Below are 57,200 nucleotides of genomic sequence, written 5' to 3' on the forward strand. Positions count from 1 at the left end.
CCGCCGAACGACTGGAGAAGGCGGGCTTCCGGCAGGTCGCGGAGACGGACGCCTGGGACGGGACGGCCGGCGGCAGGTACGTACTGCGCGGCGGCGCGATCATCGCCTGGTACGTGCCCGAGGGCACGGCCCCCCACACGCCGTTCCGGATCGTCGGCGCCCACACCGACTCCCCCAACCTGCGGGTGAAGCCGCGGCCCGACAGCGGGACGCAGGGCTGGCGCCAGGTGGCCGTGGAGATCTACGGCGGACCGCTGCTCAACTCCTGGCTCGACCGCGACCTGGGCCTGGCCGGCCGGCTGTCCCTGCGGGACGGCTCGACCCGGCTGGTGAACGTCGACCGCCCGCTGCTGCGTGTCCCGCAGCTCGCCATCCACCTGGACCGCTCGGTCAACGCCGACGGCCTCAAGCTCGACAAGCAGCGCCACATGCAGCCGGTCTGGGGCCTGGGCGAGGACGTGCGCGACGGCGACCTGATCGCCTTCCTGGAGGAGACCGCCGGGGTCCCGTCCGGCGAGGTCACCGGCTGGGACCTGATGGTGCACTCCGTGGAGCCGCCGGCGTACCTGGGCCGCGACAAGGAGCTGCTGGCCGGCCCGCGCATGGACAACCTGCTGTCCGTGCACGCCGGAACGGCCGCGCTGACGGCGGCGGCCTCGAACAGGGCGGACCTGTCCCACATCCCCGTCCTCGCCGCCTTCGACCACGAGGAGAACGGTTCCCAGTCCGACACCGGTGCGGACGGGCCGCTGCTCGGCGGCGTGCTGGAGCGCTCGGTGTTCGCCCGCGGCGGCTCGTACGAGGACCGGGCGCGCGCCTTCGCCGGCACCGTCTGCCTCTCCTCGGACACCGGACACGCCGTCCACCCCAACTACGCGGAGCGGCACGACCCCACCCACCACCCGCGCGTCGACGGCGGCCCGATCCTCAAGGTCAACGTCAACAACCGTTACGCCACCGACGGTTCGGGCCGGTCCGTGTTCGCGGCGGCCTGCGAGAGGGCGGGTGTGCCCTTCCAGTCGTTCGTCTCCAACAACTCCATGCCGTGCGGCACCACCATCGGTCCGATCACCGCGGCCCGGCACGGCATCAGGACCGTCGACATCGGTGTGGCCATCCTGTCGATGCACAGCGCGCGCGAACTGTGCGGTGCGAAGGACCCGTTCCTGCTGGCGAACGCGCTGACCGCGTTCCTGGACGGGTAGGGCGAGTTGGCCTCCCGCCGGAAAACCGCGTCCTCGGGCGGGAGGCCAACTCGCTTCCGACGCATGAGTGATGACGGCCCGGGTACCCGGAGGCAACCGGAAGGACCGGGGAAGAGCCGGAGGCACCGGCCGGGAAGGCGGCACTCATGGGACTCGGAGGGTGCATCATCCTGATCGCCACGGGGGCGATCCTCACCTTCGCGACCGACTGGGACATGCAGGGGGTCAACCTGGACCTGGTCGGCGTCATCCTGATGGTCGTCGGCCTGATCGGTGTGGCGACCTTCAGCAGCATCGCGCGGCGCAGGCGTGTCGTCGTACCGCCCGCCACGCCGGTCGTCGAGGACACCCGCCCGCACACCCGTGACGGCTACAGCGACGGGTACGGGGTCTGACGGGACGTCGGGCCCGGTTCCGGTCCGGCTAGGTGCGGCTCGGGTCCGGGCTCCGTCAATCGGCCCAGCGGCGGCATCGGCACACCGGAGAGAGGGCACGCCTGGTGTCATGAGATTCCTCGTACGCGACCGGATCCTCGGGATCGGTGACGACTACTGGATCGAGGACGACCGGGGCAACAAGGTCTTCCTCGTCGACGGCAAGGCCATGCGGCTGCGGGACACGTTCGAGCTGAAGGACGTCCAGGGCCGCGTCCTCATCGACATCCGCAAGAAGATGTTCGCCCTGCGCGACACCATGGTGATCGAGCGGGACGGCGAGGACCTGGCGACGATCCGGCGCAAGCGGCTGTCCCTGCTGCGCAACCACTACCGGGTCGCCCTGCGGGACGGCACCGAGCTGGACGTCAGCGGCAAGATCCTCGACCGTGAGTTCGCCGTGGAGTACGACGGTGAGCTGCTCGCCGTGATCTCACGGCGCTGGCGGCACATCCGGGAGACGTACGGCGTCGACGTCGTGCGGGACGACGCGGACCCGGCGCTGCTGATCTCGGTGGCGGTCTGCGTGATCCACCTGGCGGAGAAGGAGCGGGAGGACTAGGACCTGCTGCGGGAGCGGCAGCCGGGCACGCCACCCCACCGCACACCGCCCGACGGCCCGAGCACGTCCGGCACGTGGGCCCCCGGGCGGCATGCCGGGAGCACGCACCGGGCGCCGGGCGGCCGCCCTTCGACCCCGACCGGCCCCATGGGGTCGCCCGCCCGCCCCGGCCGGGGGTCAGTGGTGCGGGCGGTCCAGGCCGAGGACGCGGTCCTTGAGGGCCGGGAACCGGTCGCGGGTCTTCGCGACCTCTGCCGGGTCGAAGTCGACCGTGAGGACCTGCTCGCCGGGGCCCGCCTCGGCCAGGACCTCTCCCCACGGGTCGACCACGATCGAGTGGCCCGCCTGCGGAACCCCGGCGTGGGTCCCGGCCGTTCCGCACGCGAGGACGAACGCCTGGTTCTCCACGGCGCGTGCCCGCGCCAGCAGCGTCCAGTGGGACCGGCGGCGGTCCGGCCAGCCCGCCGGGACGACGAGCGTCTCGGCACCGGCGTCGACCAGCCCGCGGAAGAGTTCGGGGAAGCGGAGGTCGTAGCAGGTCGCCACGCCGAGCGTGGTGTGCGGCAGCTCCACCGTCACCAGCGCGTCGCCCGCGCTCATCAGCACGGCCTCGCCCTGGTCGAAGCCGAAGCGGTGGATCTTGCGGTAGACGGCGGCCAGGTCACCGGCGGGGGAGAAGACGAGCGAGGTGTTGTAGAGCGGCCCGTCACCCGCCGGGGAGCCGCCGTCGGCGGCGCCCCGCTCCGGGACGGATCCCGCGTGCAGCCACACGCCCGCGTCACGCGCGGCCGCGGCCATCGCCTCGCGGGTCGGCCCGTCGAGGGTCTCCGCCCCGCGCGCGAAGTCCTCGTAGGCGAACGCGCCGGTCGTCCACAGTTCCGGCAGGACGACGAGGTCGGCTCCGGCCTGCTCCCGTACCAGAGCGGCGACCCCACGCCGACGGGATTCGACCGATTCGCCCTCGTTCACGGCGACTTGGAGCAACGAAGCGCGCACAATACCACCGTCCTGGCATTCGACTCGTCGGCACGGCCTACGATCGTCACACGAAAGCACTGCCGGGGTGCCTCACCGCAGCGTAACTTGAGGGCCCTCCCGGTTCGAGCGTAGCCGAGAACCGGGGGAGTCCCGAGACGCCCGCCGAGTGCAGCCACCGCCCACTGGCACCGCCGCCGCAACCGCCCGTGTACCGACCGCCGAGGGGTCCCGTTCCGTGAGTCTGCATCCCACCCTCCAGCCCTACGCCGACGCCTGGAACCACTCCATCGAGGCGATATCCGAGCTGGTGCAGCCGCTCGTGGAGGCCGACTGGAACCGGCGGACACCGTGCCCGGGGTGGTCGGTCCGCGATGTGGTCTCCCACGTCATCGGACTGGACACCGAGATGCTGGGCGACCCCCGCCCCATCCACACCCTGCCGCGCGACCTGTTCCACGTCACCAACGACCGGCAGCGCTACACGGAGATCCAGGTCGACGTACGCCGCCACCACACGGCACCGGAGATGACCTCCGAGCTGGAGTACGTCATCATCCGCCGCAACCGCCAGCTGCGGAACGAGTCGCGTGAGCCGGGCAGAACGGTGCGCGGCCCGCTCGGCTCGGAGCTCACGCTGGAGGAGTCCATGCGCCGGCACGCGTTCGACGTGTGGGTGCACGAGCAGGACCTGCGGACGGCCCTCGGCCGCCCCGGCAACCTCGACTCCCCCGGCGCGCACATCGCCCGCGACGTGCTGCTCGCCGAGCTGCCGCGGGTGGTCGCCGAGAAGGCCCAGGCACCGCGCAGCTCGGCCGTGGTCATCGACGTCCACGGCCCCGTGGAGTTCCTGCGCACCGTCCGCGTCGACATCCAGGGCCGCGGCACGCTGGAGACCGCCCCGGCCCTCGGCCCGGCCGTCACCCTCGTCCTCGACTGGGAGACGTACGTCCGCCTCGCCTGCGGCCGGGTGACGCCGGACGCGGTGTCGGACCGGGTGAAGACGGAGGGCGACCCGGAGCTGGCGGCGGCGATCCTGCGCCACTTCGCGGTGACGCCCTGAGGCCTTTCGCGAAAGCGGCGTCGTCGCCCGGAGGGCGGCCGCGCGGCGTCATGGGGCCCCCTGCTCGAGCGAGGCCGAGAGCTTGAGGGAGCGTGCCCCCGGCGTGCCGCCCCAAAGCCCTCGCACCGGGCGCACCCGGACTTTCGGACGGTGCGCCGGGAGTGCGTACCGGGGCGCCGGAAGTGCGTACCGGGCGTCGCGCGGCAGGCGCCCCTTCCGCGACCGGCTCCAGGTCTGCCGGCCGTGGGCGGCGGGAGGCGCGGGGCCCACGGCCGGCACCCGGCGTTCCCCCCCACCGGGCGCTCCCGTGTCCCTACACCGGCACGTGCACGCTCTCCACCCTGCTGGCGACCAGCCGTTCCCGCTCCCTGCGCGCCGCCTGCCCGCGCAGCCGCAGGATCTGGGTGAGCCCGAGGGCCTGGAGGACGAAGACGGCGGTGAAGGCGACGCCGTAGTCCCCGCCGGTGGCGTCCAGCAGGACACCGACGGCGAACAGGGTGGTCATGGAGGCGACGAAACCGCCCATGTTGGTGATGCCGGACGCCGTGCCCTGCCGCTCCGGCGGGTTCACCGGGCGGGAGAAGTCGAAGCCGATCATCGAGGCCGGCCCGCAGGCGCCCAGCACCGTGCACAGCACCACGAGCAGCCACATCGGCGCCGTCTCGGCCGGGTAGGCCAGCGTGAGGGCCCACAGCAGGGCCGTCGCCCCCACCGTCCCGAGGGCCAGGGGCAGCCGCGCACCGTGGTGACGGCCGATGACCTGCCCGTAGACCAGCCCGAAGACCATGTTGGACAGCACCACGAGGGTGAGCAGCTCACCGGCGGCGGCCCGGGACAGCCCCTGCGCCTCGACGAGGTACGGCATGCCCCACAGCAGCAGGAACACCATCGCCGGGAACTGCGTGGTGAAGTGCACCCACATCCCGAGCCGGGTCCCCGGTTCGCGCCAGGAGGCGGCGATCTGCCGGCGTACGTAGGCGGCGCCCCGGTGCGGGGCGGGGCCGGGCCCGTGGCCCTCGGGGTGGTCCTTCAGGAACAGGACGAGCAGGACGAACACCGCGACACCGGCGAGCGCGCTGCCCCCGAAGGCGGCCGTCCAGCCGATGCCGTGCAGCAGCCGGGCCAGGACCAGGGTGGAGACGAGGTTGCCCGCCATGCCGGCCAGCCCGGCGAACTGCCCGGTCAGCGGCCCGCGCCGGGCCGGGAACCACCGGCCGCCCAGCCGCAGCACGCTGATGAACGTCATGGCGTCCCCGCAGCCGAGCAGGGCCCGGGAGGCGAGCGCCATGCCGTACGACGGGGAGAGGGCGAAGCCGAGCTGCCCGACGGTGAACAGCACGACGCCGATGCCCAGCACCCTCTTGGTGCCGAGCCGGTCGACGAGCAGTCCGACGGGTATCTGCATGCCCGCGTAGACCAGCAGCTGGAGGATGGAGAAGGTGGACAGGGCGGAGGCGTTGACGCCGAAGCGGTCGGCCGCGTCGAGGCCGGCCACGCCCAGGGACGTACGGAAGGTGACGGCGACGAAGTAGACCGAGACGCCGATCCCCCACATCACCAGGGCGCGCCGCCCGCCCGGAGGGTCCCCGGGCAGGGCACCCGTACCTCCTGCACTGCTCATCGCACTTCTCCCCGGGCCAGGTGGGAGAACCAGCCGACGTGCCGGCCCACGACCTCGGCGGCCTCGTCCGGGTCCCCCGCGCGCAGCGCCTCGAGGATCTCCTGGTGCTCGGAGAGGGTCTTGGCGATGCGGTCGGGGTGCGAGTGCATGACGGCGACCCCCATGCGCAGCTGACGGTCGCGGAGCTGGTCGTAGAGACGGGAGAGGATCTCGTTGCCGCCGCTGCGGACGATCTCGGCGTGGAAACAGCGGTCGGTGACGGACGCGGCGGCGAAGTCACCGGCGGCGGCCTGCTCCTTCTGCCGGGCGAGCAGGGCCTCCAGCCGCTCGATGAGCCCCGGGGGCGCGGGGACGGCCTTGCGTACCGCGTGCTCCTCGACGAGCAGCCGGGTCTCGACGACGTCGGTGATCTCCTGCGCCGAGACGGGCAGGACGAGGGCGCCCTTCTTCGGGTAGAGCCGGATCAGCCCCTCGACCTCCAGCCGCAGCAGCGCCTCGCGCACCGGCGTGCGCGAGACCCCGACGGCGTCGGCCAGCTCCCCCTCGGTCAGCAGCGCGCCGCCCTCGTAACGACGCTCCAGGACACCCTGCTTGACGTGGGCGTAGACGCGATCGGCGGCAGGGGGTTGCTTCACGGGGACCGGGCTCATGCCGACAGGATAGATACAACATGTACCCAAGGACGCTTCCGTCCACGATGCGGACCCCGAAGGCGATCCCGGTCTTCCCGTACAACCATCCGCCCCGCCCACGTGTCAGACTCGTGCGGCCCCTCTCGGTCGCTCCTCAAGTCGACCGCAGCAACGGGACATTCAACGCAATCGGGGTACCTCACTTGAACATCGGTATTCAAGGCATCCGGGTCCGCAGAGCCGTCGGCGTCGCCGTGACCACCGGCGCCGTGCTGGCCTCCGGCGCCCTCCACGCGGCGCCCGCGCAGGCCGCCGCCGCGCCCACGATCGCCGCCAAGGGCGGCTTCGTGATGAACAACGCGAACGGCAAGTCCCTCTACACCAAGGCCGCGGACACCCGGCGTTCGACCGGTTCCACGACGAAGATCATGACCGCGAAGGTCGTGCTCGCGCAGAAGAACCTGAACCTGAACTCCAAGGTCACGATCCAGATGGCCTACAGCGACTACATCGTGGCGAACAACGCGTCGTCCGCACGGCTGATCGTCGGCGACAAGGTCACCGTGCGCCAGCTGCTGTACGGGCTGATGCTGCCGTCCGGCTGCGACGCGGCGTACGCGCTGGCCGACAAGTTCGGCACCGGCTCGACGCGGGCCGCGCGCGTGAAGTCCTTCATCGGCAAGATGAACGCCGACGCGAAGGAACTGGGCCTGAAGAACACCAACTTCGACTCGTTCGACGGCATCGGCAAGGGCAAGAACTACTCCACGCCGCGCGATCTGACGAAGATCGCGAGCAGCGCGATGAAGAGCTCCACGTTCCGCGCGATCGTCAAGACGAAGAAGTACACGGCGAAGACCGTCACGAAGACGGGCAGCACCCGCACGATGGCGCCGTGGACCAACACCAACGGGCTGCTCAGCGGGTACAGCGGCACGACCGGCGTGAAGACCGGCTCGGGCCCGGAGGCCAAGTACTGCCTGGTCTTCGCCGCGACGCGCAACGGCAGGACCGTCATCGGCACGGTCCTGGCCTCGACGGGGTCCACGCAGCGCGAGACGGACGCCAAGAAGATCATGGACTACGGCTTCGGCAGGATCTGATCCCCTCGGCGGTACGCGGGCCGTCACGGGGCTCACCGATCCCGGTGGGCCCCTTTTCCCTGCCGCACGCCGCCGTCCGCCATACACACTCCCACCGGCCGGTACAGCGGTTTCGATCATCTTCGCCCGCAGTCGTGAACCTCCTCGAACCAGCTGGCATATGCCCTCCACCCCGCTCTACGTTCCGCGACGGAGGTGGTTCACGTGAACGAACCGAGCAAACGGCAGAACCCTGCCGAGCAGTACGAGGCGATCGACGTCAGCGACTTCGTGTACGCGGCTACCGGCGCCCGGGTACGGAGGCTGACCATGCCGGACGGAAGCCACTGGTTCCCGGCGGTGGACGTCTGCAAGGAACTGGGACACACCAACTCCCGGCAGGCGCTCGCTGATCACGTCCCCGACGAGCACCGAGAGATTCTCGAGACCGTAACCGGAGCTTACGGTCTCAGCATTCCCGCAGGTAGGCAGTGGCGTCGAGACCTGAACATCATTTCTCTGAGAGGTCTCATCCTCCTCGTCAACGCCTGCACCAAACCGGCCTGCGCACCCTTCAAGCAGTGGGCGGCCGAGGTGATCGAGACCGTGCAGCGGGAAGGTCACTACACCTTGACGGAGGCCGAGGTGCAGCCTGCCGAACCGGGTGCCCCCATCGCCTACGCCATGCCGGAACAGGTCGCCGAGGCCATCGTCCGGCTGGAAGCGCACAACCTCCGGCTGGACGAGGAGCTGGTCGGCGGGCAGCGCGAATCGATCGCGTTGCACAGGGAGATGCTGGCCACGCAACAGGCAACCCTCGCCGTGCAGCAGGCCATGGTCCGGGCGATGGAACGTATCGCGGACCGGTTCGACACCCTCGTCCTCGAACGTCGGACATCCCATGGCCACCTCACCGCGCTGCCCACCACCGAGTCGGTGCTGGCCGACTGGCGGCAGCGGCTGTCCCGTGACCGAGGACGTGTGGGCGGTGGCCGTGGTAATCGCCCCGGTGCTCGTCGAGAAGGGGGAACTGCGCGAGCCACTGGAGTCGATCGCCGCCCGTACCGGGATTTCCGTGCGCCGTGTCAACGAATGCCTCCGGCTGCTGCGCAAGCACGCCTGCATTCGCTCGCGGGGCGGGTCCGAGAACGGCGCTCCGGTGTACGTGCTCCATCAGGTCTGAGCCCGGGCGCAGCAGGAGGGGCGTCGCAACTCCAACTTGCGGCGCCCCTCCTGTGACGAACCTACTCGGTTCCTGGCCCTCACGCCCAGGACATCGACCGCTTCGGCTGCTCCAGGACCGCTCGACCTCACCGACACGGCCGTGTCCCCGCACCCCCGCGCCATGGACGGTCACACGATCACCCGGGCCGTGACCACGGCCCTCGTCAGGGGGCGGAAGCCCCGTGAGCCACACGATCGTCCGGGAACGGACGGCCTTCGAAGGGCTCGGGCGACTGCGCGCGGGACGGCGACACCGTTGCCGTCAAGATCCTCGTGGTGGGCGGTACCGCCCTGTGCCCCGTACGCACCGGCGGCCCCCACCCACCAGGTGGGGGCCGCCGGTGCGTACGGGTCACGCCCAGGTGATCAGGCGTTTCGGCTGTTCCAGGACGGCCGCCACGTCGGCCAGGACCTTGGAGCCCAGTTCGCCGTCGACCAGGCGGTGGTCGAAGCTGAGGGCCAGGGTCGTGACCTGACGGGGCTTCACCTTGCCCTTGTGGACCCACGGCTGGAGCTTGATCGTGCCGACGGCGAGGATCGCGGACTCACCGGGGTTGAGGATCGGTGTGCCCGTGTCGACGCCGAAGACGCCGACGTTGGTGATCGTCACGGTGCCCGACTGCATCGCGGCCGGGGACGTCCTGCCCTCCTTGGCCGTGGACACCAGCTCGCCCAGGGACTCGGCGAGCTGGGGCAGCGTCTTGGTGTGCGCGTCCTTGATGTTCGGGACGATCAGGCCGCGCGGGGTGGCCGCCGCGATGCCCAGGTTGACGTAGTGCTTGACCACGATCTCCTGGGCCGCCTCGTCCCAGGAGGCGTTGACGTCCGGGTTTCGCCTGATCGCGACCAGCAGGGCCTTGGCGATCAGCAGGAGCGGGTTCACCCGCAGACCCGCGAACTCCTTGTCCTGCTTCAGCTCCTCGACCAGCTTCATCGTCCGCGTCACGTCCACCGTCACGAACTCCGTGACGTGCGGCGCCGTGAACGCCGAGCCGACCATCGCCGCCGCCGTCGCCCTGCGCACGCCCTTGACCGGGACACGGGTCTCGCGCGCCGTGTCGTACGACGCCGGGGCCGGAGCCGGCACGGAGGCGGGAGCGGCGGCGGGGACCGCCGGGGCGGGTGCCCCGGGCTCCGGTGCCATGGGTCCGGCCCCGGGGGCGGCCACCGCCGCGTGGACGTCCTCACGGGTGATGACGCCGTCCGGGCCGGTCGGGGTGACCGCCGCCAGGTCGACGCCGAGGTCCTTCGCCAGCTTGCGCACCGGCGGCTTCGCCAGCGGGCGCTGCCCTCCGGCGACCGGCGCGGACGCGGGAGCGGACTCAGGTGCTGGTGCGGGGGGTGCCACCGCGTGGCCGTTCAGTTCCGCCTGCACGGCGGTGGCCGCCGCCTGCTGGGCGGGGAGGTCCGGGGCGGCCTTGCGGGGGCGGCGACGCGTGGAGGACGTCGCCACGCCGTAGCCGACCAGTACGGGCTGACGGCCCGAGCCCGCCGGCGTGGCCGGTTCGGCTTCCGCCGGCTGCCCGGCGGGAGCGGCGGACGGGGCTTCGGCGGCCGGCTCGGCGAGGGCCTCCGGGGCGGAGGGCTCCGGGGCGGTGCCCCCCGAGACGTCCACCGCGATGATGGACGTGCCCACGTCCACCGTGGTGCCCTCGGGGAAGTGCAGCGCGCGGACCACCCCGTCGTAGGGGATGGGAAGCTCCACGGCCGCCTTCGCCGTCTCGACCTCGCACACCACCTGTCCGTCGGTGACCGCGTCACCGGGCTGGACGTACCACTTGAGGATCTCGGCCTCGGTCAGTCCCTCGCCCACGTCGGGCATCCTGAACTCACGCACGGGCGTCTGTGTCGTCGTCATGTCTCTCCCCCTCTCAGTACGCCAGCGAGCGGTCGACGGCGTCCAGCACCCGGTCCAGGTCCGGGAGGTAGGACTCCTCCAGGCGGGCCGGCGGGTACGGGGCGTGGTATCCGCCCACCCGCAGGACCGGGGCCTCCAGGTGGTAGAAGCAGCGCTCCGTGATCCGCGCGGCGATCTCCGCGCCCGAACCGAAGAACACCGGTGCCTCGTGGACGACGACCAGACGACGGGTCTTCTCCACCGACGCCTGGATCGAGTCGAAGTCGAGCGGGGAGACCGAGCGCAGGTCCAGCACCTCCAGGGAGCGGCCCTCCTCGGCGGCCGCGTCCGCGACCTCCTGGCAGAGCTTCACCATCGGGCCGTACGCCACCAGCGTCAGGTCGGTGCCCTCGCGGACCACGCGCGCGGTGTGCAGCGGGCCCGCGATCGCCTCGCCCGCGGCGAAGCCGCCGTCGGAGAGCGTGACCTCGGCCTTGTCCCAGTAGCGCCGCTTGGGCTCGAAGAAGATCACCGGGTCGTCGCTCCGGATGGCCTGCTGCATCATCCAGTACGCGTCCGACGCGTTCGACGGCGAGACCACCTTCAGGCCCGCCACATGCGCGAACAGCGACTCCGGGGACTCGGAGTGGTGCTCCACCGCGCCGATGCCGCCGCCGTAGGGAATGCGCACGACGACCGGGAGCTTCACCTTGCCCAGCGACCGCGCGTGCATCTTCGCGAGCTGCGTGACGATCTGGTCGTACGCCGGGAACACGAAACCGTCGAACTGGATCTCGACCACCGGGCGGTAGCCGCGCAGGGCGAGGCCGATCGCGGTGCCGACGATGCCCGACTCGGCGAGCGGGGTGTCGATGACGCGGCTCTCGCCGAAGTCCTTCTGCAGCCCGTCCGTCACCCGGAACACGCCGCCGAGCTTGCCGACGTCCTCACCCATGACGAGGACCTTGGGGTCCTCCTCCAGGGCGCGGCGCAGCGACTCGTTGATCGCCTTGGCCAGAGCCATCTTCTCCGCCATGTCACTTACCCCCGTCCGCGTCCGCGAACGACGCCTGGTACGCGGCGAACGCGGCCCGCTCCTCGTCGACGAGGGCGTGGCCGTCCGCGTACACGTTCTCGAAGAGGGCGAAGTGGTCGGGATCCTTCATGGCACGGACCGCTTCACGCACCCGTTTGCCCAACGTCTCGCTCTCGGTCTCCAGTTCCGCAAAAAATCCCTCGTCCGCGTGGTGTGCGGACTCCAGGTAGCGGCGAAGGCGCAGGATCGGGTCCTTGGCCTCCCAGGAAACCCGCTCCTCGTCGTGGCGGTAGCGGGTGGGGTCGTCGGAGGTGGTGTGGGCGCCCATGCGGTAGGTGAACGCCTCGATCAGCGTCGGCCCCTCACCGGCGCGGGCCCGCTCCAGCGCCCACCGGGTCACGGCGAGGTTCGCCAGCACGTCGTTGCCGTCCACCCGGACGCCCGGGAAGCCGAAGCCCTGCGCACGCTGGTAGAGCGGGACGCGGGACTGCTTCTCGGTCGGCTCGGAGATCGCCCACTGGTTGTTCTGGCAGAAGAACACCACCGGGGCGTTGTAGACCGCGGAGAAGGTGAAGGCCTCGGCCACGTCGCCCTGGCTGGAGGCGCCGTCGCCGAAGTAGGCGATCACCGCGCTGTCCGCGCCGTCCTTGGCGACACCCATCGCGTACCCCGTGGCGTGCAGCGCCTGGGAGCCGATGACGATCGTGTACAGGTGGAAGTTGTTGCTGTTCGGGTCCCAGCCACCGTTGTTGACGCCGCGGAACATGCCGAGCAGGTTGGTCGGGTCCACCCCGCGGCACCAGGCGACGCCGTGCTCGCGGTAGGTCGGGAAGACGTAGTCGTCGTCGCGCAGCGCGCGCCCGGAGCCGATCTGCGCCGCCTCCTGGCCCAGCAGCGAGGCCCACAGGCCCAGCTCGCCCTGGCGCTGGAGCGCGGTGGCCTCGGCGTCGAAGCGGCGGGTGAGCACCATGTCGCGGTACAGGCCGCGGAGATCCTCCGGGGTGACGCCGGAGACGTAGGGGTCGAACTCGGCGTTCCCGACCCGCTCGCCCTCGGGCGTCAGCAACTGGACGAGGCCGGGCTCGGCGGCACCCTGCGGCTTCGCGCCGGCGGTCCTCCCGGCCGCCGGGGCCTTCTTGGCGACGGTGGCCTTCTTCGCCGCGGACGCCTTCCTGGCGGGGGTCGCCTTCTTCGCCGGGGCCGCCTTCTTGGCCGGGGCCGCCTTCTTGGCGGTGGTGCCGGTGGTGCTGGTAGTGCGCTTGGTGCCGGTGGCGCCGGCATCACTTCCGGCGCTGCGTCGCGGTGTGCGCGCGGCAGTGCTCTCCACGGTCACGTGTGCTCCTCCGTCGGTCCGACCCCCGGGGTTGCCGGCAGGTCTGGGGTCCCCCTCCAGCTCGTCGAAGCCTGGGGGAGGCTCACCTCTTCTCGACCACGGGCACGGGGTGGGTGCCGCCCGGCCGGGAACAGGTGTGACAGGTGCCCCGGCGAGCGACCTGCACATAGCACGTTACCCAGTGCGCCACATTTCTGTGAAACCCTTCCTGACCTGCGATTTTGCTTGGATTTCCAAGTAAATCGGAAAGGTGGGAAAGGCGCGCTGGTCACAGCCTTGCAGGAGGCCGGAGCAACGGCACGTTATCCCGGCGACCCCGGGCACGGGAAGGGTCGTGTCCCGCGCCCGACCACCCACCCGGCCCCCCGGCCGGCTGCCGCCCGGCCCCCGGACCGGTTCCCGCCCGACGGCAGATCGGGCACATGGTGCGACCGTAAATGACTGCCTGTGACAACGCCCAGCTCACGGCCTCGCGCGGTGCCCTAGCATCTGGCGCGTGTCGCGCCTATGTGTACCACCCCCTGTTCCTTGCGCACCCCCTTTGGGCGCCCTGCTGCGCCGGTACTCCGCCGGTTCCGCGGTGACCTGCGAGCCCGTCGACGAGGGTCTGCTCAACCGCGGCTACCGTCTGCGGACGACCCGCGGCCGCTACTTCCTCAAGCACCACTTCGACCCCGAGACCGCCGATCCGGCCGCGATCGTCCGCCAGCACCGGGCCACCCGGCGCCTGGCCGAACTGGGCGTGCCGGTGGCCCCGCCGCTGCCTGCCCGGGACGGGCGCACGGTCACCGTGGTCGGCGGCCACGCGTACGCCCTGCACCCCTGGATCGACGGACGGCACCGGCACGGCGGGCAGCTCACACCGGGGCAGTGCGCGCGGCTCGGGGCACTGCTCGGGGCGGTGCACGCGGGTCTGGAACGTGTGATGCCGGCCCCCGCACGGACCCACGGCGCTCCGGCGGAGAGCGCCGACCCGGCCGACACCCTCACCCTCGTCGACGACCTGCTCGGCCGCGTCCGCCGGCACCGCCCCGCCGACTCCTTCGACGCCCTCGCCCGCCGCCGTCTCCTGGAACGGCGTGCCCTCCTGGAGCGGCACGCCGACCGGCGTCCTCCGCGCGGGGGCGCGGTGGGGTGGGTGCACGGCGACTTCCACCCGTTCAACGTGCTGTACCGGGGGGACGCGCCGGCGGCGATCGTCGACTGGGACCGGCTCGGTGTGCGGCCCCGCGTGGAGGAGGCCGTACGCGCCGCGGCGATCTTCTTCGTCCGGCCCTCGGGCACCCTCGACCTGCCCCGCGTACGGTCCTACGCCCGCGCGTACCGGCGCGGCGCGGGGGCCACGCCCGCCCAGCTCGCCGCGGCGGTGCACCGGGTGTGGTGGGAGCGCCTCAACGACTTCTGGATGCTCCGCTGGCACTACGAGCGCGGCGACACCCGCGCGGACCCCCAGTTCCCGGCCACGGCCGCGCTGGTGGTGTGGTGGACCCGGGAGTACGAGGCGGTGCGCGCGGCGTTCACCGGGTGAGGCGGGCGCCCGGCGGCCCGTTCACGACGTCACCCCGCGCGGAGGTGCTCCGCGCGGGGTGGGGCGGCGGGTGCAGGGCCCGCCCGTGACCCGTGGCCCGTGACCCGTGACCCGTGGTCCGTGACCTGTGGTCAGCCGCCGGTGATGCCGCCGTCGGCCGTACCGCCCTCCGTACCGCCATCGGCCGTACCGCCCTCGGTACCGCCGTCGGCCGTGCCGCCCTCACTGCCGCCCTCGCTGCCGCCCGTCACCGGCGGCTCCTCGGTCTCGGTGTCGGCCGGCGTCGACGGGACGTCCGTCGGTTCGTCCGTCGGCTCCTCCGGCTCCGTCTGACTCTGCGTCGGCGACGGGACCGGGTCGTACGACGGAACGTAGCCACCGCCACCGGAACCACTGCCACTGCCGGTGCCGGTGTCCGTGTTCGGCGCCTCCGGCTCCTCGGTCTCGTCGTTCTCCTCCGGCGACTTGCTGGGCTCCTCCTCCTCCGCGGTCTGCGAGGAGGACGGCGACTTGGTCGGGGTCTTGTCGCCCTCGCCGTCGCCACCGCCGTTCAGCGCCAGCGCGACACCCGCGACGACGGCGATCACCGCGAGCGCCGCGAGGATCCACAGCCTGCCGCGGCCGTCGCCCCGGTTGTCGCCGCCCTCGAATCCTCCGTCGTCCCCGGTGCCGTACCGGTTGGGCAGGATCGGCTTCGGGATGGCCGCGGTGCCGGAGGCGTCCGGGTGCGGCATCGCCGCCGTGCCCGCGAAACCCGCCGCCGGGGTGTGCCGGCCGTCGTGCATGCCGACCGGGCCGGTGTTCCAGGTGCCCGTGTGGCCGCCCTGGTCGTAGAGCATCTGCAGCCCGTACTGGACCAGTCCGCGCATCTCCTCGGCCGTCTGGAACCGGTCGTCCGGCTCCTTGGCGAGTGAGCGCATGACCAGCCCGTCGAGCTCCGGCGGGCAGCCGTCCGAGGCCTCCGACGGGGGCGTGGGGATGTCCTGGACATGCTGGTAGACCACGGACAGCGGCGTCTCGCCTGTGAACGGGGGCCGCAGGGCCAGGAGTTCGTACAGCATGCAGCCGGTCGCGTACAGGTCGGACCGGTGGTCGACGGCCTTGCCGAGCGCCTGCTCGGGCGAGAGGTACTGCGGGGTGCCCATGACCATGCCGGTCTGCGTCATCGTCGTGGACGCGCCGTGCAGCGCGCGGGCGATGCCGAAGTCCATCACCTTCACGGCGCCGTTGTGCGTGATGATGACGTTGGCGGGCTTGATGTCACGGTGCACGATGCCGTGCTCGTGCGAGTAGGCCAGCGCCTCCAGGACACCGGAGACGATGATCAGCGCCTGTTCGGGGCCGGGCGCCTCGGCGTTGAGCAGGAGGTCGCGGATCGTGCGGCCCTCGACGATCTCCATGACGATGTACGGCACGGACTGACCGCCCACGACGTCCTCACCGGAGTCGTACACGGCGACGATCGCGTGGTGGTTGAGACCGGCCACCGACTGCGCCTCGCGCGTGAACCGCGCCTTGGAGATCGGGTCCTCGGCGAGATCGGCGCGCAGCAGCTTGACGGCGACCGTACGCCCGAGGCGCACGTCCTCGGCGGCGAACACCTCGGCCATGCCGCCCCGGCCGAGCCTGTGCGTCAGCCGGTAACGGCCGTCGCCCACAAGTCCGCCGTTACCCCAGTTGTCCGGCGCGTCCGACATGCCGCCGCCAGTCGCCTCGGGGTCGGACGGGCCCTGAGCGCGCTGCTGCTGTGCCATCAGTCCTCGCCGTCGTTTCTGCCCGCGGTGCGCGCGGTGTTGTCACGGTCTCCGTCGGCCACGCTACAGCCTCCACGCCGACCTCCGGTCCGGGACGGGACGCCAGGACCGGCAGGAGACGGACCGGTCATGAAACCCGTAGTCCGTATCGTCATGCAAATTCTGTCCGCCAGGTGGCGGACCGGGCTCCCACCCCCCCCTGTAACGCTTCCGCGACTCTTCTGTCCCGTACGGTCACGGAACGGGCCCCACGCTTGACGTGTCCGTGGCCTCGGGCAGACTTGGCCGGGAATAGCGCATGGGATCTACGAGGAAACGGTCGCCGACGGCAGCGCCGGAGAGGCTACGGGGGACGCGGAACATGAGCCAGGACGGCGCACGGGGCCACAACGCAGGGCGGGCGCTCGCAGGCGGCCGCTACCAACTGCGGGACCTGCTCGGCCAGGGCGGCATGGCCTCGGTCCACCTCGCGTACGACAGCGTGCTCGACCGTCAGGTCGCGATCAAGACCTTGCACACGGAACTCGGCAGGGAGCAGGCCTTCCGCGAACGCTTCCGCCGCGAGGCCCAGTCCGTGGCGAAGCTCACGCACACCAACATCGTCTCGGTCTTCGACACCGGCGAGGACGACGTGGACGGCATGCTGACGCCGTACATCGTCATGGAGTACGTCGAGGGCCGCCCGCTCGGCTCCGTGCTCGACGAGGACGTGCGGCAGCAGGGCGCGATGCCCGCCGACAAGGCGCTGAAGATCACCGCGGACGTGCTGGCCGCCCTGGAGATCAGCCACGAGATGGGCCTGGTCCACCGGGACATCAAGCCGGGCAACGTGATGATGACCAAGCGCGGCGTGGTCAAGGTGATGGACTTCGGCATCGCCCGCGCCATGCAGTCCGGCGTGACGTCGATGACACAGACCGGCATGGTCGTCGGCACCCCGCAGTACCTCTCGCCCGAGCAGGCGCTCGGACGGGGCGTCGACGCCCGCTCCGACCTGTACTCGGTCGGCATCATGCTCTTCCAGCTGGTCACCGGACGGCTTCCGTTCGACGCCGACTCGCCACTGGCCATCGCGTACGCGCACGTACAGGAGGAGCCTCCGCTCGCCTCCTCGGTCAACCGCGCGCTGCCCCCGGCCGTGGACGCGCTGATCACCCGCGCGCTGAAGAAGAACCCGAACGAGCGCTTCCCCAGCGCCGAGGCCATGCGCGGCGAGTGCCTGCGGGTGAGCCAGTCCTTCCAGGCGGCCCCACCGAGCATCGTCCCCGGCACGCACGGGCAGAGCGGCGCGGGCGTCGGCTCCGCGGTGTTCCCGCCCGTCGACCAGTCGGCGTCGGCGGCCCAGGGCGGTGTCCAGACCCCGTACACGCCGGTCCCGCCCCAGCAGCACACCCCGAACCCGTACGGCGCCCCGGCCCCGTCGGCGTACGGCTATCCGCAGCAGGGCGCCCCGCAGGGTGGCTACCCGACACCTCACTCCCCGTACGGCGCGCAGCAGGGCGGTCCGTCGACGCCGCCGCCGTACAACCTGACGCCCCAGGCTTCGGGGTCGGGCGGACCGGGCGGCGGCAGGAACAACAAGCCGGTGATCATCGGCTCGATCGCCGTGTCCGTCCTCGCCGTCGGCGGCCTGCTCGCGGCCCTGCTGGCCAACGGCGGCGGTGACGAGAACACCGAGGGCGGCGACCCGGGCGTCAGCGCGTCGGTGTCGGCGTCGGCCTCCCAGGTGTCCGGCCACCGCGGACCCGACACGACCAAGACGATCGACCCGGAGGAGTGCACGGACCCTCGGGAGTCCTACAACGACGAGGACAAGATCCAGGTCCCGAAGCTGAAGTTCAAGTACATCAAGTCGGTCAAGGAGTGCTTCCAGGCCGCCGGCTGGGACCTCGAGGTGCGCACCGTCGACGAGAACACGTACGGCGAAGGCGCGGTCATGAACCAGTTCCCCGCCGCCGGCACGGACGTCGACCCCGAGGACATGCCCAAGATCCAGCTCGACGTCTCCACGGGCAACCCGCCGAGCGCCTGAGCCCACAAGGACAAGCCCACAAGGACACACGAGAGGGGCCCGGCTCCGATGCCGGGCCCCTCTCGGTCACTCCTGTCCGGTCCACCCCTGTCCGGTTGTTCCGCTCCTGTCGCAGCGGGGCGGGGGCGAGCGGCCGGCTACAGGTAGGGGCCGCCCACGCGGCCGCCCATCGGGGGTTCCTCGTGGCCGCCGTCACCGACGCCCGGCGGAAGGGCCCGGCGCATCTGCTCCAACTGGGCGCGCGCGGCCATCTGCTGGGCGAAGAGCGTGGTCTGGATGCCGTGGAAGAGGCCCTCCAGCCAGCCCACCAACTGGGCCTGCGCGATCCTCAGTTCGGAGTCGCTCGGGGTCGCCTCGTTCGTGAAGGGCAGCGAGAGCCGCTCCAGCTCCTCGACCAGCTGGGGCGCGAGTCCGTCCTCCAGCTCCTTCACCGAGCTGGCGTGGATCTCCTTGAGCCGGACCCGGCTGGCCTCGTCCAGAGGAGCTGCGCGCACCTCCTCCAGCAGTTGCTTGATCATGCTGCCGATCCGCATGACCTTCGCGGGCTGCTCCACCTGATCCGTCACCGGGACCTCGCGGGAGTCCTCGTCCCCGGTGCCCCCGTCGAGCGCCATCCCGTCCTGGCCGACGACCAGAACCTGCGGATTGTCCGGCGACCGTTCATTCCTCGGCATCTCCATACGGCCATTCTCTCGCACGCCCGCCGCACACCTTCGAGGCCCCCTGACTGTCCCGGGCCCTCCCCCGGTCACCCCTGACGCCCCCTGAGTGGGGGAATCCGGAATGCCGGGTGTACACGGGAATGCGAGCCTGTGGGGGTCCATCAGGCCCATCTTGCCGACGGTGCGAACGGGCACCGGCCGGCGCGGGAGGTCACCGTCGTGACTTCATGGCTACGTGCAACGGGGGCGACGAGGGCGGGGCTCGCCCTGCGAGCGGGTGTCGTGCTCGGGGTGATGACAGGCGCGGTGACCGGGGCGGGAGCGGGAGTGGGGGCGATGCTGCCGCACGGACCTGTCCCGGCGCCCTTCGGTACGTCGGTGGCGTACGGCGCCGACGGGGCGGTGGGCGGGCACCGGGAGGTGCTGGGCGGGCCGCCCGACGCGCCCTCCCGCGCGGCCACGCGGTCTTCCCCCACCTCCTCCGCCTCCTTTGCCCCCTCTTCCGTTCCCCCCTCCTTCCGCCCGGCTTCCGCCTCGGCCGCGAAGCCGTCGCCCTCGCCCTCCGCCGAGCCCTCCAGGGCCGGCAGCCGGCCCGGGGAAGGAAGGAAGCGGCCGGGGCGGGAGGTCCCCGCACCGGAGGAGCCGGGCGAGAGGCCCGAGGGGCCCCGAGGGGCCGGGGAGGCGGCCCCCTGGGGTGGACGGGACGACGGACCGGGCGACGGCGGACGCGCCACCGGCGGCGACGGCGTGAGCGACGCCCCCGAGAAGCCGGGCAGGGACCAGGTCGGCGCGGCGGACACCGGGCCCGCCCCGGACGCGGCCCAGTCCCGGGAGACCGCCGCCCCGGTGCCCTCCGAGGTGTCGCGGCAGCCCGCGGCGAACGCCGCCACCGGCACCGGGCGCTCCGCCGGGCCCATGCTGCGCATCCTGCCGCTGGGCAGCGGACTGGTCCTGATGGGGCTCGGGCTGGGGCTGGCGTTCGTGGGTCTCAGGCTGCGGCGGAGCTGAAGCCCGAGACCCACGGACATCCGGCATCAGGCATCAGGCATCAGGCATCAGGCATCAGGAAGTCCTACGGCGCGATCAGCAGCACCTTGCCGACGTGGCTGCTGGCCTCCACGACCCGGTGGGCGTCGGCCGCTTCCGGCATCGGGATCTCCCGGTCGATGACGGGACGGACATGGCCGCCGTCGACCAGCGGCCAGACGTGTTCCCGTACGGCCGCGACGATCGCCGTCTTCTCCTCCGGCGGCCGGGCGCGCAGCGAGGTCGCGCTGACGGCGGCGCGCTTGCTCAGGAGGGCGCCGATGTTCAGCTCGCCCTTGGCACCGCCCTGCAGGCCGATGATCGCGAGCCGGCCGTTGACGGCGAGGGCCTTGACGTTGCGGTCCAGGTACTTGGCGCCCATGTTGTCGAGGACGACGTCCGCGCCGGCGCCGTCGGTGGCCTGCTTCACCTCGGCCACGAAGTCCTGCTCGCGGTAGTTGATCAGGATGTCGGCGCCCAGCTCGGCGCAGCGCTCCAGCTTCTCCTTCGTACCGGCCGTGACGGCGACCTTGGCACCGACGGCCTTGGCGAGCTGGATCGCCATGGTGCCGATGCCGCTGGAGCCGCCGTGCACGAGCAGTGTCTCGCCGGGGCGGAGGTGGGCCACCATGAAGACGTTCGACCAGACCGTGCAGACGACCTCGGGGAGTGCCGCCGCCTGCCTGAGGTCGAGCCCTTCGGGGACGGGAAGCAGCTGGCCGGCCGGGACGGCGACCCGCTCCGCGTAGCCACCGCCCGCGAGCAGCGCGCAGACCTCGTCACCGACCGCCCACCCGCTCACCCCGGGACCGAGTGCGGTGATCCGGCCGGAGCATTCCAGGCCGGGGTAGGGGGAGGCGCCGGGCGGGGGGTCGTAGAAGCCCTGCCGCTGCATGATGTCGGCACGGTTGACGGCGCCGGCCACCACCTCGACCAGCACCTCGCCCTCGCCGGGAACGGGGTCGGGGACCTTCTCCCACACCAGCGCCTCGGGCCCGCCGGGTTCGGGAATCGTGATCGCATACATGAGGACGACGCTACCTCTGGCCGGGCCGTGGACGGCTCAGGTGCGAGGACCGACCCGAGGGCCAGCCCGAGGACCGACCCGAGGACCGGTCTGGGTCCATGGGCGGAGGCGGGGTCAGTCGTTGGGGCGGTTCGTGGGGAATCCATGTGCGGGAGCGATGAATTTGCGCGACGGTGAAGGTCTCTCCCTGCGTAGCCCCAGCACCCGGAAGCACGTGGAAGGACCCGAAGCATGAGCACGCAGACGTCCGGCCTGGCGATCGAAACCGCCGGTCTGGTCAAGATCTTCGGTGAGACCCGGGCCGTCGACGGGGTCGACCTCGCCGTACCGGCCGGCACGGTGTACGGCGTCCTCGGACCGAACGGCGCCGGCAAGACCACCACCGTGAAGATGCTCGCCACCCTGCTGAGGCCGGACGGCGGCGACGCCCGTGTCTTCGGCCATGACGTCGTGCGCGAGGCCGACACGGTGCGCGGCCTGGTGAGCCTCACCGGGCAGTACGCGTCCGTGGACGAGGACCTCACCGGCGCCGAGAACCTGATCCTGCTGGCCCGGCTGCTCGGCCACCGCAAACCGGCCGCCCGCACCCGTGCAGCCCAGCTCCTGGAGGCGTTCGGCCTGACGGACGCGGCGGCGAAGCAGGTCAAGCACTACTCGGGCGGCATGCGGCGCCGTATCGACATCGCCGCGTCCATCCTCAACACCCCCGACCTGCTGTTCCTCGACGAGCCGACGACCGGCCTGGACCCGCGCAGCCGCAACCAGGTGTGGGACATCGTGCGCGCGGTGGTCGCCCAGGGCACGACCGTGCTGCTGACCACGCAGTACCTGGACGAGGCCGACCAGCTGGCGTCCCGGATCGCCGTCATCGACCGCGGGAAGGTGATCGCCGAGGGCACGAAGGGCGAGCTGAAGGCCTCCGTCGGCGCCGGCACCGTCCACCTGCGGCTGCGCGATCCGGATCAACGGCCGCTCGCCGCGGATCTGCTGCGCCGCCTGCTCGACGCGACGGTGCAGCCCGAGCCCGACCCGGTGACGCTCACCGCCCGCCTGGGCGCGGCCGCGAGCCAGGACACCGCCGCCGAACAGGCCGCCCGTGCCCTGAGCGAACTGGCCGCGGCCGGCGTCACCGTCGACAACTTCTCGCTCGGCCAGCCGAGCCTGGACGAGGTGTTCCTCGCCCTCACCGGCCACGACACCCAGACCGGCTCCGACGACTCCGACACCTCCCACACCCCGAAGGACGAGGTGGCGGCATGAGTACCGTGACGACGACCACCGAGAGCGCGGAACTCGCCCCGGTGCGCACCGACTCCCTCGCCGAGCTGCTGGTCGCCAAGGAGCGTCCGCCGCGCCCCAGCGCGTGGTCGGCCTGCCTGACCTTCGGCTGGCGCGCGATCCTCAAGATCAAGCATGTGCCGGAGCAGCTCTTCGACGTCACCGCGTTCCCGATCATGATGGTGCTGATGTACACGTACCTCTTCGGCGGGGCGCTGGCCGGTTCACCGACGGAGTACATCCAGTTCCTGCTGCCGGGCATCCTGGTGATGTCGGTCGTGATGATCACGATGTACACCGGTGTCTCGGTCAACACGGACATCGAGAAGGGCGTCTTCGACCGGTTCCGCACCCTGCCGGTCTGGCGGCCCTCGACGATGGTCGGCTATCTGCTGGGCGACGCCCTGCGCTACACCATCGCGTCCGCCGTGATGCTCACCGTGGGCATGATCCTCGGCTACCGGCCGGACGGCGGGGTCACCGGTGTGCTCGCCGGGATCGTGCTGCTGGTGGTCTTCGCGTTCGCGTTCTCGTGGATCTGGACGATGCTCGGGCTGATGCTGCGCACCGAGAAGTCGGTGATGGGCGTCAGCATGATGGTGATCTTCCCGCTCACCTTCCTGTCCAACGTCTTCGTCGACCCGGGCACCATGCCGGGCTGGCTCCAGGCCTTCGTCAACAACAGTCCCGTCACACACCTCGCGTCCGCGGTGCGCGGACTGATGGCGGGGGACTGGCCGGCCGACGAGGTCGCCTGGTCGCTGGGCTGGTCCGCCCTGTTCGTCCTGGTCTTCGGGCCGGTCACGATGCGGCTCTACAACCGCAAGTGACGCGGGCCGACGAGGCGGGCGGAAACGCGGGGTCCCCGGGGCAGGTGCCCCGGGGACCCCGCGTTGTTTCTCGTGGCCCTCCGTGGCCTCTCGTGTTCCCGTGGCGTCCCGGTTTCCCGTGGCGTCCCGGTGGTGTCAGTCGTGGAGCGGGCGGATGTCGGGGGTGACCGGGGTACCCGGCGTCGCCCGCACGATGGTGATCAGCCGGTCCGTGAGCTCGAGCGTCCCGACGTGCTCGTCGTCGTAGCCGAGCACCCGGTGTCCTCGTAGAACGCTCACCACCAGATCGTCGATCTCCCGCGGCGACTTGCCCACCTCGGCCTTTATGACCGGACGTTCTATCATGTCGAGACCGGTGCCCTGCTGGATGAGGTCCTCCATCACCATGCCGGCCGCGGGGCTGAGCACGGACAGACCGAGCAGCCGGCCGGCCGCGCTGGCACTGGTGATGACCGCGTCGGCACCCGACTGCTTCAGCAGCGGGGCGTTCTCCTCCTCGCGCACCGCGACCACGATCTTCGCACCGCGGTTGAGCTGGCGGGCCGTCAGCGTCACCAGCACGGCAGTGTCGTCGCGCTGCGTGGCGATGATGATCTGCTTCGCCCGGTAGGCCTCGGCCCGCTTCAGCACCTCGCTGCGTGTCGCGTCCCCTATGACACCCGCGTACCCGTCGGCCGCCGCGGCCTCGATCGCCTTGCTGCTGGGGTCGACCACCACGACCTGCTCCTTGCGGAGCCCCGTCGCGCAGACGGTCTTGATCGCGGACCTGCCCTTCGTGCCGAATCCGACGACGACGGTGTGATCACGCAACGTGGACCTCCAGCGGTTCAGTCGCCACTCCTCCCGCGTGCGCTCGGTGAGGGCTTCGAGGGTGGTGCCGACCAGAATGATCAGAAACATCACACGCAACGGCGTGATGACGAAGATGTTGGTCAGCCGGGCGGCGTCACTGACCGGGATGATGTCGCCGTACCCCGTGGTGGAGAGGGTGACGGTCGCGTAGTAGAAGGCATCGAGGAAGTCGAGGGTGCCGTCGGTGTTGTCGGTGTAACCGTCGCGGTCGATGTACACGATCAACGCCGTCACCACGAGGAGGAGCAACGCCATGGACAGCCGCTTGGCGACCTGGCGGACCGGGTGCTCGACCACCTTCCTCGGCAGCTTCACCCGATGGGTCACCAAGTGCTCGTCCGCCTGGCGGGCAATGGCGTCCTGGCCCGGAAGTTTCACGTGAAACACACCCCGATTCCTCCGGACGCCCAGGGCAGGTCCAGCAGTTCCGCCTCCTGACCGGGCCGCGTACCACCCGGGGGGACGACGGCGAGGGCGTCGGCCGCCGCGATGCCGCGCAGCATGGCCGGCCCGTTGTAGTGCAGCGGCAGGGCCACGTCACCGCGCAGGACGACCGGGATGAGCCGGGTGTCGTGCGGATGCCCGTGGACGGTGTCCCGCAGCGGCATCACGTACGGCTCGGGTGCCGGGCGGGCCGCGAGGGTCCGCAGCAGGGGCTCGGCGAGCGTGAGCAGCCCGGAGACCGCGGCCAGGGGGTTGCCCGGCAGACCGACGAGGTACTGGTTCTCCTTGGTGCGGGCCAGGAGCATGGGGTGGCCGGGGCGCACCTCGACCCCGTCCACGAGGAGTTCGGCGCCGATGCGGCGCAGCGTCGGGTGCACGTGGTCGACCGGGCCCGCGGCGGTGCCTCCGGTGGTGACGACGACGTCGGCGTCGGACTTCGTGATCGCCTTGTGCAGCGTCCGCGCGTCGTCGCGGGCCCGGCGGACGGCGGTGACCTCGGCGCCGAGCGCGCGCAGCCAGGGCGGCAGCATCGGGCCGAGTGCGTCCCGGATCGACCCGCCGTGCGGGAGGCCTCCGGTGAGCAGTTCGTCGCCGAGGACGAGGGCCTCGACGCGGGGGCGGGGGACGGTGCTGAGCATGTCGTATCCGGCGGCCGCGGCGAGGCCCAGCACGGCCGGGGTCACCAGGGTGCCGGCGGACAGCAGTCGGTCACCGCTGCGGCACTCCTGACCGCGGGGGCGGATGTCCTGTCCGTGCGCGACCGCGGAGGCGGATCCGGCGTGGGGTGCGCCCACCGACCGGGGTGTGGTCGCGGCTCCGGGTGGGGCGGCCCTTCGGGGCGGGGTGGCGTGCAGTCGGCCGTTGTCGTCCGTACGGCCGTGTTCGCTGCGCAGGACGCCGGTGGTGTCCGGGGGGACACGAGCCCCGGTGGCGATACGGACGGCTTCGCCGTCGGTGAGCGGCGGGTGCTCGGCGTGCCCGGCAAGGACGCCGTCCTCCCGTACGGTCCAGGGCCCGGGTCCGGAGACCGCCCAGCCGTCCATGGCCGAGGTGTCGAAGGACGGCAGGTCGGTGAGGGCCGTGAGGGGGACGGCGAGGGTGAGGCCGAGGGCGGCGTCGAGCGGCACGGGGACCGGGGCGCGGTGGGCGGACCGGCTGCCGGTACCCCGGCGTGCCGCACGCTCGGCGACGGCACGGGCCTCGGTCCAGGGGAGGGCGTGGCGGGGGTGGTGGCGGGTGGCGGGGCCCGGGCCGTCCGCGACGGGCCGGGGCCCGCCCCTGCGGGGGGAACGGGCGTGCGCGGGGTCACCGGAGGTACGGCCGGAGGCATCGTTCACGAGGGCGAGAGCTTCCTCGATGTCGAGGTCGTCGGGATCCTCGGCGTCGTCGGTGCTCCCGGTGTCCTTGTCGGCTCGGGCATCGGGCGCGTTCATTCGGCGTCCGGGCGCGCACCGGGGGCTGCGTCGGCGGCGGAGGCATCGGGCCGGTCGTCTGCGGGCCGCTTGTCGGCGGGCTGCGCGGACGCGGCGTCGGTGGTGTCCTCGTCGGCCCAGCGGACGGCGAGGGCGGCGGCCTTGCGCGCGGCCTCGGCGACGGCCTCCCGGTCACCGCCCGCACGGGCGGCCGCGTAGCCGACGAGGAAGGTGGTCAGCGGCGCCGCCGGCCTGGCCACACCGTGGGCGGCGTCACGGGCGAGGTCGAGGAGGACGTCGGTGTCGACGTCCAACTCGAGGCCCAGCTCGTCCTTGACTGCGGAAATCCATTCGTCCAACACGTGTCCATGCTCCCTGATGCGTGCTCTGGCGGTGGCGATGTCGTCCCAGGTGTCGCAGTCGAACGACGCCTCCGGGCCGTGGATGCGGATGAGGCCGAGCGAGCCGGTCAGCCGGCGCAGAGGCAGCCCGGCCAACGCGCCGTGCCGCTCGGTGAGCGCGGCCAGTTCGCGGCGCAGGGCCGCCGTCCGGTACGCGGCCACGAGCGGCTGGTCCCGGCCGTCGGCGTCGGTCAGCAGAACCCCGTCGGCCGTGCTCGTGCGCAGGGTGGTCAGCAGCGCGTCGACCGTGACCGCGTCGAGGAACGGCAGGTCGGCGGAGAGCAGTACGGCGTACTCCGCGGTGCTCAGCCGGAGCCCCGCGTCGAGCGCGGCGAGCGGTCCGCCGCCCGGCGGCTCCTCACGGGCCCAGGACACGGGCCGGGAGGTGGGCCGGGGGTCGGCCACGACCACGGTGGTGCGAGCACCGGAGCAGGCGGCGAGCACCCGGTCGAGCAGCGCCCGGCCGCCCACCCGCACCCCGGGCTTGTCCGCGCCGCCGAGCCGCCGGGCACCGCCACCGGCCAGCACGAGGGCATCGTGGACGAGGGGCGCGGCGGACCCGGGGCGCGGGGAGGACGGTGAGAACCGCGTGGAGGACGGGGAGTGGGCGGCGGATTCGTCGTACGCGGCAGGGGCCGCCCGGCCCGGCGCGGGCGCGCGGTCACGGGTGCGGTCGCCAGCGGCTCCGGAAGCACCCGGGAGCTCGTACTCGGTCACCCCCCGAGTATGCGTGCCCCCGCGATCACAGAGAACGCGGGGGCACGGACAACGCGCTCGGGAAGAACAGACGTCACAGCGTGCGCAGCAGCACCGCCGGCTGCTCCACGCAGTCCGCCACGTACCGCAGGAAGCCGCCTGCCGTGCCACCGTCACAGACCCGGTGGTCGAAGGTGAGCGAGAGCTGCACGACCTGCCGCACCGCCAACTCGCCCTCGTGCACCCACGGCTTGGGGACGATGCGGCCGACACCGAGCATGGCGGCCTCGGGGTGGTTGATGATCGGAGTGGAGCCGTCGACGCCGAAGACGCCGTAGTTGTTCAACGTGAACGTGCCACCGGTGAGTTCCGCCGGCGACAGGGCTCCCGTACGGGCCGCCTCGGTCAGCCGGGCGAACTCCGCCGTCAGCGACTCCGCGTTGCGCGTGTGCGCGTCCCGGACGACGGGGACGACGAGCCCGCGCTCGGTCTGCGCGGCGAAGCCGAGATGCACGGCCCCGTGCTGGACGACCTCCCTGGCCGTCATGTCCACGGAGGAGTTGAGCTCGGGGAAGCGAGCCAGCGCGGCGGTGCAGATCCGGGCCAGCAGGGCGAGCACGGAGATCTTCGGCCCGCCGGCCGCGGGGCTCTGCGGGCGGTCCTCGGCGAAACGCCGCATCGCGTCCCGCGCCCGCATCAGCTCGGTCGCGTCGGCGTCCACCCAGCAGGTCGCGTCGGGGATCTCGGTGCGGCTGCGGGACAGCTTGTCGGCCATGACACCGCGGATGCCCTTGAGAGGGACGCGCGTGGATTCCGGGGCAGTCGGGACTCCCACGGCCGGCGTGTACGCCGGTGCCTGCGTCTGCGTCTGCGCCTGTGCCTGCGTCTGCGCCTGTCCCTGTGCTGGTGCCGGTGCCGGTGCCGGTGTCTGCGGTGGTGCCGGTATCTGTGGTGCGTGCGGGTGCGGCTCGGTGGTGGGCGGGGGCGTCCGCTCCTTGTCCTTGTCCTTGCCCGACTGCGTTCCGGCGGCCCGGAGCGCGTACTCCACGTCCGCCCGCAGGATCAGCCCCTCGGGCCCGGAACCGGACATCTCGCGCAGATCCAGCCCGTGCTGCCGGGCCAGTCGGCGTACCAGCGGCGAGATCACGGGCACCGGCCCGTCCACCGCCCCGGCGTCCGTGCGGGCCCGCCGGGCAGCGGCGGCTGCCTCCCCTTCGGCGGCGGCCCGACCGTTCGCCGTGGCCGTGGCAGAAGCCGTGGGCATGGCGGAAGCGGTGGACGTGGCGGAAGCGGCGGGCGTCGCCGGCGCGCTCGGCGCCGGCCGGCCCGGCCTCACCCTGCGCCGCCGGGCCGGTGCCTCCGACGTTCCGTAACCGACCAGCACGTTGCCGGAACCCGTCGACGGCGGGTCCTTCGGACGGGAACCCGCCGCCCGTGAGCCGTCGGCGCGGGAGCCGTCGGCGCGGGAGCCGTCGGCCGCGGAAGGCGTCTCCCCCTCCGGGCGGCCTTCACCGTCGGCCGGGCCACCCACCGCGACCGTGATCAGCGGGGCCCCCACCGGCACCTCGGCGCCCTCCTCTCCGAAGCGGGCGGTGACCACTCCCCCGTAGGGGCAGGGCACGTCCACCATCGCCTTGGCCGTCTCGACCTCGACGACCGGCTGGTCGACGGCGACGACCTCGCCGACCTCGACCAGCCAGCGCACGATCTCCGCCCCGGTGAGCCCTTCACCGAGGTCGGGCAGCTTGAACTCCAGCACCTGTGCCATCAGCTTTCGGCCTCCCACTGCAGACGCCCCACGGCATCCAGGATCCGGTCCACGCCGGGCAGGTGGTGACGCTCCAGCATCGGCGGCGGATACGGGAGGTCGAACCCTGCCACACGCAGCACCGGCGCCTCCAGATGGTGGAAGCAGCGCTCCGTGACCCGGGCCGCGATCTCCCCGCCGGGACCGCCGAAGCCGCCGGACTCGTGGACGACGACCGCACGCCCCGTCCGCCGCACCGAGGCGCACACCGTCGCGTCGTCGAACGGCACCAGTGAGCGCAGATCGACGACCTCCAGGTCCCAGCCCTCGGTGCGGGCCGCCTCGGCCGCCTCCATGCAGACGGGGACGGACGGCCCGTACGTGATGAGCGTGGCGCTCCGGCCGGACCGCCGCACCACCGCACGGCCCAGGGGGTCGACGGCCGTCGGCTGCTCCGGGTTCCAGGAGTCCTTCGACCAGTACAGGCGCTTGGGCTCGAGGAGGACGACCGGATCGTCGGAGGCGATCGCGGCCCGCAGCAGCCCGTAGGCGTCCGGGACGGTCGCCGGTGTGACGACGTGGAGCCCGGGAGTCGCCATGTAGTACGCCTCGGAGGAGTCACTGTGGTGCTCGACGCCGCCGATGCCGCCCCCGTAGGGGATGCGGATGGTGAGCGGCAGGGGCATCCTGCCGCGCGTGCGGTTGCGCGTCCTGGCGACGTGTGACACCAGCTGCTCGAACGCCGGGTAGGCGAACGCGTCGAACTGCATCTCCACGACGGGCCGCAGCCCGTACATCGCCATGCCGACGGCGGTCCCGAGGATGCCCGCCTCGGCCAGCGGGGTGTCCGTGCAGCGGTCCTCGCCGAACTCCTCGGCGAGTCCGTCGGTGATGCGGAAGACACCGCCGAGCGTGCCGACGTCCTCGCCCATGACGTGCACGGAGGAGTCCGCGGCCATCGCGTCGCGCAGCGCACGGGTGAGCGCCTGCGCCATGGTGGCCGGTTTGGCGGCGACGGTGGTCATCGCTGCGTACCCCCCGGCTCGGCCCCGGAACCGGGCTCGGCTTCGGCTTCGGCCGCCAGCTCGGCCCGCAGCTGCTCCCGCTGTTCCCGCAGCTGGGGGGTGGGCTCGGCGTAGACATGGGTGAACAGGTCCATGGGGTCGAGCACCGGGTCCTGGTTCATGCGCGCCCGCAGGTCGGCGGCCATGGTCTCGGCGTCCTGACGGACGGCGGCGAGACGGTCGTCGTCGAGCAGGCCGCGTCGGGTCAGTTCCTGTTCGAGGAGCGCGACGGGGTCGTGCTCCTTCCAGGTCTCCACCTCGGCGTCGCCCCGGTAGCGGGTCGCGTCGTCGGCGTTGGTGTGCGCCTCCACCCGGTAGGTGACCGCCTCGACCAGGGTCGGGCCGTCCCCCGTGCGCGCGTGGCGCACGGCGTCGGCCAGGACCTCGTGCACGGCGGCCGCGTCGTTGCCGTCGACCAGCCGGCCGGGCATCCCGTAGCCGACGGCCTTGTGGGCCAGCGACGGGGCCGCGGTCTGCTTGGCGAGCGGGACGGAGATCGCGAAGCCGTTGTTCTGGACGAGGAAGACCACCGGTGCCCGCCACACGGCGGCGAAGTTCAGTGCCTCGTGGAAGTCGCCCTCGCTGGTCCCGCCGTCGCCGACCATCGCCAGCGCGACCACGTCGTCGCCCTTGAGGCGGGCGGCGTGCGCGAGTCCGACGGCATGCGGCAGCTGGGTGGCCAGCGGCGTACTCAACGGCGCGACCCGGTGCGCGCAGGGGTCGTAGCCGGTGTGCCAGTCACCGCGCAGGAGAGTGAGGGTCTCGACGGGGTCCACCCCGCGCGCGACGACGGCGAGCGTGTCGCGGTAGCTCGGGAAGAGCCAGTCCTGCTCCTCGAGGACCAGCGCGGCGGCGACCTCGCAGGCCTCCTGACCGGTGCTGGAGGGGTAGACCGCGAGACGGCCCTGCTTGGTGAGCGCGGTGGCCTGCGCGTTGTAGCGGCGGCCCTTCACCAGCTCCGCGTACAGCCGGCGCAGCAGCTCCGGGTCGGCCGCGTCGGCCCGCCCGGTGCCGAGCACGCGGTACGGCTCCGGGTCGGGCAGCAGCGGCGCGGGGTCGGTACGTGGCTGCCAGGCGGGCGGCGGGGTCGGCCGGTACGCGCCCCGCTGCTCCATGACCGTCATGACGGCACCTCCTCGTGGGAGTGGCTTGGTGGGGCGCGGCGTCTGTGACGCGCCTCACCAACCGATTGTTCGGTCGCCGGCACATTTTGGCTACGGGTGGCACCAGGCTGTGGACAAACGGTTCTCCACAGCCTGAGATGGACGCAGTACGTCCATGGCGGGGAGGCGGGGCCGGGTGTCGTCTGAACAAATGGCCGAGAGTGCCGGGGGTCCGGAGGGAAGCGGGCCGGTGCCGCCCGCGCGTCCCCTGGACGCCATAGACCAGGACATCCTGCGCATGCTCCAGGCGGACGGCCGCGCGTCCGTACGGTCCGTCGCCGACCGGGTCCACGTGTCGCGCGCGAACGCCTACGCCCGGATCAACCGGCTCGTCGAGGACGGCGTCATCCGCGGCTTCGGCGCCCGCGTCGACCACGAACGAGCCGGTCACGGCGCCTCCGCGTACATCACCCTGAAGATCGTTCAGAACACCTGGCGCACGGTCCGCGAGCAGCTCCGGCAGCTCCCCGGCGCCTCCCACATCGCCCTGGTGGGCGGCGACTTCGACGTACTGCTCCTGGTGCACACCCCGGACAACCGGGCGTTGCGGGAACTGGTGCTGACCCGGCTCCAGGCGATCCCCGAGGTACTCAGCACGCGCACCCTGCTGGTGTTCGAGGAGGAGGACCTGGAGCCACAGGGGTGAGCCCCGGGCCGGCCCTCCCGGACCCTGTCCTAGCCCGCCCTGCGCAGCCCGCCGAAGGCCAGTCGGACCACGGCGTCGGACACCTCGCGCTCGCTCATGCCGCGTCCGTCGGGCCGGTACCACTCGACGAGCGAGTTGATCATCCCGAAGACCAGCCTGGTCACCAGGCGCACCTCGATGTCGCCCCGCACGTCCCCGTCGGCCGCCGCGGCCTTCAGCAGCGCCGCCACCCGGTGGTCGAACTCGCGTCGCCGCTCCAGGGCCCACCGCTCGGTGCCCGTGTTGCCGCGCACACGCAGCAGCAGCGTCACGTACGGCAGCTCCGCGATCAGGACCTCGACCATGCGCCGTACGACGTACTCCAGACGCTCGGCGGCACGCCCCACACACGCGTGCTCCTCGTCGAGGATGCCGAAGAGGCCGTCCAGCGCCCGGGTCACCGCGCGCCGCAGCAGCTCCTCCTTGCCCGCCACGTGGTGGTATATCGACGACTTGGAGATACCGGCGGCCTGGGAGAGATGCTCCATGGAGGTGCCGTCGTAGCCACGCTCGTTGAACACCTGGACGGCGACGGAGAGCAGGGACTCCGGGGTGTACGTGTCGCGCCTGGCGGTGGTCATGGGGTGTCCTCCCGCTTCCCGGTGGCGCACGCGTGCCGGTAGAGCGCGAGGGACGGCGCGTAGCGGCCGGACCGATCGCGCTCGTGCAGGCCCTCGAGGAGGGAGCCGGCCCAGCCGCGGCCGAGGCGGCGGCTCCACTCGAAGGGACCGAGAGGGTAGTTGACGCCCAGACGCATCGCGGTGTCGATGTCCTCCTCGGTCGCCACCCCCTTGGCGACGGCGTCGTACGCCAGGTCGATGATCCGCGCCACCGTGCGGGCGACGATCATGCCGGGGACGTCCCCGATGACACTGACCTTCTTCCCGAGCGCCTGGAACAGTCCGGTGGCCTCGGCGACGGTCCGCGCGGAGGTGTCCCGGGAGTGGGACAGGGCGATGCGCGTGGCCCCCCGGTAGTCGGGCGAGAGGTCGAAGTAGACGACGTCGCGGTGCTCCACGGAGGTCCGACCGTCGGCGAGCGCCAGTCGGCCGCCGCTGGGCAGCACCAGGCGGGTGCCGTGGTCCTCGTCCTCCACGCGGACCTGGATCCCGGCCTCGCGGATCAGGGCGAGCAGGTCCGAGGCGGGTCCCAGACCCCCCTCGGCGACCACGTACGCGGGCGGCTCGGCGGGCTCCGCGGTGTGCGGCTCGGGACGCTCGGCGCCGTCCGCGTAGTCGTACCAGCCCCGGCCGCTCTTGCGGCCGAGGCGGCCGGACTCGACCAGCCGGCGCTGGGCGAGCGAGGGCGTGAAGCGCACGTCCTGGAAGAAGGCCTGCCACACCGAACGGGTGACGGACTCGTTGATGTCCTGCCCGATGAGGTCGGTCAGTTCGAAGGCGCCCATGCGGAAGCCGCCGGACTCGCGCAGCACCGCGTCGATCGTGGCCGGATCGGCCCCCTGGCACTCGTACACCGTGAAGGCCTCGGCGTAGAAGGGCCGGGCGATGCGGTTGACGACGAAGCCGGGGGTGTCGGCGCAGGCGACCGGCGTCCTGCCCCAGGCGCGGGCCGTCTCGTACGCGCGCGTGGCGCAGGCGACGTCGGTGGCGAAGCCGGAGACGACCTCGACGAGCGGCAGCAGCGGTGCCGGGTTGAAGAAGTGCAGCCCCACGAGGCGGCCGGGGACGCGCAGGGCGCCGCCGACGGCGGTGACCGACAGGGAGGAGGTGTTGGTGGCGAGCAGGCAGTCGTCGGAGACGACGTCCTCCAGCGCGCCGAACAGCTCCTGCTTGACGTCCAGGCGCTCCAGGACGGCCTCGACGACCAGGGCGCAGTCGGCGAGTCCGGTGAGGTCGTCGGCGGGCAGCAGGCGGTCGCGGGCCGCGTCCCGGTCGGCGGCGGTGAGCCGCTCCTTCGCCACGAGCCGGTCGAGCCGGGCCACGATCCCCTCGGCGGCCTCCCGGGCCCGGCCGGGGACGGCGTCGTACAGCCGCACGGGGTGGCCCGCGGTCAGTGCGACCTGGGCGATGCCCTGGCCCATGGTGCCGGTGCCGACGACGGCCACGGGGCTGCTGAGGTCGAGTGCTGTCATGTGCGCGATCCTCCCGCACGGGCTTGTCCACAGATGCGGCGGACCCTCTTGTCCCGACCGATCGTTCGGTTACTCTAACTCCGACCGCCCGACCGCCGACATCCCCCGCCCCGGCGCCCTCCGTCCCGGCGTCGTCGGCTTCCGCTGCCCCTGCCTTCCGCCCAAGGCTTTGCCCGGTCCCCGAACTCGACGAGGAGTTGGTCCCCGATGGCCGCCGAAAACACCGTGCAGCAGCTGACCGCCCAGCACCGGCCCACCCTGGACCGGGCACTGGAAGCGATCCGCACGCGCGCGTACTGGTCCCCGCACCCCGAGCACCCCAAGGCCTACGGGGAGAACGGCAGCCTGGACCTCGCGGCGGGCAAGGCCGCCTTCGACGCACTGCTCGGCACCCGTCTCGACCTCGGTCAGCCCGGCACCGACGACTGGGTGGGCGGCGAGACCTCCCCGTACGGCGTCGAGCTGGGCGTCGGCTACCCGCACGCGGACCTCGACGTGCTGCTGCCCGCCATGCGGGCCGGGATGCGGGCCTGGCGGGACGCGGGCGCCGAGACCCGCGCGGTGGTCTGCCTGGAGATCCTCAAGCGGATCAGCGACCGGACGCCCGAGTTCGCCCACGCGGTCATGCACACCTCCGGCCAGGCGTTCATGATGGCGTTCCAGGCCGGCGGCCCGCACGCACAGGACCGCGGCCTGGAGGCGGTGGCGTACGCGTACGCCGAGCAGGTGCGCACCCCCACCGCCGCGGAGTGGACCAAGCCGCAGGGCAAGCGCGACCCGCTGGCGCTGACCAAGCGGTTCACGCCGGTCCCGCGGGGCATCGGTCTGGTCATCGGCTGCAACACCTTCCCGACGTGGAACGGCTACCCGGGCCTGTTCGCCTCCCTCGCCACCGGCAACGCGGTCCTGGTCAAGCCGCACCCCCGCGCGGTGCTGCCGCTCGCGCTCACCGTGCAGGTCGCGCGTCAGGTGCTCACCGGGACCGGCTTCGATCCGAACCTGGTGGCGCTGGCCGCCGAGCGGCCCGGCGAGGGCATCGCCAAGACCCTGGCCACACGCCCGGAGATCCGGATCGTCGACTACACCGGCTCCACGGAGTTCGGCGACTGGCTGGAGGCCAACGCCCGCCAGGCGCAGGTGTACACGGAGAAGGCCGGCGTCAACACGGTGATCGTGGAGTCGACCGGGAACTACCGGGGCATGCTCGCCAACCTGGCGTTCTCGCTGTCGCTCTACAGCGGCCAGATGTGCACCACCCCGCAGAACCTGCTGATCCCGCGCGACGGCATCACCACCGACCAGGGCCCCAAGTCCTTCGACGAGGTCGTCGCCGACCTGGCGCAGGCGGTCGACGGGCTGCTCGGCGACGACACGCGCGCGAACGCCCTGCTGGGCGCGATCGTCAACCCCGGCGTCAGGACCCGCCTGGAGGCCGCCGCCGGGCTCGGCGAGGTCGCTCTCGCATCCCGCGGGATCCCCCACCCGGAGTTCCCGGACGCGGTGGTCCGTACGCCGGTGATCGTGAAGCTCGACGGTGCGAAGCCGGACGCCGAGGCCGCCTTCATGACCGAGTGCTTCGGACCGGTCTCCTTCGCCGTCGCCGTCGACTCCGCGTCCGACGCGGCGAAGCTGCTGCGGCGCACCGTCCGTGAGAAGGGCGCGATGACCGTCGGCGCGTACACGACCTCCCCGGAGTTCGAGGAGGCGGTGCGCGAGGTATGCCTGGAGGAGGCCGCCCAGCTCTCCCTCAACCTCACCGGCGGGGTGTACGTCAACCAGACGGCCGCCTTCTCCGACTTCCACGGCTCCGGCGGCAACCCGGCGGCCAACGCGGCCCTCACCGACACCGCCTTCGTGGCCAACCGCTTCCGGGTGATCGAGGTGCGCCGGGAGGCATGAGCCCTCCTCGTGGGCCCCGCTCCTACGCGGGTGCGCCCCCGGTGGCACTCCAGTGGTACAGCGTCATGGCCACACTGGTCGCGAGGTTGTAGCTGGAGACCTGGGGGCGCATCGGCAGCGCCACCAGACGGTCGGCACGCGCGCGCAGTGCGGACGAGAGCCCGCTGCGCTCCGAGCCGAAGGCGATCAGCGCGTCGTCCGGAAGTTTCAGCGCGCGGATGTCCTCGCCCTCCGGATCGAGTGCGAACACCGGACCGCCGGGCAGTTCGTCGACGGACAGCCGCTCCACGGCGGTCGCGAAGTGCAGCCCGGCCCCGCCGCGCACGACGGTGGGATGCCAGGGGTCGAGGGTGCCGGTGGTGACGACCCCGGTCGCCCCGAAACCGGCGGCCAGCCGGATCACGGCACCCGCGTTGCCGAGGTTGCGCGGCTGGTCCAGGACCACCACGGGAGCGGTGCGCGGGGTGTGCGCCAGCCGCTCCAGGTTGCCCGCGCGGCAGGGGCGTACGGCGAGGGCGGCGACGGCGGTGGGGTGCGGGCGCGGAACGAGCGAGGCGTACGTCTCGTACGGCACCTCGGCCAGCAGCGCCGCCAGCGCCTCCCGGACGTCCGGGGCCAGTTCGTCGGCGAGGGCGAGCGTGGCGGCCCGGTCCGCGGTGACCGCCGTCTCGACGTCGGCGCCGAAGCGCAGGGCGTGCTTGAGGGCGTGGAAGCCGTCGAGCAGGACCGCGTCCCCGCTCCGCCGGTGCCAGCGGGTCACGGGAGCGGTGTCCCGGGCGGGGGGCGGGTGGGGCACGGAGGCGCCGTCGGGGGCGGTGTCGCGGTCGGGGGCTGCCATGACGTGCAGCCTACGGGCGCGTGCCGGGTGCTTTCCCCGGCCCGGGAACGACCGGTCCCCGACCGGCCTGCTCCACCCGATCCCCCTGCTCCTTCTGCTCCACCTGCTCCTTACTGCTTTGCCCGGCCCACCTGCTCCACCTGCTCCACCTGCTCCGCCCGGTCCATGTGGTCCACCGGCTCTCCCGGGCTCCCGGTCCTGGGTGCGGGCACCAACACACCGCCCGCGCGTCTGCGCGTGCGTGACGGCAGTGTCCGGAGTACCGGGCTGCGTATCCACGCGTGGAGACGTGTGAAGACGTTGCCCAGGCGGCGCAGGAACGACGTCGGCAGGAAGACCGCGTCGGCCGCGATCATCGCCAGGGAGAAGAACGGCAGCCCCAGGACGACGGCGATCACCGCGTGCTCGGTGATCATGAGCGCCAGGAGCACGTTCTTGACCCGCCGGTTGAACAGGGTGAACGGGAAGGCCACCTGTACGGCGACCGTCCCGTAGGTCACCAGCATCACCAGGGTGCCGCTGGCGGTCAGCAGGTCGCCGAGGGCCGGCCAGGGGGAGAAGTACTCCAGGTGCAGCGGGTAGTGCACCGCGGTGCCGTCCTGCCAGCGGGAGCCCTGGATCTTGTACCAGCCGGCCGTGGCGTAGATCAGACAGGCCTCGGCCATGATCACCAGCAGGGCGCCGTTGTGCACGATGTTGGCGACGACGTCCAGCAGGGCGCGTGGGTGCGAGGTCCTCGCACAGCGCCCCACCAGCCACCACAGCGCCTGCGCCGACCACACGGCCCACAGCAGCGCCGGGACGAACCAGTCGCCGTCCATCCGGCCGGCCAGGGTCGCCAGGAGCAGCAGGAAACCCAGCACCCCCCACAGCGCGGGGCCCGTCCGGTCCCGCGGCCGCTCTCCCCGCGCGCGCGCCCCGTCCGCGCGCCGGGCACGCCGCGCGTCCAGGGACCACACCCGGCCGCAGCGCGTGAACACGAGGTAGACCGCCATCAGGTGCAGGACGTTGTCGCCGCCGTCGCCCATGAAGACACTGCGGTTCTGCAGCGACAGCACACCCACCATGAACAGCACCGACATGGTGCGGGTGCGCCAGCCCAGCAGCAGCAGGACGCTCCACACCACCGCGAGCAGGTAGAGGGCCTCGAACCAGCCCTGGCCGTCCGACCACAGCAGCGCGGTGAAGGCGCCGTTGGACCGGACGAGCTGGTCGGCGAGGTCCCAGGCCCACGGGCCGTCGGGCCCGTACAGCTCCTGGCGGTGGGGGAACTCGCGCAACAGGAACAGCAGCCAGGTCGCGCTGAACCCGATCCGGATCACCGCGGTCTGGTGGGGGCCGAGGGCCGAATCGGCGACCCGTGCGACGGCGCCGGAGACCCCGGCCGAGAAGCGGTTCACCCGATGCCTCCCCGGGCCTCGTCCTCCGGCACAGGCCACCAGGGCAGCGTGCGGTACACCGGCTTCGTGGAGACCTCCTCCTCGCTCCACTCCGGCGGCGGCACGTCGGCCGTGCGGGAGCGGACCTGGACCCGGTCCACGACACCGCCCGGCCCGGCCGCGTCCGACCGGTCGAGCCGCATCACCATGATCCGGCGCAGATACGACTCGGCCAGCGTGCCGCGCATCCCCACCGGCCGGTTCTCACCGTCGTGCGTGGCGACGAGGAAGTCCCAGGCGCGGCGCAGCTCGTTCTGCTGGGTGTGGCTGGGCAGGGGGTTGCCGTCGATGGCCCGGCCGTCCTCGGCGGACAGGTCGTACCAGCCGGTGGTCCGCACTCCCCCGTCCGGCGTCAGGACCTCGGCGCGGACCTGGACGGAGATGTTCTGCTGCAGCGGGTTCGGCGCGAACAGCTTCCAGTTCTGCTCGAACTCCGGGTAGATCCAGTCCTCGACCGCCTCGGCGTGCTCCTTGGAGACCGTGTTCGCGGGCGCGACGTGCAGGAACGTCATGCCTATGTGCACACAGACGACGACCGCGACGGTCCCGAGCGCCACGGCGGCAACGATCCGATGGCGGAGCGGGAGGGCGGCCACGCCGGTACGGGGCTCGGAGGGCGAGGGGTCCGCGTCCGGGGGCGGGGAGCCCGCGTCCGGGGACAGGAGGTCCGGGGGCGGAGGGGCGGTCGAGGGCCGGGGATCGTCCTGGGCGGCGGGCCCCGCCGGTGCGGGGTCGGGCGGATCCGGGGGCAGTGCAGGGGCAGAGCCGCCCGGCACGCCCGGCCCGGTCCGCCCGTGCCGGGCGTGCGAGCCCTCGTCGTACGCGTCCATCCCGCCCCGTTCCCACAGTCCCGGCCCGGATCCCGGCCCGGGTCCCGGTCGATCGCCGCCACTGTGCGGCGTGCGAGGGCCTCGTGCCGCCCGTACACCGCTTCGCGGCGTCGCACGGGAACGGTACTCAGCACCGACCGTCCCGGCACAGTCCCAGCGGTCCGCGCATTCCGTGGCCGTCACCACATCCACGGCCGGGCCCGGCCGACCCCGGGCGGCCCACGGGCGGCCCGCCCTCGACGATCCCGCCCGCAGGTTATCCACAGCTGTTGACACCTCGCGGCGCCCGTCTCACCATGGAACCGCACGAACCGAACGATCGGTCGGGAGCGTGTTCCGGGAAGAACCCAGGTCGGAGGGGACCTCATGGCGACAGCAGTCGACAGCGTCGGCGCCGACGCGGGTGACAGCGCGGACGGCGGCGCGGAGTACGAGCGCGCCTTCGACGCGGCCGTCGCCGCCGACGAGCGGATCGAACCGCGCGACTGGATGCCCGACGCCTACCGCGCCACGCTCGTCCGGCAGATCGCCCAGCACGCGCACTCCGAGATCATCGGCATGCAGCCGGAGGCCAACTGGATCACCCGCGCGCCCTCGCTGCGCCGCAAGGCGATCCTGATGGCCAAGGTGCAGGACGAGGCGGGGCACGGCCTGTACCTCTACAGCGCCGCCGAAACCCTCGGGACGGGGCGCGACGAGCTGCTGGACAAGTTGCACTCCGGCCGCCAGAAGTACTCCTCGATCTTCAACTACCCCACGCTGACCTGGGCCGACGTCGGCGCGATCGGCTGGCTGGTGGACGGCGCCGCGATCACCAACCAGGTGCCGCTGTGCCGCTGCTCCTACGGCCCGTACGCGCGCGCGATGGTGCGTATCTGCAAGGAGGAGTCCTTCCACCAGCGCCAGGGTTACGAGCTGCTGCTGGCGCTGAGCCGCGGCACCCCGGAACAGCACGCGATGGCGCAGGACGCGGTGGACCGCTGGTGGTGGCCGTCGCTGATGATGTTCGGCCCGCCCGACACCGAGTCGCAGCACTCCGCGCAGTCGATGGCCTGGAAGATCAAGCGGCATTCCAACGACGAACTGCGGCAGCGCTTCGTCGACATCTGCGTCCCCCAGGCCGAGTCGCTCGGCCTCACCCTCCCCGACCCGGACCTGCGGTGGAACGAGGAACGGGGACAGCACGACTTCGGCCCGATCGACTGGACGGAGTTCCGGGACGTCCTGGCGGGCAACGGCCCGTGCAACGAGGAGCGGCTGACCCGGCGCAGGCGTGCCCACGAGGAGGGTGCCTGGGTCAGGGAGTCGGCGGCCGCCCACGCGGCCAAGCACACCACCGGTGAGACAGGAGCGACCCACGGATGACCGACACCGACTGGCCTCTGTGGGAGGTCTTCGTGCGCGCGCGCCGGGGACTGTCCCACACCCACGCCGGCAGCCTGCACGCCCCGGACGCGGAGCTGGCCCTGCGCAATGCCCGCGATCTGTACACCCGCCGCGGCGAGGGCGTCTCGATCTGGGTCGTGCCGTCGTCCGCGATCACCGCCTCCTCACCCGACGAGAAGGACCCGTTCTTCGAACCGGCCGCCGACAAGCCCTACCGGCACCCGACGTTCTACGAGATCCCCGAGGGGGTGCGCCACCTGTGACGACGACACCCCGCTCCGGCACCCGTGCACCCTCCCGGGACGCCGTCCTCACGGCGGCCGCACTCGCCCTCGGTGACGACGCCCTGGTGCTCTCCCACCGCCTGGGCGAGTGGGTCGGCCACGCCCCCGTGCTGGAGGAGGAGGTCGCCCTCTCCAACATCGCGCTGGACCTGCTGGGCCAGGCCCGCGTGCTGCTGTCGATGGCGGGCGACGAGGACGAGCTGGCGTTCCTCCGCGAGGAGCGCGCCTTCCGCAACCTCCAGCTGGTCGAGCAGCCGAACGGCGACTTCGCCCACACCATCGCCCGCCAGCTGTACTTCTCCACCTACCAGTACCTCCTGCACACCGAACTCGCCGCCGGGGACGGCCCGCTGGCACCGCTGGCCGGCAAGGCCGTCAAGGAGGTCGCCTACCACCGCGACCACGCCGAGCAGTGGACCCTGCGGCTCGGCGACGGCACCGACACCGGCCACACCCGGATGCAGCGGGCCGTGGACGCGCTGTGGCGGTACACCGGGGAGATGTTCCAGCCGGTCGAGGGCCTCGACGTCGACTGGCCGGACCTGGAGACGTCCTGGCTGGAGCGGATCACGCAGGTACTGGGCCGGGCCACCCTCACCGTGCCCGGCAGCCCGCGCACGGGTGCGTGGGCTGCCGGTGCCGGACGCCAGGGACTGCACACCGAGTCCTTCGGCCGCATGCTCGCCGAGATGCAGCACCTGCACCGCAGCCACCCGGGGGCGGCATGGTGACCCCGGCGGCCGCCACCGCACTCGAGGCGGAACTGCTCGAACTGGCCGGTTCGGTGCCCGACCCCGAACTGCCCGTGCTGACCCTGCGCGAGCTGGGCGTGGTGCGCGCGGTGCACGCGCGCGGTGCGGACACCGTCGAGGTGGAGCTGACCCCCACGTACACGGGGTGCCCGGCCGTCGAGGCGATGTCGGCGGACATAGAGCGGGTGCTGCGTGAGCACGGGGTGCGCGAGGTCACCGTCCGCAGAGTGCTCGCACCCGCCTGGTCGACCGACGACATCACCGACGAAGGGCGCCGCAAGCTGGGGGAGTTCGGTATCGCCCCGCCGCGCGTACGGCAGGCGTCGGGAGCGGTCGCGGTGGACCTCGGGCCGACCCGCACGCGTGCCCGCAAGCCGTGGGCGGACGGGACGCCCGGGCCCGTGCACGAGGAGGCACCCGCCGAGGCACCCGAGCCCGTGCGGTGCCCGCACTGCGGCTCCGCCGGCACCGAACTGCTCAGCCGCTTCTCGTCCACCGCGTGCAAGGCGCTGCGCCGGTGCCTGGACTGCCGTGAACCGTTCGACCACTTCAAGGAGTTGTGATGGCGCGCTTCCACCGGCTCCGGGTGGCCGCCGTCGACCGGCTCACCGACGACTCCGTAGCCCTCGCCCTCACCGTCCCGCCGGACCTGCGCGAGGAGTACCGCTACGCCCCCGGCCAGCACCTGACCCTGCGGCGCAGGGCCGACGGCGAGGACATCCGGCGCACCTACTCGATCTGCTCCCCGGCCCCCGAAGGCGGGGGCCCCGGCACGTTGCGGGTGGGGGTGCGTCTGGTGGAGGGCGGCGCCTTCTCGACGTACGCCCTGAAGGAGATCGGCGTCGGGGACGAACTGGAGGTGATGACCCCGGCGGGCCGGTTCACCCTCCCGCCCGCACCCGGCCGGTACGCGGCGATCGTCGGCGGGAGCGGCATCACCCCGGTGCTCTCCATCGTCTCGACCCTTCTGGAGCGCGAGTCCGGGGCCCGGTTCTGTCTGATCCGCAGTGACCGGACGGCCGCCTCGACGATGTTCCTGGAGGAGGTCGCCGACCTGAAGGACCGCTACCCCGACCGGTTCCAGCTGGTGCCGGTGCTCTCGCGGGAGGAGCAGCAGGCGGGACTGCCGTCCGGACGGCTCGACCAGGATCGGCTCACCGCCCTGCTGCCGGCCCTGCTGCCGGTGGGGCAGGTGGACGGCTGGTTCCTGTGCGGCCCGTACGGGCTGGTCGAGGGGGCCGAGCGGGCCCTGCGCGGTCTCGGAGTGATGCGCTCCCGCATCCACGAGGAGATCTTCCACGTGGACACCGGCGCCCCGGCGGCCCCCACGGCGTCGGCCCCCGCCCACAGCACGGTCACCGCCCTGCTCGACGGACGCGGCGGCACCTGGCCCGTCCGGGAGGGCGAGTCCCTGCTGGAGACGGTGCTGCGCAACCGCCCCGAGGCCCCCTACGCCTGCAAGGGCGGGGTGTGCGGAACGTGCCGCGCCTTCCTCGTCTCGGGCGAGGTACGGATGAACCGCAACTTCGCGCTGGAGTCGGAGGAGACCGAGGCGGGCTACGTACTGGCCTGCCAGTCGCATCCGGTGACGGAAAGGGTGGAGCTGGACTTCGACCGGTGACGGCGGCACACCCCTCCCGCAGACACCGCACCCTCCCCGCCCCGCCCCCTGCGGCGCCGTCGGGCGGACCGGCGCCGAGTCACCGGGGAGGGGACCTGCGGGACTCCGGGCGTGGAGCTCCCGCCCGGCACCGGCACCGGCACCGGCACCGGCACACGAGGAGGCCCTGGGAGACCCGCCGGCGCCGCATTCTCCGGGCTGAAGCCCGCTGAAGCGGTGGCGGCCGTGGTGGCGGCGGCTGCGGACGTCCCGAGGCCTGGGGGGCGGCCGGCGACGGCCGCCCGCTCCCGCCGGTACTACAGGACGTGTCCGGGCTGTCCGTCATCGGTGACGACGGGGCGTCCCGCGGACTCCCACGCCTGCATGCCGCCGTCCACGTTCACGGCGTCGATGCCCTGCTGGACCAGATACATCGTGACCTGGGCCGAACGCCCGCCGGAACGGCAGATCACATGCACCCGGCCGTCCTGCGGAGCCGCCTCGGTCAGCTCGCCGTAACGGGCGACGAATTCGCTGATCGGGATGTGCAGCGCACCTCCGGCATGACCGGACGTCCACTCGTCGCTCTCTCGGACATCCAGCAGGAAGTCGCCGTCCTTGAGGTCACAGACCCCGACCGTGGGCACCCCAGTCGCAAAGCTCATGCCCCCGACGCTACCGGAAAGCGCCGGGCCGGGGCCGGGACTCACGCCCGCCGGCCGGCGGCTCAGCCCTCTAGGGCCTCCAGAGCCGCCAGTTCCGCCTCGCGCTCGGCCACCTGGGCCCGCAGTTGCTCGGCGATCTCCTCCAGGAGACGGTCCGGGTCGTCCGGGGCCAGCCGGAGCATCGAGCCGATGGCGCCCTCCTCGAGCTCCTTCGCGACCAGGGTGAGCAGTTCCTTGCGCCGGGCAAGCCATTCGAGCCGGGCGTAGAGCTCTTCGCCGGCGCTCGGGGCCTGCTCCTTCAGCTTCGGGCCCGCCGCCCATTCCGCGGTGAGCTCCCGCAGCTCGGCCTCGCTGCCGCGGGCGTAGGCGGCGTTGACGCGGGTGATGAACTCCTCGCGACGGTGGCGTTCCGCCTCCTCCTGCGCCAGGTCCGGGTGGGCCTTGCGGGCGAGGTCGCGGTAGAGCTTGCGCGCCTCCTCGCTGGGCCGCACCCGCTCCGGGGGCCGGACCGGCTGGTCGGTGAGCATGGCCGCGGCCTCGGGGAAGAGACCGTTGCCGTCCATCCAGCCGCCCAGCAGTTCCTCCACACCGGGGATCGGCTGCAGCCGGGAGCGCGCGTCGTCGGCCAGCCGGCGGTCCTCGGGGTCACCGCTGCGGGTGGCTTTGGCCTCCAGGATGCGGGTGTCCAGCTCCTCGAGGCGGGCGTACACGGGGCCGAGCCGCTGCTCGTGCAGCCGGGAGAAGTTCTCGACCTCGATACGGAAGGTGTCCACCGCGATCTCGAACTCGATCAGCGCCCGCTCCGCGGCCCGCACGGCCTGCTCCAGCCGTGCCTCGGGCCGCTGCGCACCACCGTCGGCCGCCACCTGCTCCGCACCGGCGCCGCCGCTGCCCTGCTCACCTTCCGAGGTCGTCACCCGGACAGCGTAGGCCACGACCGCCACCCCCGGATCCCACCACCCTGTCTCCCGACAGCCGACCGTCCCCTCCGCCCCGGCCGACCGGATTCATGGCCCACCGGCTCCCCCACACCCCGACCCGACCGGCCCCGACGTCGTACCCCAGCACCGGACGGCCGCCGTCACCACCCCCGGCCGCCATGCCCACCGGCGTGTCCAGCCGCCGCCCGAGCGCCCGCAGGAAACCGCAGAACACATCGTCGCTCCGGCCCCTGGGAGCTCCCGCAGACCCACGTCGAAGTCGACCGCGTCCACCGGCCGGAAGCGGAGGACCGCCGGCACGTCGGCAGCCGGCCGCTCGCGCAGGACCGGGCGCTTCGCGTCGGCCGGACGGGACAGCACGGCCTCCGCCCGCGGAATCGGCGGCACCGTCCCGCCCGGGAAGTACCCGTACTCCCCGCCGCGCGCGACGGCGAGATCGGGAACCGCCTGCCAGTCATGCGCCGAGGCGTCAGGAACACCCAGGTCCGGCAGCGCCCCATCGGTCCGGGTCGAAGAAGCACCTGACGTCGTCCCACGGCAGATCAGCCACCGGGAAGGGAAGCCGCCGAAGACGGTGAAGCAGTGCTCAGACCCCCGTCTCGGCCGCGATCCGGCCCGACCGGACCGCGGCCACCAGGTCCGCGTGGTCCGCCTCCGTGCGGTCGGCGTAGCGGAAGGCGAACTCGCCCATCGCCTCGTCGAGTTCGTCGTTCTTTCCGCAGTAACCGGAGATCAGGCGGGGGTCGGCGCTGTGGGAGTGGGCGCGGGCCAGGAGGGCGCCGGTCATCCGGGCGTAGTCGTCGACCTCGTCGGCGGACAGGGCCGTCGGGTCGACGCTGCCCTTGCGGTTGCGGAACTGCCGTACCTGGAAGGGCCGCCCGTCGACGGTCGTCCAGCCCAGCAGGTTGTCGCTGACCACCTGCATCCGCTTCTGGCCCAGGACCACGCGCCGGCCCTCGTGGTCGGCGTCGGGGACGTCGAAGCCGGCTGTCAGCAGGTGCGGTACCAGCGCCGAGGCGCGGGCCTCCTTCACCTGGAGGACGAGGGGCTCGCCCCGGTGGTCGAGGAGCAGCACGACGTACGAGCGGGTGCCCACGCTGCCCGTGCCGACGACGCGGAACGCCACGTCCTGCACCGCGTGCCGGGCCAGCAGCGGAAGCCGGTCGGGCTGGAGGGTGCCGACGTACTGCTCCAGGGAGGTGGCCACCGCGAGGGCCTCGGCGTCGGGTACACGGCGCAGCACCGGCGGGGCGTCGACGAAGCGGCGCCCGCCGTCCTCCACGGCCACGGTGGACTTGGCCGCGAAACGGCCGCTGGTGTTGGCACGGGCCTTCGTGTAGACCCGCTCCAGCGTGCCGAGCAGATCGTGCGCGTCGGTGTGGGAGACCAGTTCCTCGTCGGCGATGGCGTTCCACGCGTCCAGCACCGGCATCTTCGCCAGCAGCCGCATCGTGCGACGGTAGGCGCCCACCGTGTCACGGGCTGCCTTGCGGCAGGTGTCCTCGTCCGCGCCGACCTGCCGTCCCGCGAGCACCAGCGAGGTGGCGAGCCGCTTGAGGTCCCACTCCCAGGGGCCCCATACCGTCTCGTCGAAGTCGTTCAGATCGATGACCAGCCCGCCGCGCGCGTCGCCGTACAGGCCGAAGTTCGCCGCGTGCGCGTCGCCGCAGAGCTGCGCGCGGATCCGCGTCATCGGGGTGCGGGCCAGGTCGTGGCCCATCAGGCCCGCCGATCCGCGCAGGAAGGCGAACGGTGTCGCCGCCATCCGGCCCACCCGCATCGGCGTCAGCTCGGGCAGCCGGCCACGGCTGGACTCCTCGACCGCGCTGACCGCGTCCGGGCGCGAGGGATCCAGGTCGAGAGCGGAATGCACACTGCGCGGCACCAGCCGGCGCAGGGTTCTGCCGTCCTCCTTGGCCGAGCCCTCGGGCGGCCACGCCGCGAAACCCGGTACACGCGGCAGCCGCCGCACCTCACCCGCAGCAGGCTCCGGCTCCGCCCGCCCCGCCGTCCTGCCCGCCCCGGCCCCGCCGGCATCCACTCCGGTCACCACAACCGCCTCCCCCGTACGCCCACACGTACGCCCGTACCGACACGTCGGCCGGCCGCACGCGAACGACGATCCGGCCGTCGGCCCGCCTCGAAGCCGACACGGGCACCGGCGCAGGCCATGACATCAACCGTGCCGACCGTACAACCCGGTGGCCGAAACGCGTCAGGTCCTGTGGACAACTCCGGGACTGTGGACAACACCGTCACCCACCCGTACCCCCTGCCACCGGCCGGGACACGGCGTCTGCCTGTCCCCGTCCGCTATCCCGCTCCCGCCTCGGCCGCACTCTCCGTGGCCGGTTCCAGCCGCCACTCCGCGAGGGCCCGCCGGCCGCGGTCCGCCGAGATGTCCAGCCGGGCCAGCACCGCCGGCACCGCGACGCCCGGCAGCATGTGCTGGAAGAGCACCACGACCCGGTGCTCCAGATCCTGCCGCTGACAGCGCAGCTGTGAGAGGAGCTGCACTCCCGAGTAGCTCGCGACCAGCAGTTCCGCCGTCTCCGTCACCTCGACGTGCGGCAGCAGCTCGCCCCCCGCCTTCGCCTCGGCCAGGGTCCGGGTGATCTGGTCGATCCACATCCGGAAGGCCGGAGTCCGGTCCAGTCCCAACGCCCCCTGGTCCAGGGCCAGTCCGACACTGGCGCGCACCAGCGGATCCGTACACAGCCGCAGGGCCAGCACCAGACCGGAGTCGACGAGCTCCTGGAGCTTGCTGGACTGGGGCGGCAGAGCGACCGCGAGTTGCTCCTCGAAGATGCCGAGCGCCAGCTCCTCCTTGGATCCGAAGTGGAAGTACAGCGCGCCCTTGGTCACCCCGGCCCGGTCCAGGATCTCGCCGATGGTCGCCGAGGTGTAACCGCGTTCGTCGAAGACGGCCGCCGCCGCGTCCAGAATGGTCCGCCGGGTGCGGATCGCGCGCTCCTGTCGCGCCATCGGGCGCCTCCTGCATCTCTGTGGATCTGTGGTGAGCTCGTGGACCGCCGTGAAGCAGCCGGGCCGGAGCAACGCGGTCGCCCTGCCGCCGTGCCGCGATACGTTCGAACGCGTGGGCGGACTGCGGGTTCGTCCCCAACGATGTGGATCACCCTTGAAAAAAACCAACTCGTCCGTATCTTAGTGCGAGGTCGACCGGAGTCAGGCCTTCTATCCGGAGGGTTCCTCATGCCGCAGTCAGGTACCACCAGCACACCCACGGAGGATCGGACCGGACAGCGGAGCACGCCCGCGACCACCGCCGGGCAGGCCGCCGGTGACAGTGCCGAAACCGACGCCGTCACCCGGGTCACCGGGGAACTCGCCCACCGCACCCGCGCGGCGGACGTCTTCCCGACGCAATGGGTCCGCCTGTCCGAGCGCGACTTCCGCGTCACCGCGCACTGGCCCGCCGAGCACTCCTTCTTCGGCCCCGTGGACGGCCTCCACCAGGACCCGATGATCGTCGCCGAGACACTGCGCCAGGCGACGATGGCCATCGCCCACGCCGAATTCGGCGCTCCCCTCGACACCCACTTCGTCATGTGGGACCTGGGCGTCTCCACCGCCCCCTCCGGACTGCTGCTCGCAGACGCCGCGGAACCGGTCACCGTCGACGTCGCCTGCTCCGAGGTACGCCGCCGGGGCCGCGGTCTGAGCAGCATGCGCACGGTCATGGAGTTCCACCGCTCGGGACGGCTCGTCGCCCGGGGCACCGGGAGCATGGGCTGCACCTCGCCGGCCGCGTACCGCCGACTGCGAGCCGGGCGGCCGGCCGGCCGGCACGACGTGATACCTCCCTTACCTCCCGTCCCTCACACACTGGTCGGCCGCCACCGCGCGGAGGACGTCGTCCTCGCCCGCTCGGACCGCCCCGGCACCTGGCTCCTGCGCGTCGACACCGGCCACCCCGTGCTCTTCGCCCGGCCCAACGACCACGTCCCCGGCATGGTGCTGTTCGAGGCGGCCCGCCAGGCGGCGACAGCGGCAACCGGCGGACGCGTCTTCCTGCCGTCCGATCTGGCCTCCTCCTTCAGCCGCTACACCGAACTGGACAGTCCCTGCCTCCTCGAAACCGAGGTCTACGACACGGGCGCCGGGAACGACGTGACCGTACGGGTCTGCGGCCTGCAGAACGGCGAACCCGTCTTCACCGTCACCCTCGCCCGCGCACCCCGTCGACGGAGCCCGGGGCCACCCCCGAGCCCGGGCCAGGCCCCGGCCCCGGTACGGTCGCTGACGTGACGGTGAACCTCCTGATCACGGGCGGCACCGGCTTCATCGGCGGCCGGATCACCGCCGCAGCACGCCAACGCGCTGACACCCGGGTCCGGTTGCTCTCCCGCCGCACATCCGCCGGGAACGCACGTCCGCCCGAGGCTCCGCAAGCGGCGCACACCTCCCCGGGCGCACCACCGCCCGCCGGAACCGTCCCCGGCGACCTCGCCGACCCCGCCTCCCTGCAGGGCAGTTGCGCCGGCGTCGACGTCCTCGTCCACTGCGCCTCGCGCATCACCGGCGCCCCCGAATCCGTCGCGGCGGTCAACGACCGGGGCACGAAGGCCCTGGTGGAGGAGGCGGTACGCAGTGGGGTGCGCCGCATCGTGTACGTGAGCACCGCCGCCGTCCACGGCAGGGGTCCCTTCCGGGGCGTACGGCCCGGCGAGGCCCCCGTCGCCCCCGCCTCCGCCACCAGTCGCACGCGTGCCGCGGCCGAGCGGCACGTCCTCGACGCGGGCGGCCTGGTGCTGCGGCCCCACCTGGTGCACGGCGCCGGCGACCGCTGGATGGTTCCCGGCCTGGTGGGACTCCTACGGGAGTTGTCGGCCACCGTGGCGGGCTGCGGGGCGCTGCATTCGATGATCGACGTCGACACCCTGGGCCGCGCGGCCGTCGCCGCGGCGCTCTCCCCGTCCCACGGTCCCGGCGTCCACTACGTCAACCATCCGGACCCGGTCTCCACGTCGGAGTTGCTCACGGCCGTCCGCACGCACGTGGAGCAGCCCGCCGGGAAAGCCGCGGTCGACGTCACGACCGCCTACGCACGGGCCGCCGGCTCCCCGCGTGCCCTGCATCACCTCGGCATGCTCACCGTCGACCACTGGTTCAAGGACGACACCTTCTGGGCCACCCTGGACTGCTCCCCGGGCGAGCCGTTCCTCCGCACCTTCCCGCACGCCGCCCCCTGGTACCGGTCGTTCGTCACCGCCCCCTGACCGGCCACCACCACGGCCACCGCGCCCGCCCCGCTCCTGAGCCCGCGCCCAGGGGGAGAAACCGACCCGTCGGTTCGACTCTCGTGACACACGTTCGACACCGCCCCGCAGGCCACGGCACCACTCGGCCACAGCTTCGAACCCCGGTCGCCCCCGCACCTCTCATTTCGACTGCGGAACGCACCGACACCTGCACTTCCAGTCACCACGCACCCAAAAGGATCATGAGATGTTCCTCACACGATCCGGGCCCGCTCCCACCTCCACCCCCACCCGCCGCACCCGGCCCGGGCATGCGAAACGGGCGGCATCCGAGATGGATGCCGCCCGTCCGACGGTGTGCGCGAGGGGGGAGTTGAACCCCCACGCCCTTTCGGGCACTGGAACCTGAATCCAGCGCGTCTGCCTATTCCGCCACCCGCGCATTGGGTGTGCCATCAGGGCCTTCCCCGTTGGGTCCGGCGCCTTTCGACTCCTGAACATTAGCACGCTGGCCGGGGTGGATTCACATCCCTTTCCTCTCCCCGGAACTCACCCGCACTGAGCAGCGGCGCGGCCGGTGAGCTGCCCCTGAGCAGCCCTCGGGCCGCGCACCGGCCACCCCCGAAGCACCCCCTGACCGCCCCCGGGCAGCCACGCATGATCAAGGTCGCCGCCCCATCACTCCGCCCCCTGACGCCCGTACCGCTCCCGCCCGCCCCCGAGAACCGGTCAAGAACCGATCGAGAACCGCTTCACGTATCAACCTCGTACCGGTACCCCCCGTCTCCCCAGGTACCGGGCGGAGTCCCACAGTCAGGTGCGGGACACTGGTCCACGGCCCCTCTACGATCCATGGCGGGGGCTCGCACAGGCACGGCCGAAGGAGTACCGGAGGGGAGCCCGGAGGAACCCCGCCGGACGTCGACACCCGTCGGCCGGGCGGGCAGGGGGAACCAGCCGATCGACCAGGGCGTGGATACGATCAGTAAGCAGTACCGGTTATGCGGTGCACGCGACAGCGCACCGGGCAGTAGACGCAGTAGAAGCAGCAGTGGAAGACAGGGCAGTACGCAGGACGGCAACGACGGAGGAGGTGCCCCATGGGAGTCCTGAAGAAGTTCGAGCAGCGACTCGAAGGCCTGGTCAACGGCACCTTTGCCAAGGTGTTCAAGTCCGAGGTGCAGCCCGTGGAGATCGCGGGAGCTCTCCAGCGGGAGTGCGACAACAACGCGACCATCTGGAACCGCGACCGCACCGTCGTCCCCAACGACTTCATCGTCGAGCTGAGCACCCCCGACTTCGAGCGGCTCAGCCCGTACTCCGGGCAGCTCGGGGACGAACTCGCCGGCATGGTGCGCGACTACGCCAAGCAGCAGCGCTACACCTTCATGGGCCCCATCAAGGTGCACCTGGAGAAGGCGGACGACCTCGACACCGGCCTGTACCGGGTGCGCAGCCGTACGCTCGCCTCCTCCAGCAGCCAGGCGGGCCCCGGCCCCGGCGGACCCGGCACGGGCGGCCCGCCCGCCGGCGGCCCCGGCGGCTACGGCTACCCGCCCGCCGGTCCCTCGGGCGGCGCCCCGCCCATGCCGGCCGCGCCACCGCCCGGCGGCCGGCCCGGCGGCTACGGCTACCCGCAGCCCGCGGGCGGCCAGCGGCCCCCCGCCGCGCCCGCGTCCGCCGGACGCACCCGGCACTGGATCGAGATCAACGGCAACCGCCACCAGATCTCCAACGCAACGCTCGTACTGGGCCGCAGCACCGAAGCCGACGTGCGGATCGACGACCCCGGCGTGTCCCGCCGGCACTGCGAGATCCGGACCGGAACGCCCTCGACGATCCAGGACCTCGGATCCACCAACGGCATCGTGGTGGACGGACAGCACACCACCCGCGCTACGCTCCGCGACGGCTCGCGGATCGTCGTGGGCAGCACCACCATCATTTACCGGCAAGCCGAAGGGTGAAGCGGGGGCAATGTCAGAGCTGACCCTCACGGTCATGCGGCTGGGTTTCCTGGCCGTTCTGTGGCTGTTCGTGATCGTGGCCGTACAGGTCATCCGCAGTGACCTGTTCGGCACGCGGGTCACCCAGCGCGGAGCACGCCGGGAGGCCGCCCGGCCGCAACAGAGCGCCCGGCAGGCACCACCGCCGCAGCGCCAGCAGTCCGGGGGCGGCCGCCGCGGCCGCAACGCCCCCACCAAGCTGGTCGTGACCGAGGGCACCCTCACGGGCACCACCGTCGCGCTCCAGGGCCAGACCATCACGCTGGGCCGGGCACACGACAGCACGATCGTGCTGGACGACGACTACGCCTCCAGCCGCCATGCCCGGATCTACCCGGACCGCGACGGCCAGTGGATCGTCGAGGACCTGGGTTCCACGAACGGCACCTATCTGGACCGGTCCAGGCTGACGACCCCCACACCGATCGGACCGGGTTCACCGATCCGCATCGGCAAGACCGTCATCGAGCTGCGGAAGTAGTACGACAATGAGCGAGCGGAGCGAGCACGCAGTGGGGGCCCCCACCCCGGGCCCCGGCGCGCTCCCGACCGGAGGGTGGGCAGTGTGGCTCGACACGACCGGCTGTACCCGGAGCCGACGGGCGAGGTGCGCATGAGTCTGTCCCTGCGCTTCGCCGCCGGATCGCACAAGGGGATGATCCGCGAGGGCAACGAGGACTCCGGTTACGCCGGCCCCCGCCTGCTCGCCATCGCCGACGGCATGGGCGGCGCCGCGGCCGGCGAGGTCGCCTCCTCCGAGGCCATCTCCACCATCGTCTCGCTCGACGACGACGTACCCGGTTCCGACCTGCTCACCTCCCTCGGCTCGGCCGTACAGCGCGCCAACGACCAGCTGCGCATGATGGTCGAGGAGGACCCCCAGCTCGAGGGCATGGGCACCACCCTGACCGCGCTGCTGTGGACCGGCCAGCGCCTCGGCATGGTCCACGTCGGCGACTCCAGGGCCTACCTGCTGCGCGACGGCGTCCTCACCCAGATCACCCAGGACCACACCTGGGTGCAGCGGCTGGTGGACGAGGGACGGATCACCGAGGAGGAGGCGACCACCCACCCGCAGCGGTCCCTGCTCATGCGGGCCCTCGGCAGCGGCGAGCACGTCGAACCCGACCTGTCGATCCGTGAGGTCCGGGCGGGCGACCGGTACCTGATCTGCTCCGACGGCCTGTCCGGCGTGGTCTCCCACCAGACCATGGAGGAGGCCCTCGCCGGCTACCAGGGCCCCGAGGACACCGTCCAGAACCTGATCGAGCTGGCACTGCGCGGCGGCGGTCCGGACAACATCACCGTGATCATCGCCGACGTCCTCGACCTCGACACCGGCGACACCCTGGCCGGCCAGCTGTCCGACGCCCCGGTCGTGGTCGGCGCCGTCGCCGAGAACCAGACCCAGCCCAGCGACAGCAGCGCCATGCAGACCCCGGCCGGCCGCGCCGCCGGACTCGGCCGCAGACGCGGCCGGGGCGGCGGGGAGGGTGAAGGCGAGTTCGGCCCGCCCGGTAGCGGTGACGACGTCACCGGCTTCATCCAGACCGACGGCTTCGGCTACGACGAGGACACCTTCGTCAAGCCCCGCAAGAGCCGCCGCTGGCTCAAGCGCTCCTTCTTCGGCCTGCTCACCCTCGCCGTCATCGGCGGCGGCGTGTACAGCGGCTGGCGCTGGACGCAGACCCAGTACTACGTCGGCACCAACGGCGAGCACGTCGCGCTCTACCAGGGCATCAGCCAGGACCTGGCCTGGGTCTCGCTCTCGAAGGTCGAGAAGGACCACCCCGAGATCGAACTCAAGTACCTGCCGCCCTACCAGCGGAAGCTGGTCGAGGCGACCATCGCCGAGGGCGACCTGCACGGCGCCCGGACGAAGATCGACGAACTCGCGGTACAGGCCTCCGCGTGCAGGAAGGAAGCCGAGCGCCGCGCCGCCGACAGCAAGAACAGCGCGAAGACCGGCGAGGGCGAGGCCGGAGGCACCACGGGAACCACACCCGCCTCCTTCACGTCCAAGGCCTCGCCGACGCCGACCCCCTCGGGCTCGACCGAGGCACCGCAGCAGTCCACGCCCCCGTCCGCACCTACTCCCAGCCCCGGCCCCAGCCTCTCGGAGGAGGAGCGGAAGGTCGTCTCGCTGTGCGGTAAGCAGTAGGCAAGCCGTGAGAGGCCCTGTCACACGATGAGCAGTACTACCAACCCATCGGCGCAGCACACGTCCACGATCGGTGCGATCGGGGCGCCGAGCCGGCGCAACACCGAGCTCGCACTACTCGTCTTCGCCGTCGTCATCCCGGTCTTCGCCTACGCCAACGTCGGGCTGGCCCTCAACGACGAGATCCCGGCCGGCCTGCTGAGCTACGGCCTGGGCCTCGGCCTGATGGCCGGCATCGGCCACCTCGTCGTACGGAAGTTCGCACCGTACGCGGACCCGCTGATGCTGCCGCTGGCCACCCTGCTCAACGGGCTCGGGCTCGTCGCCATCTGGCGGCTCGACCAGTCCGAACTGCTGCAGGGAATCAAGCAGGCGGGCACCGCCGCGCCCCGGCAACTGCTCTACACCGCCATGGGCATCGGCCTGTTCGTCGCCGTACTGGTCTTCCTCAAGGACCACCGCGTCCTGCAGCGCTACACCTACATCTCGATGCTCGGTGCGCTGGTCCTCCTGCTGCTGCCGCTGGTGCCCGGCCTCGGCCAGAACATCTACGGCGCCAAGATCTGGATCAAGGTCGGCAGCTTCTCCATCCAGCCCGGTGAGTTCGCCAAGATCGTCCTGGCGATCTTCTTCGCCGGCTACCTCATGGTGAAGCGCGACGCACTCGCCCTGGCCAGCCGCCGCTTCATGGGTCTCTACCTCCCCCGCGGACGCGACCTCGGCCCCATCCTGGTCGTCTGGGCGATCTCGATCCTCATCCTCGTCTTCGAGACCGACCTCGGCACCTCGCTGCTGTTCTTCGGCATGTTCGTGATCATGCTGTACGTCGCCACCGAACGCACCAGCTGGATCGTCTTCGGTCTGCTGATGTCCGCCGTCGGCGCCGTCGGCGTCGCCAGCTTCGAACCCCACATCCAGCAGCGCGTCGACGCCTGGCTCGACCCGATGAAGGAATACACCCTCAGCCGGGAAGGCATCGTCGGCCACTCCGAACAGGCCATGCAGGCACTGTGGGCCTTCGGCTCCGGCGGCACCCTCGGCACCGGCTGGGGCCAGGGCCACTCCGACCTCATCCGGTTCGCCGCCAACTCCGACTTCATTCTCGCCACCTTCGGCGAGGAACTCGGCCTGGCCGGCGTCATGGCCCTGCTCCTGCTCTACGCGCTGATCGTGGAACGCGGCGTGCGCACCGCCCTCGCCGCCCGCGACCCCTTCGGCAAGCTGCTCGCCATCGGCCTGTCCGGCGCCTTCGCGCTCCAGGTCTTCGTCGTCGCCGGCGGCGTCATGGGCCTGATCCCGCTGACCGGTATGACGATGCCGTTCCTGGCGTACGGCGGTTCGTCCGTCATCGCCAACTGGGCACTGATCGGCATCCTGCTGAGAATCAGCGACACGGCCAGACGCCCCGCCCCCGCCCCCGCCGCCAACCCCGACGCCGAGATGACCCAGGTGGTCCGCCCGTGAACAAGCCCCTGCGCCGAATCGCGATCTTCTGCGGCCTCCTCATCCTCACGCTCCTCATCCGCGACAACTGGCTCCAGTACGTCCAGGCCGACGAGCTGAGGACCGACGAGCACAACCGCCGGGTCGCCATCGAGCGGTACGCCTCACCGCGCGGCGACATCATCGTCGGCGGCGAACCCATCACCGGACACGCCACCACCAAGGGCGACTTCAAGTACAAGCGCACCTACAAGGACGGCGCCATGTGGGCGCCGGTCACCGGCTTCGTCTCCCAGGCCTTCGGCGCCAACCAGCTGGAGTCCATCGAGGACGGCATCCTCACCGGCAACGACGACCGCCTGTTCTTCCGCAACACGCTCGACATGCTGACGGGCAAGAACAAGGAGGGCGGCAACGTCGTCACCACCCTCAACGCGGACGCGCAGAAAGCCGCCTACGAGGGACTGAAGAAGCAGGGCGGCAAGGGCTCCGTCGTCGCCATCGAACCTTCCACCGGCAAGATCCTCTCCCTCGCCTCCTTCCCGTCCTACGACCCGTCCACGATCGCCGGCGACGACGCCGCGGACGCCGAGGCGTGGCAGAAGCTGCAGAAGAAGGACAACGAGGACGACCCGATGCTGAACCGGGCCCTGCGTGAGGTCTACCCGCCCGGTTCCACCTTCAAGGTCCTCACCGCGGCCGCCGCCCTGGAGGAGGGCCTGTACGAGAGCGCGGACGACAAGACCGACACGCCGCTGCCGTGGGTCATGCCGGAGACCACCACCGAGCTGAAGAACGACGGCGACCTCCCCTGCAAGGACGCCACCCTCCGCGAAGCGCTCCGCGTCTCCTGCAACACCGTCTTCGGCAAGATCGGCGCCGACCTCGGCAACGACACGATGCTCGAGTACGCCAAGAAGTTCGGCTTCACCGAGGAACAGTTCGTCCCGGTCCGCTCCAGCGCCTCGATCTTCTCCGACGACATGGAGCCCTCGCAGACCGCGCTCTCCTCCATCGGCCAGTTCAACACCGCCGCCACCCCGCTGCAGATGGCCATGGTCACCGCCGCCATCGCCAACAACGGCACCCTGATGCAGCCCTACATGGTCGACGAACTCCAGGCCCCGAGCCTCGACACCATCGAGAAGACGGAGCCGGAGGAGCTGAGCAAGCCGATGTCGGCGGAGAACGCCCAGATCCTCCAGTCGATGATGGAGACCGTCGTCTCCGAGGGCACCGGCTCCAACGCGCAGATCGACGGCGTCACCGTCGGCGGCAAGACGGGTACCGCCCAGCACGGTGTGGACAACAGCGAGAACCCCTACGCGTGGTTCATCTCCTACGCCAAGGGCGAGGACGGCAGCTCACCGGTGGCCGTCGCCGTGATCATCGAGGACGACAACGCCGTACGGGGCGACATCTCCGGTGGTGGCCTCGCGGCCCCGATCGCGAAGAGCGTGATGGAGGCGGTCGTCAAGGGCAAGCAGTGACCCCGATCACGTCCGCCGCCCATAGGCGCACGTAGCGGTACCGGTCCTGTATCGGCTGCGGTACTTGGCCAGGTCACACAAAGCGAGCCGGGTACGGTAGGCCCGGACGGCAGCCTCCGGCCGCACGAACGTGCCGGCCGGGACCGACGGAGAGGGCTGGTAGGTAGCTATGGAAGAGCCGCGTCGCCTCGGCGGCCGGTACGAACTGGGCCAGGTGCTCGGCCGCGGAGGCATGGCAGAGGTCTACCTCGCCCATGACACCCGTCTCGGCCGCACCGTTGCAGTGAAGACGCTCCGCGCCGACCTCGCGCGCGACCCGTCCTTCCAGGCCCGGTTCCGCCGGGAGGCCCAGTCGGCCGCCTCGCTCAACCATCCCGCGATCGTCGCGGTCTACGACACGGGTGAGGACTACATCGACGGGGTCTCCATCCCGTACATCGTCATGGAGTACGTCGACGGCTCCACGCTCCGTGAGCTCCTGCACAGCGGCCGCAAGCTGCTGCCGGAGCGGACGCTGGAGATGACCATCGGCATCCTCCAGGCCCTG

49 protein-coding genes, 1 tRNA gene and 1 pseudogene (2 of these 51 cut by a window edge) are annotated in these 57,200 nt (G+C 72.0%); 26 read left to right on the top strand and 25 right to left on the bottom strand.

Annotated elements, in window-relative coordinates; genetic code table 11:
• The 3 genes from TU30_RS00355 to TU30_RS00365 form a co-directional block, all read left to right on the top strand.
• A protein-coding gene (locus tag TU30_RS00355) for a M18 family aminopeptidase (protein WP_078878008.1) crosses the window boundary here: on the top strand, nt 1–1,205 show its 3' portion. The gene continues 142 nt to the left of window position 1, outside the view; only the last 1,205 of its 1,347 coding nucleotides appear in the window; its start codon lies off the left edge, out of view; its stop codon occupies nt 1,203–1,205.
• A gap of 146 nt (nt 1,206–1,351) precedes the next feature.
• Nucleotides 1,352–1,600 carry a DUF6458 family protein gene (locus tag TU30_RS00360; RefSeq protein ID WP_042163067.1) on the top strand — a complete coding sequence of 83 codons (249 nt, stop codon included), beginning with the start codon at nt 1,352–1,354 and terminating at the stop codon, nt 1,598–1,600.
• 109 nt (nt 1,601–1,709) lie between these two features.
• On the top strand, nt 1,710–2,201 hold the full coding sequence (locus TU30_RS00365; protein ID WP_042163069.1) for an LURP-one-related/scramblase family protein: 492 nt from the start codon (nt 1,710–1,712) through the stop codon (nt 2,199–2,201).
• A 177-nt stretch (nt 2,202–2,378) separates the two neighbouring features.
• Here TU30_RS00365 and TU30_RS00370 read toward each other — a convergent pair whose 3' ends face one another.
• Nucleotides 2,379–3,197 (bottom strand): carbon-nitrogen family hydrolase, encoded by an 819-nt coding sequence (locus TU30_RS00370; protein WP_042163071.1) that lies wholly within the window; start codon nt 3,195–3,197, stop codon nt 2,379–2,381.
• A 217-nt stretch (nt 3,198–3,414) separates the two neighbouring features.
• On the opposite strand from TU30_RS00370, the gene TU30_RS00375 reads away from it, so the two are divergent.
• Nucleotides 3,415–4,239 (top strand): maleylpyruvate isomerase family mycothiol-dependent enzyme, encoded by an 825-nt coding sequence (locus tag TU30_RS00375; RefSeq protein WP_042163073.1) that lies wholly within the window; start codon nt 3,415–3,417, stop codon nt 4,237–4,239.
• Between the two features lie 313 nt (nt 4,240–4,552).
• Here TU30_RS00375 and TU30_RS00380 read toward each other — a convergent pair whose 3' ends face one another.
• Nucleotides 4,553–5,860 (bottom strand): nitrate/nitrite transporter, encoded by a 1,308-nt coding sequence (locus tag TU30_RS00380; RefSeq protein WP_042163075.1) that lies wholly within the window; start codon nt 5,858–5,860, stop codon nt 4,553–4,555.
• Nucleotides 5,857–6,510, bottom strand: coding sequence for a GntR family transcriptional regulator (locus tag TU30_RS00385; protein ID WP_042163077.1), 654 nt, complete (start codon nt 6,508–6,510; stop codon nt 5,857–5,859). Before TU30_RS00385 ends, TU30_RS00380 begins: the two co-directional genes overlap by 4 nt.
• A gap of 185 nt (nt 6,511–6,695) precedes the next feature.
• Between TU30_RS00385 and TU30_RS00390 the strand changes: the two genes are divergently transcribed.
• Nucleotides 6,696–7,595: a D-alanyl-D-alanine carboxypeptidase family protein gene (locus TU30_RS00390; protein WP_042163078.1), complete on the top strand. Its 900-nt coding sequence runs from the start codon at nt 6,696–6,698 to the stop codon at nt 7,593–7,595.
• A gap of 204 nt (nt 7,596–7,799) precedes the next feature.
• A pseudogene (locus tag TU30_RS00395) lies at nt 7,800–8,757 on the top strand (Bro-N domain-containing protein).
• A gap of 393 nt (nt 8,758–9,150) precedes the next feature.
• On the opposite strand, the gene TU30_RS00400 reads toward TU30_RS00395, so the two are convergent.
• The 3 genes from TU30_RS00400 to pdhA (TU30_RS00410) are packed head-to-tail and all read right to left on the bottom strand — an operon-like array spanning nt 9,151 to nt 13,004.
• Entirely contained in the window at nt 9,151–10,656 is a 1,506-nt protein-coding gene (locus TU30_RS00400; RefSeq protein WP_042163079.1) for a dihydrolipoamide acetyltransferase family protein, read from the bottom strand.
• Nucleotides 10,657–10,669: 13 nt separating this feature from the next.
• Nucleotides 10,670–11,671, bottom strand: coding sequence for an alpha-ketoacid dehydrogenase subunit beta (locus TU30_RS00405; protein ID WP_042163081.1), 1,002 nt, complete (start codon nt 11,669–11,671; stop codon nt 10,670–10,672).
• 1 nt (nt 11,672) lies between these two features.
• Nucleotides 11,673–13,004 (bottom strand): pyruvate dehydrogenase (acetyl-transferring) E1 component subunit alpha, encoded by a 1,332-nt coding sequence (gene pdhA, locus TU30_RS00410; RefSeq protein ID WP_042163083.1) that lies wholly within the window; start codon nt 13,002–13,004, stop codon nt 11,673–11,675.
• Nucleotides 13,005–13,500: 496 nt separating this feature from the next.
• Here pdhA (TU30_RS00410) and TU30_RS00415 point away from each other — a divergent pair, with 496 nt between their 5' ends.
• A complete protein-coding gene (locus tag TU30_RS00415) occupies nt 13,501–14,532 on the top strand; it encodes a phosphotransferase (protein ID WP_042163084.1) in 1,032 nt (343 codons plus the stop codon).
• A gap of 131 nt (nt 14,533–14,663) precedes the next feature.
• Here the strand turns inward: TU30_RS00415 and TU30_RS00420 are convergent, their stop codons facing one another.
• Complete coding sequence (locus TU30_RS00420) at nt 14,664–16,286, bottom strand: protein kinase (RefSeq protein ID WP_042163085.1); 1,623 nt, start codon at nt 16,284–16,286, stop codon at nt 14,664–14,666.
• A 361-nt stretch (nt 16,287–16,647) separates the two neighbouring features.
• Here TU30_RS00420 and TU30_RS00425 point away from each other — a divergent pair, with 361 nt between their 5' ends.
• Entirely contained in the window at nt 16,648–18,318 is a 1,671-nt protein-coding gene (locus TU30_RS00425; RefSeq protein ID WP_042163087.1) for a protein kinase, read from the top strand.
• Between the two features lie 137 nt (nt 18,319–18,455).
• Here the strand turns inward: TU30_RS00425 and TU30_RS00430 are convergent, their stop codons facing one another.
• Nucleotides 18,456–18,998 (bottom strand): bacterial proteasome activator family protein, encoded by a 543-nt coding sequence (locus TU30_RS00430; RefSeq protein WP_042163089.1) that lies wholly within the window; start codon nt 18,996–18,998, stop codon nt 18,456–18,458.
• 729 nt (nt 18,999–19,727) lie between these two features.
• Here TU30_RS00430 and TU30_RS35885 point away from each other — a divergent pair.
• Nucleotides 19,728–19,988 carry a hypothetical protein gene (locus TU30_RS35885; protein WP_158719286.1) on the top strand — a complete coding sequence of 87 codons (261 nt, stop codon included), beginning with the start codon at nt 19,728–19,730 and terminating at the stop codon, nt 19,986–19,988.
• Nucleotides 19,989–20,052: 64 nt separating this feature from the next.
• Here TU30_RS35885 and TU30_RS00440 read toward each other — a convergent pair whose 3' ends face one another.
• On the bottom strand, nt 20,053–21,033 hold the full coding sequence (locus TU30_RS00440; protein ID WP_042163092.1) for an NAD(P)H-quinone oxidoreductase: 981 nt from the start codon (nt 21,031–21,033) through the stop codon (nt 20,053–20,055).
• Between the two features lie 231 nt (nt 21,034–21,264).
• Between TU30_RS00440 and TU30_RS00445 the strand changes: the two genes are divergently transcribed.
• Both TU30_RS00445 and TU30_RS00450 read left to right on the top strand, forming a co-directional pair.
• Nucleotides 21,265–22,293 carry a daunorubicin resistance protein DrrA family ABC transporter ATP-binding protein gene (locus tag TU30_RS00445; protein WP_042163093.1) on the top strand — a complete coding sequence of 343 codons (1,029 nt, stop codon included), beginning with the start codon at nt 21,265–21,267 and terminating at the stop codon, nt 22,291–22,293.
• Nucleotides 22,290–23,141: an ABC transporter permease gene (locus tag TU30_RS00450; RefSeq protein ID WP_042163095.1), complete on the top strand. Its 852-nt coding sequence runs from the start codon at nt 22,290–22,292 to the stop codon at nt 23,139–23,141. Before TU30_RS00445 ends, TU30_RS00450 begins: the two co-directional genes overlap by 4 nt.
• 135 nt (nt 23,142–23,276) lie before the next feature.
• On the opposite strand, the gene TU30_RS00455 is transcribed toward TU30_RS00450, so the two are convergent.
• The 6 genes from TU30_RS00455 to pdhA (TU30_RS00480) form a co-directional block, all read right to left on the bottom strand.
• Nucleotides 23,277–24,371 carry a TrkA family potassium uptake protein gene (locus TU30_RS00455; protein ID WP_042163097.1) on the bottom strand — a complete coding sequence of 365 codons (1,095 nt, stop codon included), beginning with the start codon at nt 24,369–24,371 and terminating at the stop codon, nt 23,277–23,279.
• Nucleotides 24,368–25,870 carry a molybdopterin molybdotransferase MoeA gene (locus tag TU30_RS00460; RefSeq protein WP_042163099.1) on the bottom strand — a complete coding sequence of 501 codons (1,503 nt, stop codon included), beginning with the start codon at nt 25,868–25,870 and terminating at the stop codon, nt 24,368–24,370. Before TU30_RS00460 ends, TU30_RS00455 begins: the two co-directional genes overlap by 4 nt.
• Complete coding sequence (locus TU30_RS00465) at nt 25,867–26,778, bottom strand: NTP transferase domain-containing protein (protein WP_042163825.1); 912 nt, start codon at nt 26,776–26,778, stop codon at nt 25,867–25,869. Before TU30_RS00465 ends, TU30_RS00460 begins: the two co-directional genes overlap by 4 nt.
• Before the next feature lie 262 nt (nt 26,779–27,040).
• On the bottom strand, nt 27,041–28,714 hold the full coding sequence (locus TU30_RS00470; protein WP_042163101.1) for a dihydrolipoamide acetyltransferase family protein: 1,674 nt from the start codon (nt 28,712–28,714) through the stop codon (nt 27,041–27,043).
• The gene (locus tag TU30_RS00475) at nt 28,714–29,718 is read right to left on the bottom strand and encodes an alpha-ketoacid dehydrogenase subunit beta (RefSeq protein ID WP_042163102.1); all 1,005 of its coding nucleotides are present in this window, start codon (nt 29,716–29,718) and stop codon (nt 28,714–28,716) included. The genes TU30_RS00470 and TU30_RS00475 overlap by 1 nt, the downstream gene beginning before the upstream one ends.
• Nucleotides 29,715–30,881, bottom strand: a complete 1,167-nt coding sequence (pdhA, locus tag TU30_RS00480) for a pyruvate dehydrogenase (acetyl-transferring) E1 component subunit alpha (RefSeq protein WP_042163104.1) — start codon at nt 30,879–30,881, stop codon at nt 29,715–29,717. Before pdhA (TU30_RS00480) ends, TU30_RS00475 begins: the two co-directional genes overlap by 4 nt.
• A gap of 190 nt (nt 30,882–31,071) precedes the next feature.
• Here pdhA (TU30_RS00480) and TU30_RS00485 point away from each other — a divergent pair, with 190 nt between their 5' ends.
• Entirely contained in the window at nt 31,072–31,566 is a 495-nt protein-coding gene (locus TU30_RS00485; RefSeq protein ID WP_042163106.1) for an Lrp/AsnC family transcriptional regulator, read from the top strand.
• A 29-nt stretch (nt 31,567–31,595) separates the two neighbouring features.
• Here the strand turns inward: TU30_RS00485 and TU30_RS00490 are convergent, their stop codons facing one another.
• Together TU30_RS00490 and TU30_RS00495 are read right to left on the bottom strand one after the other, a co-directional pair.
• Nucleotides 31,596–32,186, bottom strand: a complete 591-nt coding sequence (locus tag TU30_RS00490; protein WP_042163108.1) for a TetR/AcrR family transcriptional regulator — start codon at nt 32,184–32,186, stop codon at nt 31,596–31,598.
• Nucleotides 32,183–33,697, bottom strand: coding sequence for a 3-hydroxyacyl-CoA dehydrogenase (locus tag TU30_RS00495; protein ID WP_042163110.1), 1,515 nt, complete (start codon nt 33,695–33,697; stop codon nt 32,183–32,185). The genes TU30_RS00490 and TU30_RS00495 overlap by 4 nt, the downstream gene beginning before the upstream one ends.
• A 207-nt stretch (nt 33,698–33,904) precedes the next feature.
• On the opposite strand from TU30_RS00495, the gene paaN reads away from it, so the two are divergent.
• Nucleotides 33,905–35,596: a phenylacetic acid degradation protein PaaN gene (gene paaN / locus TU30_RS00500; RefSeq protein ID WP_042163112.1), complete on the top strand. Its 1,692-nt coding sequence runs from the start codon at nt 33,905–33,907 to the stop codon at nt 35,594–35,596.
• Between the two features lie 22 nt (nt 35,597–35,618).
• On the opposite strand, the gene TU30_RS00505 is transcribed toward paaN, so the two are convergent.
• From TU30_RS00505 to TU30_RS00515, 3 genes are all read right to left on the bottom strand, one after another.
• Complete coding sequence (locus TU30_RS00505) at nt 35,619–36,434, bottom strand: RNA methyltransferase (protein WP_078878011.1); 816 nt, start codon at nt 36,432–36,434, stop codon at nt 35,619–35,621.
• Between the two features lie 110 nt (nt 36,435–36,544).
• Entirely contained in the window at nt 36,545–37,834 is a 1,290-nt protein-coding gene (locus TU30_RS00510) for an HTTM domain-containing protein (protein WP_107068333.1), read from the bottom strand.
• On the bottom strand, nt 37,831–38,703 hold the full coding sequence (locus TU30_RS00515) for a DUF5819 family protein (RefSeq protein WP_042163114.1): 873 nt from the start codon (nt 38,701–38,703) through the stop codon (nt 37,831–37,833). The genes TU30_RS00510 and TU30_RS00515 overlap by 4 nt, the downstream gene beginning before the upstream one ends.
• Nucleotides 38,704–39,069: 366 nt before the next feature.
• Here TU30_RS00515 and paaA point away from each other — a divergent pair, with 366 nt between their 5' ends.
• From paaA to TU30_RS00540, 5 genes are read left to right on the top strand one after another with little or no spacing between them, the layout of a single operon-like run.
• Entirely contained in the window at nt 39,070–40,068 is a 999-nt protein-coding gene (gene paaA, locus TU30_RS00520; protein ID WP_042163115.1) for a 1,2-phenylacetyl-CoA epoxidase subunit PaaA, read from the top strand.
• The gene (paaB, locus tag TU30_RS00525; RefSeq protein ID WP_042163118.1) at nt 40,065–40,352 is read left to right on the top strand and encodes a 1,2-phenylacetyl-CoA epoxidase subunit PaaB; all 288 of its coding nucleotides are present in this window, start codon (nt 40,065–40,067) and stop codon (nt 40,350–40,352) included. The genes paaA and paaB overlap by 4 nt, the downstream gene beginning before the upstream one ends.
• Nucleotides 40,349–41,104, top strand: a complete 756-nt coding sequence (gene paaC, locus TU30_RS00530; RefSeq protein WP_042163120.1) for a 1,2-phenylacetyl-CoA epoxidase subunit PaaC — start codon at nt 40,349–40,351, stop codon at nt 41,102–41,104. The genes paaB and paaC overlap by 4 nt, the downstream gene beginning before the upstream one ends.
• Nucleotides 41,098–41,688, top strand: a complete 591-nt coding sequence (gene paaD / locus TU30_RS00535; RefSeq protein ID WP_042163122.1) for a 1,2-phenylacetyl-CoA epoxidase subunit PaaD — start codon at nt 41,098–41,100, stop codon at nt 41,686–41,688. Before paaC ends, paaD begins: the two co-directional genes overlap by 7 nt.
• Nucleotides 41,688–42,746 (top strand): 2Fe-2S iron-sulfur cluster-binding protein, encoded by a 1,059-nt coding sequence (locus TU30_RS00540; RefSeq protein ID WP_042163123.1) that lies wholly within the window; start codon nt 41,688–41,690, stop codon nt 42,744–42,746. The genes paaD and TU30_RS00540 overlap by 1 nt, the downstream gene beginning before the upstream one ends.
• 296 nt (nt 42,747–43,042) lie before the next feature.
• Here TU30_RS00540 and TU30_RS00545 read toward each other — a convergent pair whose 3' ends face one another.
• The 4 genes from TU30_RS00545 to TU30_RS00560 all read right to left on the bottom strand — a co-directional run bounded on the left by TU30_RS00545 (nt 43,043) and on the right by TU30_RS00560 (nt 47,316).
• Entirely contained in the window at nt 43,043–43,372 is a 330-nt protein-coding gene (locus TU30_RS00545) for a rhodanese-like domain-containing protein (protein ID WP_042163126.1), read from the bottom strand.
• Between the two features lie 80 nt (nt 43,373–43,452).
• Nucleotides 43,453–44,307: a hypothetical protein gene (locus TU30_RS00550; RefSeq protein ID WP_176726181.1), complete on the bottom strand. Its 855-nt coding sequence runs from the start codon at nt 44,305–44,307 to the stop codon at nt 43,453–43,455.
• 610 nt (nt 44,308–44,917) lie between these two features.
• Nucleotides 44,918–46,381 (bottom strand): DUF2252 domain-containing protein, encoded by a 1,464-nt coding sequence (locus tag TU30_RS00555; protein WP_370626537.1) that lies wholly within the window; start codon nt 46,379–46,381, stop codon nt 44,918–44,920.
• Nucleotides 46,382–46,644: 263 nt separating this feature from the next.
• Entirely contained in the window at nt 46,645–47,316 is a 672-nt protein-coding gene (locus TU30_RS00560) for a ScbR family autoregulator-binding transcription factor (protein WP_042163128.1), read from the bottom strand.
• Nucleotides 47,317–47,544: 228 nt separating this feature from the next.
• Here TU30_RS00560 and TU30_RS00565 point away from each other — a divergent pair, with 228 nt between their 5' ends.
• Nucleotides 47,545–48,600, top strand: coding sequence for a ScbA/BarX family gamma-butyrolactone biosynthesis protein (locus TU30_RS00565; protein ID WP_078878012.1), 1,056 nt, complete (start codon nt 47,545–47,547; stop codon nt 48,598–48,600).
• Entirely contained in the window at nt 48,597–49,571 is a 975-nt protein-coding gene (locus TU30_RS00570) for an NAD(P)-dependent oxidoreductase (protein WP_042163130.1), read from the top strand. Before TU30_RS00565 ends, TU30_RS00570 begins: the two co-directional genes overlap by 4 nt.
• A 340-nt stretch (nt 49,572–49,911) precedes the next feature.
• Here the strand turns inward: TU30_RS00570 and TU30_RS00575 are convergent.
• Nucleotides 49,912–49,995, bottom strand: a tRNA-Leu gene (locus TU30_RS00575).
• 658 nt (nt 49,996–50,653) lie between these two features.
• On the opposite strand from TU30_RS00575, the gene TU30_RS00580 reads away from it, so the two are divergent.
• The 6 genes from TU30_RS00580 to pknB form a co-directional block, all read left to right on the top strand.
• On the top strand, nt 50,654–51,520 hold the full coding sequence (locus tag TU30_RS00580) for a DUF3662 and FHA domain-containing protein (RefSeq protein WP_042163132.1): 867 nt from the start codon (nt 50,654–50,656) through the stop codon (nt 51,518–51,520).
• 10 nt (nt 51,521–51,530) lie between these two features.
• Nucleotides 51,531–52,040, top strand: coding sequence for an FHA domain-containing protein (locus TU30_RS00585; RefSeq protein WP_042163133.1), 510 nt, complete (start codon nt 51,531–51,533; stop codon nt 52,038–52,040).
• A 132-nt stretch (nt 52,041–52,172) separates the two neighbouring features.
• Nucleotides 52,173–53,720: a Stp1/IreP family PP2C-type Ser/Thr phosphatase gene (locus TU30_RS00590; RefSeq protein WP_042163838.1), complete on the top strand. Its 1,548-nt coding sequence runs from the start codon at nt 52,173–52,175 to the stop codon at nt 53,718–53,720.
• Nucleotides 53,721–53,747: 27 nt separating this feature from the next.
• Complete coding sequence (locus TU30_RS00595) at nt 53,748–55,184, top strand: FtsW/RodA/SpoVE family cell cycle protein (RefSeq protein WP_042163134.1); 1,437 nt, start codon at nt 53,748–53,750, stop codon at nt 55,182–55,184.
• Nucleotides 55,181–56,653: a penicillin-binding protein 2 gene (locus TU30_RS00600; RefSeq protein WP_042163136.1), complete on the top strand. Its 1,473-nt coding sequence runs from the start codon at nt 55,181–55,183 to the stop codon at nt 56,651–56,653. Before TU30_RS00595 ends, TU30_RS00600 begins: the two co-directional genes overlap by 4 nt.
• 169 nt (nt 56,654–56,822) lie before the next feature.
• On the top strand, nt 56,823–57,200 hold the 5' end (the start) of the coding sequence (pknB, locus tag TU30_RS00605) for a Stk1 family PASTA domain-containing Ser/Thr kinase (RefSeq protein WP_042163138.1). It continues 1,632 nt past the right edge of the window; 378 of the gene's 2,010 nt are visible here — the first part of the coding sequence; its start codon is at nt 56,823–56,825; the stop codon falls past the right edge of the window.

Origin of the sequence: Streptomyces sp. NBRC 110035, assembly GCF_000829695.1 — a bacterium.
Lineage (GTDB): Bacteria > Actinomycetota > Actinomycetes > Streptomycetales > Streptomycetaceae > Streptomyces.

Coding starts and splice junctions, on each gene's coding strand:
- TU30_RS00360 (WP_042163067.1), top strand. CDS start 1,352: ATGGGACTCGGAGGGTGCATCATCCTGATCGCCACGGGGGCGATCCTC.
- TU30_RS00365 (WP_042163069.1), top strand. CDS start 1,710: ATGAGATTCCTCGTACGCGACCGGATCCTCGGGATCGGTGACGACTAC.
- TU30_RS00380 (WP_042163075.1), bottom strand. CDS start 5,860: ATGAGCAGTGCAGGAGGTACGGGTGCCCTGCCCGGGGACCCTCCGGGC.
- TU30_RS00385 (WP_042163077.1), bottom strand. CDS start 6,510: ATGAGCCCGGTCCCCGTGAAGCAACCCCCTGCCGCCGATCGCGTCTAC.
- TU30_RS00400 (WP_042163079.1), bottom strand. CDS start 10,656: ATGACGACGACACAGACGCCCGTGCGTGAGTTCAGGATGCCCGACGTG.
- TU30_RS00405 (WP_042163081.1), bottom strand. CDS start 11,671: ATGGCGGAGAAGATGGCTCTGGCCAAGGCGATCAACGAGTCGCTGCGC.
- TU30_RS00420 (WP_042163085.1), bottom strand. CDS start 16,286: ATGGCACAGCAGCAGCGCGCTCAGGGCCCGTCCGACCCCGAGGCGACT.
- TU30_RS00425 (WP_042163087.1), top strand. CDS start 16,648: ATGAGCCAGGACGGCGCACGGGGCCACAACGCAGGGCGGGCGCTCGCA.
- TU30_RS00430 (WP_042163089.1), bottom strand. CDS start 18,998: ATGGAGATGCCGAGGAATGAACGGTCGCCGGACAATCCGCAGGTTCTG.
- TU30_RS00440 (WP_042163092.1), bottom strand. CDS start 21,033: ATGTATGCGATCACGATTCCCGAACCCGGCGGGCCCGAGGCGCTGGTG.
- TU30_RS00445 (WP_042163093.1), top strand. CDS start 21,265: ATGAGCACGCAGACGTCCGGCCTGGCGATCGAAACCGCCGGTCTGGTC.
- TU30_RS00450 (WP_042163095.1), top strand. CDS start 22,290: ATGAGTACCGTGACGACGACCACCGAGAGCGCGGAACTCGCCCCGGTG.
- TU30_RS00460 (WP_042163099.1), bottom strand. CDS start 25,870: ATGAACGCGCCCGATGCCCGAGCCGACAAGGACACCGGGAGCACCGAC.
- TU30_RS00470 (WP_042163101.1), bottom strand. CDS start 28,714: ATGGCACAGGTGCTGGAGTTCAAGCTGCCCGACCTCGGTGAAGGGCTC.
- TU30_RS00475 (WP_042163102.1), bottom strand. CDS start 29,718: ATGACCACCGTCGCCGCCAAACCGGCCACCATGGCGCAGGCGCTCACC.
- pdhA (WP_042163104.1), bottom strand. CDS start 30,881: ATGACGGTCATGGAGCAGCGGGGCGCGTACCGGCCGACCCCGCCGCCC.
- TU30_RS00485 (WP_042163106.1), top strand. CDS start 31,072: ATGGCCGAGAGTGCCGGGGGTCCGGAGGGAAGCGGGCCGGTGCCGCCC.
- TU30_RS00490 (WP_042163108.1), bottom strand. CDS start 32,186: ATGACCACCGCCAGGCGCGACACGTACACCCCGGAGTCCCTGCTCTCC.
- TU30_RS00495 (WP_042163110.1), bottom strand. CDS start 33,697: ATGACAGCACTCGACCTCAGCAGCCCCGTGGCCGTCGTCGGCACCGGC.
- paaN (WP_042163112.1), top strand. CDS start 33,905: ATGGCCGCCGAAAACACCGTGCAGCAGCTGACCGCCCAGCACCGGCCC.
- TU30_RS00505 (WP_078878011.1), bottom strand. CDS start 36,434: ATGGCAGCCCCCGACCGCGACACCGCCCCCGACGGCGCCTCCGTGCCC.
- TU30_RS00515 (WP_042163114.1), bottom strand. CDS start 38,703: ATGGACGCGTACGACGAGGGCTCGCACGCCCGGCACGGGCGGACCGGG.
- paaA (WP_042163115.1), top strand. CDS start 39,070: ATGGCGACAGCAGTCGACAGCGTCGGCGCCGACGCGGGTGACAGCGCG.
- paaB (WP_042163118.1), top strand. CDS start 40,065: ATGACCGACACCGACTGGCCTCTGTGGGAGGTCTTCGTGCGCGCGCGC.
- paaD (WP_042163122.1), top strand. CDS start 41,098: ATGGTGACCCCGGCGGCCGCCACCGCACTCGAGGCGGAACTGCTCGAA.
- TU30_RS00540 (WP_042163123.1), top strand. CDS start 41,688: ATGGCGCGCTTCCACCGGCTCCGGGTGGCCGCCGTCGACCGGCTCACC.
- TU30_RS00560 (WP_042163128.1), bottom strand. CDS start 47,316: ATGGCGCGACAGGAGCGCGCGATCCGCACCCGGCGGACCATTCTGGAC.
- TU30_RS00565 (WP_078878012.1), top strand. CDS start 47,545: ATGCCGCAGTCAGGTACCACCAGCACACCCACGGAGGATCGGACCGGA.
- TU30_RS00580 (WP_042163132.1), top strand. CDS start 50,654: ATGGGAGTCCTGAAGAAGTTCGAGCAGCGACTCGAAGGCCTGGTCAAC.
- TU30_RS00585 (WP_042163133.1), top strand. CDS start 51,531: ATGTCAGAGCTGACCCTCACGGTCATGCGGCTGGGTTTCCTGGCCGTT.
- TU30_RS00590 (WP_042163838.1), top strand. CDS start 52,173: ATGAGTCTGTCCCTGCGCTTCGCCGCCGGATCGCACAAGGGGATGATC.
- TU30_RS00595 (WP_042163134.1), top strand. CDS start 53,748: ATGAGCAGTACTACCAACCCATCGGCGCAGCACACGTCCACGATCGGT.